49 protein-coding genes (2 of these 49 only partly in view) are annotated in these 56,871 nt (G+C 68.5%); 24 read left to right on the top strand and 25 right to left on the bottom strand.

The window, feature by feature from the left end; translation table 11 throughout:
* The 6 genes from ACN0TP_RS07990 to ACN0TP_RS07965 form a co-directional block, all read right to left on the bottom strand.
* A protein-coding gene (locus ACN0TP_RS07990) for a DUF1731 domain-containing protein (RefSeq protein ID WP_417218322.1) crosses the window boundary here: on the bottom strand, nt 1-758 show its 5' portion. 646 nt of this gene lie to the left of the window's left edge; 758 of the gene's 1,404 nt are visible here — the first part of the coding sequence; it begins with the start codon at nt 756-758; its stop codon lies off the left edge, out of view.
* Between the two features lie 208 nt (nt 759-966).
* A complete protein-coding gene (locus tag ACN0TP_RS07985) occupies nt 967-2,166 on the bottom strand; it encodes an IS110 family transposase (RefSeq protein ID WP_417218321.1) in 1,200 nt (399 codons plus the stop codon).
* 312 nt (nt 2,167-2,478) lie between these two features.
* Nucleotides 2,479-3,978 (bottom strand): S10 family peptidase, encoded by a 1,500-nt coding sequence (locus tag ACN0TP_RS07980; RefSeq protein WP_417218320.1) that lies wholly within the window; start codon nt 3,976-3,978, stop codon nt 2,479-2,481.
* Between the two features lie 22 nt (nt 3,979-4,000).
* On the bottom strand, nt 4,001-4,228 hold the full coding sequence (locus ACN0TP_RS07975) for a hypothetical protein (protein ID WP_417218319.1): 228 nt from the start codon (nt 4,226-4,228) through the stop codon (nt 4,001-4,003).
* A gap of 78 nt (nt 4,229-4,306) precedes the next feature.
* The gene (gene putP, locus ACN0TP_RS07970) at nt 4,307-5,827 is read right to left on the bottom strand and encodes a sodium/proline symporter PutP (protein ID WP_417218318.1); all 1,521 of its coding nucleotides are present in this window, start codon (nt 5,825-5,827) and stop codon (nt 4,307-4,309) included.
* A gap of 177 nt (nt 5,828-6,004) precedes the next feature.
* A complete protein-coding gene (locus ACN0TP_RS07965; RefSeq protein ID WP_417218317.1) occupies nt 6,005-6,922 on the bottom strand; it encodes a LysR family transcriptional regulator in 918 nt (305 codons plus the stop codon).
* 170 nt (nt 6,923-7,092) lie between these two features.
* On the opposite strand from ACN0TP_RS07965, the gene ACN0TP_RS07960 reads away from it, so the two are divergent.
* The 3 genes from ACN0TP_RS07960 to ACN0TP_RS07950 all read left to right on the top strand — a co-directional run bounded on the left by ACN0TP_RS07960 (nt 7,093) and on the right by ACN0TP_RS07950 (nt 13,239).
* Nucleotides 7,093-10,773: a proline dehydrogenase family protein gene (locus ACN0TP_RS07960; RefSeq protein ID WP_417218316.1), complete on the top strand. Its 3,681-nt coding sequence runs from the start codon at nt 7,093-7,095 to the stop codon at nt 10,771-10,773.
* A 430-nt stretch (nt 10,774-11,203) separates the two neighbouring features.
* Complete coding sequence (locus tag ACN0TP_RS07955; protein WP_417218556.1) at nt 11,204-12,463, top strand: IS30 family transposase; 1,260 nt, start codon at nt 11,204-11,206, stop codon at nt 12,461-12,463.
* A 167-nt stretch (nt 12,464-12,630) separates the two neighbouring features.
* The gene (locus ACN0TP_RS07950; protein WP_417218315.1) at nt 12,631-13,239 is read left to right on the top strand and encodes a flavin reductase family protein; all 609 of its coding nucleotides are present in this window, start codon (nt 12,631-12,633) and stop codon (nt 13,237-13,239) included.
* Nucleotides 13,240-13,317: 78 nt separating this feature from the next.
* Here the strand turns inward: ACN0TP_RS07950 and ACN0TP_RS07945 are convergent, their stop codons facing one another.
* From ACN0TP_RS07945 to ACN0TP_RS07925, 5 genes are read right to left on the bottom strand one after another with little or no spacing between them, the layout of a single operon-like run.
* Nucleotides 13,318-13,596: an HPr family phosphocarrier protein gene (locus ACN0TP_RS07945; RefSeq protein WP_417218314.1), complete on the bottom strand. Its 279-nt coding sequence runs from the start codon at nt 13,594-13,596 to the stop codon at nt 13,318-13,320.
* Between the two features lie 57 nt (nt 13,597-13,653).
* Nucleotides 13,654-15,342 (bottom strand): putative PEP-binding protein, encoded by a 1,689-nt coding sequence (locus ACN0TP_RS07940; RefSeq protein WP_417218313.1) that lies wholly within the window; start codon nt 15,340-15,342, stop codon nt 13,654-13,656.
* Nucleotides 15,339-17,345 carry a PTS fructose transporter subunit IIABC gene (locus tag ACN0TP_RS07935; protein ID WP_417218312.1) on the bottom strand — a complete coding sequence of 669 codons (2,007 nt, stop codon included), beginning with the start codon at nt 17,343-17,345 and terminating at the stop codon, nt 15,339-15,341. The genes ACN0TP_RS07940 and ACN0TP_RS07935 overlap by 4 nt, the downstream gene beginning before the upstream one ends.
* Before the next feature lie 2 nt (nt 17,346-17,347).
* Nucleotides 17,348-18,355: a 1-phosphofructokinase family hexose kinase gene (locus tag ACN0TP_RS07930; RefSeq protein ID WP_417218311.1), complete on the bottom strand. Its 1,008-nt coding sequence runs from the start codon at nt 18,353-18,355 to the stop codon at nt 17,348-17,350.
* Nucleotides 18,352-19,137: a DeoR/GlpR family DNA-binding transcription regulator gene (locus ACN0TP_RS07925; RefSeq protein WP_417218310.1), complete on the bottom strand. Its 786-nt coding sequence runs from the start codon at nt 19,135-19,137 to the stop codon at nt 18,352-18,354. The genes ACN0TP_RS07930 and ACN0TP_RS07925 overlap by 4 nt, the downstream gene beginning before the upstream one ends.
* Nucleotides 19,138-19,334: 197 nt before the next feature.
* On the opposite strand from ACN0TP_RS07925, the gene ACN0TP_RS07920 reads away from it, so the two are divergent.
* Nucleotides 19,335-21,254 carry a glycoside hydrolase family 15 protein gene (locus tag ACN0TP_RS07920; RefSeq protein WP_417218309.1) on the top strand — a complete coding sequence of 640 codons (1,920 nt, stop codon included), beginning with the start codon at nt 19,335-19,337 and terminating at the stop codon, nt 21,252-21,254.
* A 32-nt stretch (nt 21,255-21,286) separates the two neighbouring features.
* Here ACN0TP_RS07920 and ACN0TP_RS07915 read toward each other — a convergent pair whose 3' ends face one another.
* On the bottom strand, nt 21,287-22,567 hold the full coding sequence (locus ACN0TP_RS07915; protein ID WP_417218308.1) for an MFS transporter: 1,281 nt from the start codon (nt 22,565-22,567) through the stop codon (nt 21,287-21,289).
* A 142-nt stretch (nt 22,568-22,709) separates the two neighbouring features.
* On the opposite strand from ACN0TP_RS07915, the gene ACN0TP_RS07910 reads away from it, so the two are divergent.
* Nucleotides 22,710-23,273: an acyl-CoA thioesterase gene (locus tag ACN0TP_RS07910; protein ID WP_417218307.1), complete on the top strand. Its 564-nt coding sequence runs from the start codon at nt 22,710-22,712 to the stop codon at nt 23,271-23,273.
* A 28-nt stretch (nt 23,274-23,301) separates the two neighbouring features.
* Here ACN0TP_RS07910 and ACN0TP_RS07905 read toward each other — a convergent pair whose 3' ends face one another.
* Nucleotides 23,302-24,042, bottom strand: coding sequence for a FadR/GntR family transcriptional regulator (locus ACN0TP_RS07905; protein ID WP_417218306.1), 741 nt, complete (start codon nt 24,040-24,042; stop codon nt 23,302-23,304).
* A 167-nt stretch (nt 24,043-24,209) separates the two neighbouring features.
* Here ACN0TP_RS07905 and ACN0TP_RS07900 point away from each other — a divergent pair, with 167 nt between their 5' ends.
* The 7 genes from ACN0TP_RS07900 to ACN0TP_RS07870 all read left to right on the top strand — a co-directional run bounded on the left by ACN0TP_RS07900 (nt 24,210) and on the right by ACN0TP_RS07870 (nt 32,338).
* Nucleotides 24,210-25,823, top strand: a complete 1,614-nt coding sequence (locus tag ACN0TP_RS07900) for an ABC transporter substrate-binding protein (protein WP_417218305.1) — start codon at nt 24,210-24,212, stop codon at nt 25,821-25,823.
* Between the two features lie 102 nt (nt 25,824-25,925).
* Nucleotides 25,926-26,882: an ABC transporter permease gene (locus ACN0TP_RS07895; RefSeq protein ID WP_417218304.1), complete on the top strand. Its 957-nt coding sequence runs from the start codon at nt 25,926-25,928 to the stop codon at nt 26,880-26,882.
* Between the two features lie 3 nt (nt 26,883-26,885).
* Entirely contained in the window at nt 26,886-29,006 is a 2,121-nt protein-coding gene (locus ACN0TP_RS07890; protein ID WP_417218303.1) for a dipeptide/oligopeptide/nickel ABC transporter permease/ATP-binding protein, read from the top strand.
* Nucleotides 29,003-29,824 (top strand): ABC transporter ATP-binding protein, encoded by an 822-nt coding sequence (locus ACN0TP_RS07885; RefSeq protein WP_417218302.1) that lies wholly within the window; start codon nt 29,003-29,005, stop codon nt 29,822-29,824. The genes ACN0TP_RS07890 and ACN0TP_RS07885 overlap by 4 nt, the downstream gene beginning before the upstream one ends.
* Nucleotides 29,825-29,889: 65 nt before the next feature.
* The gene (locus ACN0TP_RS07880) at nt 29,890-30,831 is read left to right on the top strand and encodes a dihydrodipicolinate synthase family protein (RefSeq protein ID WP_417218301.1); all 942 of its coding nucleotides are present in this window, start codon (nt 29,890-29,892) and stop codon (nt 30,829-30,831) included.
* Between the two features lie 17 nt (nt 30,832-30,848).
* The gene (locus ACN0TP_RS07875) at nt 30,849-31,553 is read left to right on the top strand and encodes an N-acetylmannosamine-6-phosphate 2-epimerase (RefSeq protein WP_417218300.1); all 705 of its coding nucleotides are present in this window, start codon (nt 30,849-30,851) and stop codon (nt 31,551-31,553) included.
* Nucleotides 31,554-31,558: 5 nt separating this feature from the next.
* On the top strand, nt 31,559-32,338 hold the full coding sequence (locus ACN0TP_RS07870; protein ID WP_417218555.1) for a glucosamine-6-phosphate deaminase: 780 nt from the start codon (nt 31,559-31,561) through the stop codon (nt 32,336-32,338).
* Nucleotides 32,339-32,447: 109 nt separating this feature from the next.
* On the opposite strand, the gene ACN0TP_RS07865 is transcribed toward ACN0TP_RS07870, so the two are convergent.
* The gene (locus ACN0TP_RS07865) at nt 32,448-34,400 is read right to left on the bottom strand and encodes a hypothetical protein (RefSeq protein WP_417218299.1); all 1,953 of its coding nucleotides are present in this window, start codon (nt 34,398-34,400) and stop codon (nt 32,448-32,450) included.
* Between the two features lie 310 nt (nt 34,401-34,710).
* Between ACN0TP_RS07865 and ACN0TP_RS07860 the strand changes: the two genes are divergently transcribed.
* Entirely contained in the window at nt 34,711-37,089 is a 2,379-nt protein-coding gene (locus ACN0TP_RS07860) for an ATP-binding cassette domain-containing protein (protein WP_417218298.1), read from the top strand.
* Here ACN0TP_RS07860 and ACN0TP_RS07855 read toward each other — a convergent pair.
* Nucleotides 37,086-37,499 carry a hypothetical protein gene (locus ACN0TP_RS07855; RefSeq protein WP_417218297.1) on the bottom strand — a complete coding sequence of 138 codons (414 nt, stop codon included), beginning with the start codon at nt 37,497-37,499 and terminating at the stop codon, nt 37,086-37,088. The two genes, ACN0TP_RS07860 and ACN0TP_RS07855, sit on opposite strands and share 4 nt — an antisense overlap.
* 29 nt (nt 37,500-37,528) lie before the next feature.
* Nucleotides 37,529-38,200, bottom strand: coding sequence for a hypothetical protein (locus ACN0TP_RS07850; RefSeq protein ID WP_417218296.1), 672 nt, complete (start codon nt 38,198-38,200; stop codon nt 37,529-37,531).
* 67 nt (nt 38,201-38,267) lie between these two features.
* Between ACN0TP_RS07850 and ACN0TP_RS07845 the strand changes: the two genes are divergently transcribed.
* Nucleotides 38,268-40,076 carry an FMN-binding glutamate synthase family protein gene (locus tag ACN0TP_RS07845; protein WP_417218295.1) on the top strand — a complete coding sequence of 603 codons (1,809 nt, stop codon included), beginning with the start codon at nt 38,268-38,270 and terminating at the stop codon, nt 40,074-40,076.
* A 38-nt stretch (nt 40,077-40,114) separates the two neighbouring features.
* Nucleotides 40,115-40,732 (top strand): GyrI-like domain-containing protein, encoded by a 618-nt coding sequence (locus ACN0TP_RS07840; protein WP_417218294.1) that lies wholly within the window; start codon nt 40,115-40,117, stop codon nt 40,730-40,732.
* Nucleotides 40,733-40,747: 15 nt separating this feature from the next.
* Here ACN0TP_RS07840 and pcaC read toward each other — a convergent pair whose 3' ends face one another.
* The 7 genes from pcaC to ACN0TP_RS07805 form a co-directional block, all read right to left on the bottom strand.
* Nucleotides 40,748-41,140: a 4-carboxymuconolactone decarboxylase gene (gene pcaC, locus ACN0TP_RS07835; protein ID WP_417218293.1), complete on the bottom strand. Its 393-nt coding sequence runs from the start codon at nt 41,138-41,140 to the stop codon at nt 40,748-40,750.
* Nucleotides 41,133-41,966 carry an alpha/beta fold hydrolase gene (locus tag ACN0TP_RS07830; RefSeq protein WP_417218292.1) on the bottom strand — a complete coding sequence of 278 codons (834 nt, stop codon included), beginning with the start codon at nt 41,964-41,966 and terminating at the stop codon, nt 41,133-41,135. The genes pcaC and ACN0TP_RS07830 overlap by 8 nt, the downstream gene beginning before the upstream one ends.
* A gap of 58 nt (nt 41,967-42,024) precedes the next feature.
* On the bottom strand, nt 42,025-43,422 hold the full coding sequence (locus ACN0TP_RS07825) for a lyase family protein (protein ID WP_417218291.1): 1,398 nt from the start codon (nt 43,420-43,422) through the stop codon (nt 42,025-42,027).
* A gap of 26 nt (nt 43,423-43,448) precedes the next feature.
* The gene (gene pcaG, locus ACN0TP_RS07820; protein ID WP_417218290.1) at nt 43,449-44,024 is read right to left on the bottom strand and encodes a protocatechuate 3,4-dioxygenase subunit alpha; all 576 of its coding nucleotides are present in this window, start codon (nt 44,022-44,024) and stop codon (nt 43,449-43,451) included.
* Entirely contained in the window at nt 44,025-44,858 is an 834-nt protein-coding gene (gene pcaH / locus ACN0TP_RS07815) for a protocatechuate 3,4-dioxygenase subunit beta (protein ID WP_417218289.1), read from the bottom strand.
* 61 nt (nt 44,859-44,919) lie between these two features.
* Nucleotides 44,920-46,119 (bottom strand): 4-hydroxybenzoate 3-monooxygenase, encoded by a 1,200-nt coding sequence (locus tag ACN0TP_RS07810; protein WP_417218288.1) that lies wholly within the window; start codon nt 46,117-46,119, stop codon nt 44,920-44,922.
* A 138-nt stretch (nt 46,120-46,257) separates the two neighbouring features.
* Nucleotides 46,258-46,728 carry a MarR family winged helix-turn-helix transcriptional regulator gene (locus ACN0TP_RS07805; protein ID WP_417218287.1) on the bottom strand — a complete coding sequence of 157 codons (471 nt, stop codon included), beginning with the start codon at nt 46,726-46,728 and terminating at the stop codon, nt 46,258-46,260.
* 141 nt (nt 46,729-46,869) lie between these two features.
* Here ACN0TP_RS07805 and ACN0TP_RS07800 point away from each other — a divergent pair, with 141 nt between their 5' ends.
* From ACN0TP_RS07800 to ACN0TP_RS07760, 9 genes are all read left to right on the top strand, one after another.
* A complete protein-coding gene (locus ACN0TP_RS07800) occupies nt 46,870-47,799 on the top strand; it encodes an SDR family NAD(P)-dependent oxidoreductase (RefSeq protein ID WP_417218286.1) in 930 nt (309 codons plus the stop codon).
* A gap of 6 nt (nt 47,800-47,805) precedes the next feature.
* Nucleotides 47,806-48,696 (top strand): amidohydrolase family protein, encoded by an 891-nt coding sequence (locus tag ACN0TP_RS07795; protein ID WP_417218285.1) that lies wholly within the window; start codon nt 47,806-47,808, stop codon nt 48,694-48,696.
* Nucleotides 48,693-49,889 (top strand): acyl-CoA dehydrogenase family protein, encoded by a 1,197-nt coding sequence (locus ACN0TP_RS07790; RefSeq protein ID WP_417218284.1) that lies wholly within the window; start codon nt 48,693-48,695, stop codon nt 49,887-49,889. The genes ACN0TP_RS07795 and ACN0TP_RS07790 overlap by 4 nt, the downstream gene beginning before the upstream one ends.
* Before the next feature lie 63 nt (nt 49,890-49,952).
* Nucleotides 49,953-50,408, top strand: coding sequence for a MaoC family dehydratase (locus ACN0TP_RS07785; RefSeq protein WP_417218283.1), 456 nt, complete (start codon nt 49,953-49,955; stop codon nt 50,406-50,408).
* A 121-nt stretch (nt 50,409-50,529) separates the two neighbouring features.
* Complete coding sequence (gene menE, locus ACN0TP_RS07780; RefSeq protein WP_417218282.1) at nt 50,530-52,089, top strand: o-succinylbenzoate--CoA ligase; 1,560 nt, start codon at nt 50,530-50,532, stop codon at nt 52,087-52,089.
* 52 nt (nt 52,090-52,141) lie between these two features.
* Nucleotides 52,142-53,116, top strand: coding sequence for an ABC transporter substrate-binding protein (locus ACN0TP_RS07775; RefSeq protein WP_417218281.1), 975 nt, complete (start codon nt 52,142-52,144; stop codon nt 53,114-53,116).
* Nucleotides 53,113-53,949 (top strand): ABC transporter permease, encoded by an 837-nt coding sequence (locus tag ACN0TP_RS07770; RefSeq protein ID WP_417218280.1) that lies wholly within the window; start codon nt 53,113-53,115, stop codon nt 53,947-53,949. Before ACN0TP_RS07775 ends, ACN0TP_RS07770 begins: the two co-directional genes overlap by 4 nt.
* Nucleotides 53,946-54,719, top strand: coding sequence for an ABC transporter permease (locus tag ACN0TP_RS07765; RefSeq protein WP_417218279.1), 774 nt, complete (start codon nt 53,946-53,948; stop codon nt 54,717-54,719). The genes ACN0TP_RS07770 and ACN0TP_RS07765 overlap by 4 nt, the downstream gene beginning before the upstream one ends.
* Nucleotides 54,709-55,608, top strand: a complete 900-nt coding sequence (locus tag ACN0TP_RS07760) for an ABC transporter ATP-binding protein (RefSeq protein ID WP_417218278.1) — start codon at nt 54,709-54,711, stop codon at nt 55,606-55,608. Before ACN0TP_RS07765 ends, ACN0TP_RS07760 begins: the two co-directional genes overlap by 11 nt.
* A gap of 4 nt (nt 55,609-55,612) precedes the next feature.
* Here ACN0TP_RS07760 and ACN0TP_RS07755 read toward each other — a convergent pair whose 3' ends face one another.
* Nucleotides 55,613-56,356, bottom strand: a complete 744-nt coding sequence (locus ACN0TP_RS07755) for an IclR family transcriptional regulator (RefSeq protein ID WP_417218277.1) — start codon at nt 56,354-56,356, stop codon at nt 55,613-55,615.
* 2 nt (nt 56,357-56,358) lie between these two features.
* A protein-coding gene (locus ACN0TP_RS07750; protein WP_417218276.1) for an enoyl-CoA hydratase/isomerase family protein crosses the window boundary here: on the bottom strand, nt 56,359-56,871 show its end. It continues 588 nt past the right edge of the window; 513 of the gene's 1,101 nt are visible here — the last part of the coding sequence; the start codon falls outside the window, past its right edge; it ends in the stop codon at nt 56,359-56,361.

The following is a 56,871-nucleotide window of genomic DNA, read 5'->3' as shown; positions in this document are numbered from 1 at the left end:
GCCTGGACGAGCGTGCGCGTGGCATCGACCCGCGAATCGCGGAGTTCGGCGATCGCCTCGGCCGAGGGGCGGACATCGACCAGGCGGCCCGCCAGGTTGACCAGCGAGACCTCCCCCTCCCCGGCGGCCAGTTCGGCGGCCCAGGCGCCCTGGCTGCGGCCGTCCCACCGGACCTGCCGGAACGGGGCATCGGGCCGCGGGGTGCGGGTCAGGATCACGGGATCCAGGCCGCGGCAGAACAGGTCCGCGGCCAGCCGGGTGCCCAGGAAGCCGTTGCCTCCGGCGATCACCACGCGCCGTGCCCGGTCGGTCGCCCCGCCGGCCAGCCGGTACAACCGCGCACAATTCTCCGCAAAGTGGGCAGCCAGCGGCTTGGCAGCGGTTTCGGTGAAGACGGCGGCGCCGTAGCCCGCGATGGCGACCCGCTGGGTCAGCAGGGTGCCCAGATCATGGTCGGCGACCTCCCACTGGACGAGCAGCCCGCCGCCGGGCTGCGGCTGGCGCCAGGCGAAGGTCCGGCCGGCCTCATGCCGGGTGACCACCGCGTCCGGGGCGGTGCGCGAGTGGATGGCGCCCAGCAGCGGCGGATTCGGGGTGAAGGCGAGCCGGGTGCCCGGGACCGGGGCGCCGTCGTGCGCGGGGACCAGTGAGCGCACCGCCCGGTTCCATTCCGGCAGCCGGGCCGGGTCCGAGACGACGCGCCAGACCTCCTGGGGCGGCAGTGCGAGGACATGGTGCTGTGTGCGGTTCCAGGCCATGGTTTCAGCTTAGCCGCGAACCTTCGGCCGGGGTGCTGTCGGTGCCGTGGAGGCGGAAGAGGCGGCCATTCCCGGGGGGTGCCCCTATCTGCTTCGTCAAGGGGCCGGACCGTGAATCCTGAATATTCGTCGCGAGATTTTCGGGCATGGCGATGCGGGCCCAGCGGATGGGACGGATGCTCCGGCGCGAGACGATGTCGGGCGGGATTCAGGCTGCCAGGGCCATGGGTTCCTGGTAGATGGTCCCGTCGCGGAGCATGGCGAACAGGACATTGCAGCGTCGCCTGGCCAACGCGATGACGGCTTGGTTGTGTTTCTTTCCCTCGGCGCGCTTGCGGTCGTAGTACGTCCTCGATCTCGGGTCGTGCAGCGAGGCGAACGCGGAGAGGAACAACGCCCGTTTGAGGACCTTGTTGCCCTTGCGGGAGGGATGGTCCCCGCGGATCGAGGTACCCGAGCGCCACGTGACCGGCGCCAGTCCCGCATAGGAGGCGAGGTGCCCGGCGGTCTGGAAGTCCTTGCCGATGACCTCGGTGAGGATCCGGGCCTCGGTCCTGACGCCGACCGCCGGCAGGGACGTCAGGAGGATGTGAAGAGGGTGGGCCTCCACGAGCAGCTCGACCTGGGACAGGACCTCGATGCGGGCGGCGCGGGTCTGGGCCAGGGACCGGGCCAGCTGCGGCAGCACGATGCCGGCGGCATTGGTGCCCGAGACCACCACGCTTTGTTCGTCCAGGGCGGTGAACACGTCGACGGCCCAGCGTTTCCCGGCGCGAGGGGCGTGCTTGCGCAGCAGGGCCTCCACCCGTGCTTTCCCGGCGCGGCGTAGGGCTGCCGGGGTCGGGTATTTCGCCAGCAGCTCGGGCATCGCCTGGTGGTCCAGGTGCTCGCCGATCACCCGTTCCAGGGCGGGGTGGATCTGGGTGAGCAGCCCACGGATCCGGTTGCTGGTGGCGGTCGCCTGCTTGGCCAGGTCGTCATCGAATCCGCAGAGCATCGCCAGCTCCGCGACGTGCTCGTCGGCAACGACGATCGAGCGCAGCGTATGGGGCATGGTGCGTGCTGCTTCGGCGATGATGTAGGCGTCGCGGGCATCGGTCTTCGCTTCCCCGGGGTGCAGGTCCGCGATGCGGCGCATCGCCAGTCCGGGCAGGTAGCCGACCATGATCCCGGCGGCTTGGGCCACCGCGACGGGCAGGGCGCCGATGGTCGCGGGCTGGTCCACGACCAGCAGCAGGCGCCCGTGGCGGGCCAGCTTGGTGATGATGGCCTTGAGCTTGGCCTCGTCCTGGGGCAGGGGCTTGTCCAGGATCTTCTTGCCGGCGCGGTCCAGAGCGACGGCGTGGTGGTTGGTTTTGCCGACATCGATGCCGATGAAAACATCGACGGTTTCGTGTTCGGGGATCATCGTCTTGCCTTTCGGAAACATCGGGACAGCCAGCGGATGTGACGCGCTGGCTTGTCCTGCGGCTCCAAGGCTCGGCATCCACGTTATGGCCGATATTGGTGGTTCAACCCCGCCTGTATCCGGCCCCTATTAGCGATTTCCCTGGTGCCTATCGAACCCCGGTGACAACACCCCCCGGATCATTGAAGACTGGGGGCAGGAATCAATGCCGGGGCCGACAGGCCAGCAACCCCAATGCTTGCTCAACTAGGGGCTGGGAAAGAGATAACGGGATGGCCGCCTCGTCGGGCCAGCTGCCGCGTGCCGGAATCGCTAGTCGGCGTCCTGGGGCCCGGAGGCCACGAACGCCGCCAACGCCGCGGACTGGGCCAGCCGGCACGCCTCGTTCAGGTACATCATGTGGCCGGCTGCATGGTAGTGGTGCGAAAACCGCGAGCGGGCCTGCTCGGAGAGCCGCAGGTGTGCCCAGGTGTATTCGGTCGCCGCGAACGGGGTGGCGCCGTCGTAATAGCCGTAGTCCACATGGACCCGCAAGTCCGGCAGGTCCACCAGCAGCCGCTCCAGATCGCCGGAGACGTCGACCGGTGCACCCTCGAAGGTGCGGTAGCTCCAGGGCTGGACCCGTCCGGTGAGCACCTCGTAGGGCAGGTCGGACTCGTAGCCGAGCTCGACGCGGACATAGTGGTTGACGGCTGCGGCGTAGGGCCCGGTGATCGCCCGCATGCTCGGGTCCTCCCAGGTGTGTGATGCGTGGAGCCTGGGTGGCTGCGCGGTGAACCGCCCGTCGATCCGGCCCACCAGCAGGCCCTGGTCCCGCAGGAGCTCGGTGGCGAATTCCATGTAGTCCCACCGCAGGTTGGTGCGCCGGATGAAGGCCTCGGACAGGGTGGTCAACTCGGCGAGGTGGCGCACGACGGCGTCGTGCTTGCGTTTGGTGAGCCGGTGGCCCAGGTGCAGGGCCAGGACATAGTCGCCGGAGGCGTAGTCCTGCGCGTCGCGGAGGACCTCTGCCAGGGGGCGGTTTCCGTGCCGTCCATGGTGGTGGGCGATGGCGGCATAGGTGGGCAGGTGCAGCGCATAGGGGGTGTCGTTGCCCGGCTGGAAGTCCAGCGTGGAGAGGTTCAGCACGGTGCTGACCAGCCCCAGCCCGTTGACGGCCAGGCCGTGAGCGTCATACAGCCGCCGGGCGACGGCGACGGCGCGCAGGGTCCCGTAGCTTTCGCCGACCAGGTATTTCGGGGACAGCCAGCGCCCGTTGCGGCTGGTCCAGAGGCGGATGACCTCGGCCACCAGGTCGCGGTCCTCGATGAACGCATGGAACTCGTCGGTCTTGCCGCCGTCGACCACCCGCGAATAGCCGGTGTCGACGGGGTCGATCACCACCAGGTCGGCGTGTTCGATGATGGATTCGGGGTTGTCCACCAGCGCATAGGGCGGCGGCGTCATGGCCCCGACATCGCCGGAGTCCACCCGGCGTGGTCCCAGCAGGCCCAGATGCAGCCACAGGCTGGCCGACCCGGGGCCGCCGTTGAAGGCGAACACGACGGGCCGGGGGGTGGGCGGTTCGGTCCGGGGGCCGTCGGCCGTATAGGCGACCACAAAGATCTCCGCCTTGGGCCGGTGCCCGTCGCTGGTCCCGTCCGAGGACTCCTCCCGGCGCAGGACCATCCGGCCGGTGGTGGTGGTGTAGGCCAGCCCCGAGGGGGCCCGGTGGTGCCGGGTGACGAAGTCGTCCGCCACTCCGGCGGGACCCGCGGGGGACGCGCCGGCGCCGGTCGGTTCGTTATCCGTCGCGGACGTCTGCTCAGCCATGCGCTCGAGCGTACACCGGCGTTCAGGCCACCTGCTGAAAACCCGTGGAGATCCTGACGACGTCCAGCAACCCGGCGTGGAGCATCAGCCGGCTTCCCGTGGCGTCGTCGCGCACCCACACCACACCTGCCGAGGGTGCGGTGGCCTCGATGCGCCCGCGGCAGTGCAGGTGCCCGTCGCGGCGGGCCTCGATGAGGTCGCAGGGTTCCAGCAGGGCGAGGTCGGCGACGGGGGAGAGGGGGATGTCCATGGGGTGCTCCTGGGGATGCGTGCCGGATATGACACCCCCACTCTCCACCGGCCGTGTTTCGGCCCGGTTTCCCCGCCGTTAGCTGCGCGTTGCCGCTTCCGGGGTCCCGGAGACCTGCGCCTCCATGGCCGAGAACTCTTCCTCGATGACCTCATTGCGCCGGTGCGTCATCCTCGAGACGATGACGGCGACGATGATGTTCAGGGCGAAGGCGGGCACGATCTCGTAGAGGAAGTCGTGCAGCGCCGGGATCTTGCCCCAGATGAAGACCGTTGCGGCGCCGACGACCATGCCGCTCAGGGCGCCGACGGAGGTCAGCTTGCGCCAGTACAGGCTCAGGATGACCAGCGGCCCGAACGCTGCGCCGAAACCGGCCCAGGCGAAGGAAACCAGCTGCAGGACGCTGGCGTTGCGGTCCAGGGCGATGAGGAAGGCGATGACGGCGATGACCAGCACCCCCGAGCGGCCCAGCATGACCTGCTTCTTCGCCGTCGATTCCCTCCCCACGATGTTGTAGAGGTCCTCCACCAGGGCGGAGGAGGAGACGATGAGCTGCGAGGAGATGGTGGACATGACCGCCGCCAGCACCGCTGCCAGCACCAGGCCGGCAATGAAGGGGTGGAAGAAGATCTGGCTCAGCAGCAGGAAGACCGTTTCCGGGTCGGTGATCTCCTTGGCGGGGTCACCGGCGAAGTAGGCGATGCCAACCAGGGCGGTGGCAATGGCACCGAGCGCTGAGATGGCCATCCAGCTGATGCCGATGCGGCGGCCGGCCTTGGCGTCGGCGGGGGTGCGCAGTGCCATGAAGCGCACGATGATGTGCGGCTGGCCGAAGTAGCCCAGGCCCCACGCGGCAGCGGAGACGATGCCGAGGATCCAGAGTCCCGTCGGATCGACGCCCAGGCCGTCGAAGAGGTTCAGGGCCCCCGGCTTGGCGGCCCGGATGCCGTCCACGGTGGCGCCAATGCCGCCGGTGGCGATGACGCCGACGATCGGAACGGCGATGAGGGCCGCGAACATCAGGAGCCCCTGGGCCACATCGGTCAGGGTGGCGCCCAGGAAGCCCCCGAACAGCGTGTAGGCCAGGGTGATGACGGCGACCGTGACCATCCCCACGAGGTAGGGCCAGCCGAAGGAGCTCTCGAAGAACTTGCCCGCAGCCACCATGCCGGAGGAGACGTAGAAGGTGAAGAACACCAGGATGATCAGCGAGGCGGCGATGCGCAGGACATGCGAGCTGTCCTTGAGGCGCTTCTCGAAGAAGCTCGGGATGGTGATCGCGTTTTGCGACACCTCCGTGTAGGAACGCAGCCGCGGGGCGACGAACTTCCAGTTCAGCCATGCACCGATGGTCAGCCCGATGGCGATCCAGGCCTCGACCAGACCGGAGACGTAGATGGCGCCGGGCAGGCCCAGCAGCAGCCAGCCGGACATGTCGGAGGCCCCGGCCGAGAGCGCCGCGACGCCGGGCTTCAGCCCGCGGCCGGCGAGCATGTAGTCGTCGAGGTCCTTGGTTTGGCGGAAGGCAAAGTAGCCGATGCCGAGCATTGCGGCGAGATAGACGACGATGGCCGCAAGCTGGAATGCTTGTTCAGACATGGTGTTCCTCAATTGTCCGGTGGGTGGGATGTCCGCCGGGGGGTGGCCCCGGTAGGGTCCGTCCGGCGATCTGTCAACGAAAACCGGGCGATGCGGGTGAGTGGTCTTCCGAGTATGGCACTCCGCAACGTCCCCATGTGAGGACGATCACGCCGCCGTGATGCTTTCGTGATGTGGCTAGTGGTATCCGGGTGACAAGATTTCCACTTCTCGCCCCAGCGCCCGGCGGACGGCCTCGATGCCCGGGTGCCGTGCGCTGGAGTGCCGCATGGACGTGAAGATCGAGCGTTGCGGCCGGCCGGGCAGGTCGGCGAGCCGGACGGTGGGCTCGCGGTGCGCCCAGACCAGGTCCGGCAGCAGGGCGACCGCGTTGCCTGATTCCACCAGGCCGATGTGGGCCTGGAGGTCGGCTGTCTCGTACCGGACGTCGGGCTCGAAGCCGGCCAGCCGACAGGCCTGCTCCGCCCAATGCCGGGAGGCGGCGCCGTGGGGTTCCATCACCCAGGGCAGGGCCGCGGCCTCGCGCAATGTGGAAACCCTGTCGAATTCGGGAGGCGCGTCGTGGGCGGGCAGCGCGAGTCGGATGTCGTCGTGGGTGAGGATCTCGCGGTCCAGCTCGGCGTAGTGCGGGGCCGCATGTTCCGGGTACTGCTCGGCCACGACCAGGTCGAAATCACGCGCCCAGGTCTCGTGCAGCGCCGTCTCGGGTTCATGCTGGACGACCTCGACCCGCAGGTGCGGGTGTTCCGTGCGCAGGGCCCGCAACGTGCGCGGCAGCAGGGCCAGTGCCGCAGTCTGGAAGGTGGCCAGCCGGACGGTGCCGGAGACCAGCGGCAGGGTGCTGGCCAGTGCCGCCTCGGCCCGTTCCAGCGATTCCAGCAGCTCGGTGGTGTGCGCGACGAGGACCTGCGCCTGGGGCGTGAGCGCCAGGCGGCGGCCGCTGCGCCGCAGCAGGACGACACCCGTCTCCTTCTCCAGCAGGGCCAGCTGTTGCGAGACCGCCGAGGGGCTGTAGTTCAGGGCGGCGGCGACCCCGGCGACCGTGCCGCGGATGCTCATTTCGCGCAGCAGCCGCAACCGCCTGACCTCGAGCATCGGCGTTCCCCTTCCCCACTCCACGAACCATCACTTTTACTTCACGCCATTCTTCACTAATCGTTGCTTTTACTTAATACATGACGGTTGGATACTGAATTTGTGGGGGTCTGCCCCACGCCGTGCAGGCCGGTCCGTGCCGGTCGTTTTCTGCTAGGAGCACCACCGAAGTGACCACCGCTTCCCCGTCCGCCGCCCCGGACAGCCTCGCTTCCCCGAAAGATCTCGCCGACGACGCCGTGGCGCTCGTCCGACGCTGGCTGGTCGAGGGGGCCAAGCAACCCGTCGACGCCTCGGCCCAGCAGCTGGCCGGGGTCCTGAAGGATCCCCAGGGACTGGATTTCACCGTCGGTTTCGTCGACGGCGTCATCCGCCCCGAGGACCTGAATGTGGCCGCCCGCAACCTGCGGTCCCTGGCCCCGAAGGTCCCCGGCTTCCTGCCCTGGTACATGCGCTCCGCCGTCGCACTCGGAGGGGCCATGGCCCCCGTGCTTCCCGGAGTGGTCATCCCCATTGCCCGGCGCGTGCTGCGGGAGATGGTCGGCCACCTGATCGTCGACGCCACCGACGCCAAGCTGGGCCCGGCCATCGCGAAGATCAAGCGCGACGACGTCCGGTTGAACATCAACCTGCTCGGCGAGGCCATCCTGGGTGAAAAGGAGGCGGACCGCCGCCTGCAGGGCACGGCCCGGCTGCTGCGCCGCCCGGACGTCGACTACGTCTCCATCAAGGTCTCCTCGACCGTCGCCCCGCACAACCACTGGGACTTCGAGAAGGCGGTGGGCCACATTGTCGAGAAGCTGGCGCCGCTCTACCGCATCGCCCGCGACGCCTCCCCGCGCAAGTTCATCAACCTGGACATGGAGGAGTACAAGGACCTCGACCTGACCATGGCCGTGTTCAAGCGGCTGCTCGCGGCACCCGAATTCCACGACGTCGAGGCCGGGATCGTGCTGCAGGCCTACCTGCCCGACGCGCTGTCGGCGATGATCTCGCTGCAGGAATTCGCCGCCGACCGCGTCGCCGCCGGCGGCGCCCCGGTCAAGGTCCGCCTGGTCAAGGGCGCGAACCTGCCGATGGAGATCATGGAGGCCGACATCCACGGCTGGCCCGCAGCGACCTGGCACTCCAAGCAGGCCACCGACACCTCCTACAAGTCGGTCCTGGACTACGCGTTGCGCCCCGAACACACAGCCAACGTCCACCTGGGCGTTGCCGGGCACAACCTCTTCGACATCGCCCTGGCCCACCTGCTGGCCCAGGCCCGCGGGGTCACCTCCGGGCTGGACTTCGAGATGCTGCTGGGCATGGCCACCGGCCAGGCGGCAGCGGTCAAGGCCGACGTCGGCTCCCTGCTGCTCTACACCCCGGTGGTGCACCCCGGGGAGTTCGACGTCGCGATCGCCTACCTGATCCGCCGGCTCGAGGAGGGGGCCAGCCAGGAGAACTTCATGTCGGCCGTCTTTGAACTCGACGGCAACGAGGCGTTGTTCGAGCGCGAAAAGCAGCGCTTCCTCGCCTCCCTCGAGGACCTCGGCGACACCGTCCCGGCGCCCAACCGCACCCAGGACCGCCGGGAGTACGACGCCGGAGCTGCCGCCACCGAGGTCGCGGAGCTCGCCTCCGGGACCCGCGGGTTCGCCAACACCCCGGACACCGACCCCGACCTGCCCGGCAACCGGGAGTGGGGCTCGGCGATCCTGGCCCGCGTCCCCGACAGCACGCTGGGGCTGGACACCATCGCCGCCCACACCCTGGGCACCACCGACCAGGTCGACGCCGTGGTGGAGTCCACCCGGGCCGCCGCCGAAGCCTGGGGGAAGATGACCGGCGCCGAGCGCGCTGCGGTGCTCCACCACGCCGGGGAACGCCTCGCCGCGCACCGCGCCGAATTGCTGGAGGTCATGGCCGCCGAATGCGGCAAGACCCTGGACCAGGGCGACCCCGAGGTCTCCGAGGCCATCGACTTCGCCCACTTCTACGCCGAATCGGCCCGCGCGCTCGACGACGTCGACGGGGCCGAGTACGTGCCCTCCCGGCTGACAGTGGTCACCCCGCCGTGGAACTTCCCGGTCGCCATCCCCGCCGGGTCCACCCTGTCGGCACTGGCCGCGGGATCCGGCGTCGTCATCAAACCCGCCAAGCAGGCGGCCCGCTCCGGTGCCGTGATGGTCCAGGCCATCTGGGAGGCGCTCGACGCCGCGGGCATCGGCCGCGAACTGCTCTCCTACGTGCAGCTCTCCGAACGCGAGCTGGGGACCCGGTTGGTATCGCACCCCAGCGTGGACCGGCTGATCCTCACCGGCGGATACGAGACGGCCGAACTGTTCCGTTCCTTCCGCCAGGACCTGCCGCTGCTGGCCGAGACGTCGGGCAAGAACGCGATCATCGTGACCCCGTCCGCCGACCTGGACCTGGCAGCCCGCGACGTCGCCGCCTCCGCGTTCGGGCACGCCGGGCAGAAGTGCTCCGCCGCCTCGCTGGTGGTGCTGGTCGGATCCGTCGCCACCTCGCGCCGGTTCCACAGCCAGCTCGTCGACGCCGTCCGGTCCCTGAAGGTCGGCTACCCGGTGGACCCGGCAACCCAGATGGGCCCGGTCATCGAACCGGCGCAGGGCAAGCTGCTGCGCGGATTGACCACCCTGGGCGACGGTGAGCAGTGGGTGCTGCAGCCCCGCCAACTCGACGACTCCGGCCAGCTGTGGAGCCCCGGCGTGCGCTCCGGGGTCAAGCGCGGCTCCGAATACCACCTGACCGAGTACTTCGGGCCGATCCTGGGCGTCATGACCGCCGAGACGCTCGAGGAGGCCGTCGGCATCGTCAACGACATCGACTACGGGTTGACCTCCGGGCTGCACTCGCTGGACCCCGCGGAACTCGGCTACTGGCTGGACAACGTCCAGGCCGGCAACCTCTACATCAACCGTGGAATCACCGGGGCCATCGTGCGCCGTCAGCCCTTCGGCGGATGGAAGAAGTCCGCCGTCGGCGCCGGCACCAAGGCCGGCGGGCCGAACTACCTTCTCGGCATGGGGTCCTGGATCGACGCACCCGTCAGCGCCGAGGCCATGGCAGCCGCCGACGCACACGCAGCCGTCTCCCACGCCACCGTGCGGACGGCGACGGGCATGGACACCTCCGCGACCTCCAACGCAGGAGTCGCCGGGGGCAGCGACATCCTCGGCGTGGTCGCCGCCGAGGCCGGAACCGCAGCGGGCAATGCCATCGACCCCGCCGACTTCGCCTGGCTGCAGGGTGCCCGCGCCACGGATGCCGCCCAGCTGGCCCAGGAGTTCGGGGTCGCGAAGGATGTGTCCGGGCTGCAGTCCGAACGCAACGTCTTCCGCTACCGCCCGGTCCCGGTGACCATCAGGTTCCAGGAGCCAACCTCCGGCCACGGCCTCGCCGAATTGCTGCGCGTGGTCTCCGCGGGGATCGGCGCGCATGTCGCCACGCGAACCGAGGGCATCAGCGGCCGGGTCGGAACCGGGTCCCGCCACGGATCCGGCATCACCGTCAGCCTCAAGGCAGAGCTTCCGGCCCGCGTCCTGGCCGCCCTGCAGGCCGAAGGCGTCGGCGTGGCCGTGGAGGACGATGCCGCGTGGGCTGCCCGGGTGGGCCGGCTTGCCGCGCAGACGGGACCCGACTCCGGGGCGCGCATCCGCTACATCGGAGACTCATCGGCGGCGACCTACGCCGCTGCCGGCGGCAAGCCGGACGTCGCCGTCTACGACCACCCGGTGGTGGCCGCCGGCCGGGTCGAACTGCTGCCGTTCGTGCGGGAACAGGCCATCTCGATCACCGCGCACCGGTTCGGCACCCCGAACCACCTCAGCGACGGGATCATCTAGCTCCAGACGCAGACGTCGGCGGCCCGGGCAGAAGTGCGGCGCGTTCTAGCGGTCGTTGCAACACCCTGATTCGCAGGGAGTTGCGACGACCGTGTCTGTTTTTGTCAAGGCAAAGCGTGCGCCAAGGAAATACACGTCTGAAGAACAGGAGGCGTTCTTCAGGGAACTGGATCGGCTCGGAAGCGTCGCTGCAGCGGCCAGAGTCCTCGGGTTGAATCGCCATACATGCCATGCCTGGGTTCGTAAGACGGGCGCAGTTTCCGCGCGCTCCCAGACTCACCGGAAGCACAGCACTGACCAGAAGGATGAGTTCTTCCGGGAGCTGGCAAGGCTCAACAGCGTGACCGGGGCCGCGAAGTTGTTGGGATTGAACCGCAACACCTGTTTTGGTTGGACGAAAAGGGCCGGAATCGCCAGGAAGCGCGCTGAAATGCCGCAACGTGAGGACTTCCTGCGCCTGCGCCAACGTGGTCTCACCCGGCGGGAAGCGGCCCGGGACTTGGGAATACACCAAAATACCGCCGCCGAATGGGATCTCGGGATCCGCAAGACGGGCAATGGGCGCATCTACGTCGACGGCAGGGTGGTCGACTATAAACGGGGAGTGACCACCTTTGAAACCCCTGCGGGGATTGCCCCTCCTGGGCCGGGCAAGCCGTTCGCCTCCCATCCCGGCCTTCCCGCCTTGGAACAGGTGCTCGATGGGCGGTTCCTGGCCATTGGGGACCGGGAGACCCTCTCGGAGATGCGCGCCGGCGGCGCCTCGATTCGGAAGATCGCCACCGCATTGGGGCGATCTCCTTCGACCATTAGCCGGGAAATCGCCCGTAACAGCGGGCCGGACGGTACCTACCGTCCGTACTCAGCGCACCGGGCAGCTGCCGTCCGTCGGCCCCGGCCCAAAGCCAGCAAGTTGTCCGCCGGGGGCAAACTGCGCGACTATGTGAAAGACAAGCTACGAGTCCGCTGGTCACCGGAACAGATCAGGAACAGCTTGGTCAAGGAATTCCCGGACGACACCGAGATGCGCGTGAGCCACGAAACGATCTATCAAGCCCTCTACGTCCAGGCCCGAGGCGGTCTCAAACGCGAGGTCGCCGCGGCCCTGCGCACGGGTCGGACCCGCCGCAAACCCCGGCGCGATCCCGAGCAGCGCACGCACCGGTTCCGCGACCCCATGGTCAACATCTCCGAAAGACCTGCTGAAGTCGAGGACCGCGCCGTTCCCGGGCACTGGGAAGGGGACCTGATTACAGGGAAGCTGAACCAGTCGGCGATAGCGACCCTGGTGGAGCGCACGACCCGCTACGTCATGCTGGTCCACCTCGATGGCAACCACACCGCCGACCGGGTTCGTGACGGACTTATCGAGGCCATGTCCACCCTGCCCGCGCACCTGCGTGGATCCCTGACCTGGGACCAAGGCGCGGAAATGGCCACTCACAAGGCGTTCTCCATGGCAACGGACATGGACGTCTACTTCTGCGACCCCGCCAGCCCTTGGCGACGCGGTAGCAATGAGAACACCAACGGCCTGTTGCGGCAATACTTCCCGAAGGGCACGGACCTCTCGGTCTATGGTCCTGAAGACCTCGAACAAGTAGCGCAGGAGCTCAATGGCAGGCCCCGCAAGACACACAACTGGGATACCCCAGCCGATCGCCTGCAGGGCCTACTATTGGCTACCTAACCAACCCGGTGTTGCAACGACTCCCTGAATTCGCCTGCCCGGGCCGCCGTCGTGGCATGCAGCGAACCACAGCACCCGGTGCGACGCCCATCTCCGTTCGGGCCGAAACGATTTCCCGGAGGGAACGAAAACTGGTTCGTGCTGGCGATGGATGGTTCACTGAACGGGTGACAGCGCATTTCTACCGCCCAGCAGAGGGCCACCGGCTTCCGCACGATCCATTCAATGCCATTGTCGGACCACGTCCAATCGGTTGGATCGGAACGCTCTCCCCCGAAGGGGTCCGCAACCTCGCGCCATACAGCTTCTTCAATGCGTTCTCCTACACGCCGCCGCTCATTGGATTCTCGAGTACCACCCGCAAGCACACCGCGCGCAATGCCGAACTGAGCGGTGAATTCACGTGGAACCTCGTCACCCGCCCCCTGGCAGAGCAGATGAACGCAACATCGACGACGTCGGACGTCGATGAATTCACCGCGTCCGGCCTGGAAGCCGCGGACTCCGTCGACATCAGTGCGCCGCGCGTTGCCGCCTCGCCCGTGAGTTTCGAGTGCCGGGTCAGCGACGTCTTTCCCTTGCGCGGTGTCGACGGCCACGCGTCCGCCAGCGTGCTCACGATCGGGGAAGTCATCGCGGTGCACATCGATGAATCCATGATTCCCGACGGCATCTACCAGACGGCCCGTGCGCAGCCGGTCCTGCGTGCCGGCGGCCCGAGCGCCTACTTCGAGGTCCTGGCCGAGGGCCTCTTCGACCTGGTGCGGCCCCGCTAGAAATCCGGCAACAGCTGGCAGCACGGACCGCTTCGGCATCGCGGTGCACGCAGACCACGATGCCGACGGAAGCGGGGACTACTCGGCGTCGTGGTCGGTTTCGAGGATGCCCACGAGTTGCTCGAGTGCGGCGTCGGCCCCTTCGCCCTCGGCGCGCAGGACGACCGTGGTGCCGTGCTCGGCACCCAGGCCCATCAGTGACAGGATGCTGGAGGCGTCCAGTGCCTCGTCGGCGGGCTCGCCTTCACGGGCGATGGTGACCTCGAGGTCCAGTTCCCCTGCTGCCTCGGCGAAGATGGCTGCCGGTCGGGCGTGCAGGCCGACGCGGCTGGCGATGACTGCTGTACGTTCTGCCATGGTGTTCTCCTGGGTGTTGGTGTTGCGATCTGGTGGTGGGGTATGGGGGTGGACGGCTCAGAGTCCGAAGACGTCCAGCTCGGGAAGTTCGTGGCGGACCAGGGACCGGGCCTCGGCGGCGGAACCCGCCCCGAGGGCCAGTTCGGCGATCCGCCGGGCTGCTGCGAGGTCGACGGTCTTCAGGATGGCTGCGACGGCGGGCAGGGCGCGGCGGTTCATGGAGAGCGTTGCCACCCCGAGACCGACGAGGACGACGGCCAGCGCGGGGTCGGCTGCGGCTTCGCCGCAGACGCCCACGGGCTTCGGGCCTCCCACGGAGGCCGCTCCACCGTCGCAGGTGGTATGGATGAGGTGGAGCACTGCGGGCTGCCAGGGGTCGTTGAATTCGGCGAGCGGGCCCAGCTGGCGGTCCGCGGCCATCGTGTACTGGGTCAGGTCATTGGTGCCAATGGATGCGAAGGCCACCTCCGAGGTGACCTGCCGTGCCATGACGGCTGCCGAGGGGACCTCCACCATGACCCCGGGGGTCTTCAACCCGGCGTGGGCACACAGTGCGGCGAAGGCGGCGGCCTCGGACGGGGTGGAGATCATCGGAGCCATAGTCCAGACCTCGGCTCCGGAGGCGGCTTCGGCCTCGGCGATGGCCGCCAATTGGCGATCCAGGACCCCGGGGACCGCGGCGTCGGTCCGGTAACCGCGAACGCCCAGGGCGGGGTTCGGCTCGGAGTCGTCGGTCAGGAACGGCAGCGGCTTGTCCGCCCCGGCGTCGAGGGTCCTCACGACCACCTTGGAGCCGGCAAAGGCGTCGAAGACCGCGCGGTAGGCCCGGACCTGTTCCCCGTGGGTGGGCTCGGTGTCCCGGCCCAGGAAGCAGAACTCGGTGCGCAGCAGGCCCACGCCCTCGGCCCCGGCGGCCGCTGCGTCCACCGCGTCGGCGCCACTGCCCACGTTGGCCAGCAACGGAACGCGATGGCCGTCAGCCAGGGCACCGGAACCATCGAAGTCGGGCAGGGAAACACGGGAGGCGTAGGCCTCGGCAAGTGCCGCCTCGGCGGCTCCCGGTTCGCGGACCACCGTGCCGTCGATCCCGTCGACGAAGACGACGTCGCCGTCGGCCAACACCGTGGTGTCCGCGGCAGCGACGATGGCCGGCAGTCCCAGCGAGCGGGCGACGATCGCTGTGTGCGACTGCGGTCCACCGCCACTGGTGACCAACGCCAGGACCCGGGTGGGGTCCAGGGTTGCGGTGTCGGCCGGGGCCAGATCGGTGGCGCAGAGCACGAAGGGCACGTCGGCATCGGGGATGCCCGGGGCGGGGACGCCACGCAGCTCGGCGACGATCCGGGCGCGCACGTCCAGGACGTCGGTGGCGCGTTCTGCCATGTAGCCACCGAGAGCCGACAGCTGGGTCGCGACGGCATCCGCGGCCTCCCAGATGGCCGATTCGGCGCACGTTCCGGAAGCCACGAGCCGCGTCGCCGACTTCAAGAGTGACTTGTCCGAGGCCATCAGGGCCGTCGCCTTCAGGACGGCAGCTGCATCGCCGGTGGCCGTGGCCGCCCGTTCCTTCAACCCGGCGGCGACGGTGCGTGTGGCCTCGGCCAACCGCGCGGATTCCTGCTCGGCCGTGACGCCCTCGGGCAGCGGCGCGCCGTCGGCGGGCGCCGGGATCGCCTCGGGCATCCGGCGGACCGGGCCGATGATGCGGCCGGCGCTGACGCCGACGCCTGCAAACCTTTGGCTCATGCCGCCACCTTCTCGGTCTCGGACGAAGCCACGGCGGTGGGCGCCTTGCGGGCATAGCGCTTCAGGGCAATGACCGCGAGGGCCGAGATGACCATGCCCACCACGATGGAGATGAGGAACATGGCCAGGTTGCCGATGGCGAAGGCGACGAACAGGCCGCCGTGCGGTGCCTGGCTGGTGACGTGGAAGCCCATCACCAGGGCGCCGGTGACGCCGGCTCCGAGCATGCTGGCGGGGATGACGCGCAGCGGGTCGGCGGCGGCGAACGGGATGGCGCCCTCGGAGATGAAGGCGGCGCCGAGCAGCCAGGCGGCCTTGCCGTTCTCGTGCTCGGCGGTGGTGAAGCGCTTCTTGTCCAGGGCGGTGGCCAACGCCATGGCCAGCGGGGGCACCATGCCGGCTGCCATGACCGCCGCCATGATCTCCCACGGTGCCTGGTTGGCGATCGATCCGGTGCCCAGGCCGGCGACGGCGAAGGCGTAGGCGACCTTGTTCACTGGTCCGCCGAGGTCGACGGCCATCATCAGACCCAGGATCAGCCCCACGAGGGCTGCAGCGGTCCCGGACATGCCGGAGAGCCAGTTGCTCAGCGCGGTGCTCAGTGCGGCGATCGGGCCGCCCAGGAAGAGGAACATGGCGCCGGAGGCCAGGATGGAGCCGATCAGCGGGATGATCACCACGGGCATCAGCCCGCGCAGCAGCTTCGGCACCCGCCAGCTGCCGATCCAGCGGGCGATGACGCCGGCGAGCAGGCCGCCGACGATGCCGCCCAGGAAGCCGGCACCCATGAAGCCCGCCACGGCTCCTGCGGTGAAGCCCGGCGCCAGGCCGGGGCGGTCCGCCAGCGCGTAGGCGATGTAGCCGGCGAGGACCGGAACCAGGAAGCCCATCGACAGGCTGCCGATCTTGAACGCCACGGCACCGAGGTAGATGTGCAGGCCGCCATCGGGCAGGTTGAACAGGTTGTTCTGGACACTGACCTTGTCGGCGACCTCGGTGATGTCGTATCCGCCAATGAGGAAGCCCAGGGCGATGAGCAGGCCACCGCCGGCGACGAAGGGGATCATGTAGCTCACGCCGGTCAGCAGCGAACGCTTCAGCGCAGCGCCGAGGCCCTCGCGCCCCTCGCCGGAACGGCCGTCGGCCTCGGAGCCGCCACTGCCGGCCGGGACGCGGCGGGAGCCCGGGGTATCGGCGGCGGCCAGGGCGTCGGCAACGAGCTTGGCCGGTTCGTCCACGCCGCGCTTGACCGGCACTTGGATGACGGGCAGCCCCGCGAAGCGTTCCTTGTTGCGCACGTCGACGTCCACGGCGAAGATCACCGCGTCGGCCGCGGCGATCACCGCCGGGTCCAGCGGGGTCGAGCCGGCCGATCCCTGGGTTTCGACCTGCAGGTCGACCCCTGCCTCGGCGGCCGCGGCGACCAGGGAATCGGCGGCCATGTAGGTGTGGGCGATGCCGGTGGGGCAGGCGGTCACGGCAACCAGGGTACGACGGCGCTTCGCCGGCTCCGAGGCGGGCGCAGGCTGGGCGGGCGCAGGCTGGACCGGTGCCGGGGAGATGGCACCCTGGACCAGCTCCACGATCTCGGCGGGGCTTGCCGCCGAGCGGAGGGCAGCCGTGAAGTCCTTCTTGACGAGGGATCGGGCCAGCTTGGAGAGCAGCTTGAGGTGCTCCTGGTCGGCTCCCTCGGGGGCGGCGATGAAGAAGACCAGGTCGGCCGGGCCGTCCTTGGCACCGAAATCGACGGGTGGGGCCAGCCGGGCCATCACCAGGGTGGCCTCGGTGACCGCCGCCGAACGGCAGTGGGGGATGCCGATGCCGCCGGGGACACCCGTGGCGGTCTTCGCTTCACGGGCGATCCCGTCAGCGGCCAGGTCGTCGGCGTTGGTGGCGCGTCCTGCAGCCGCGACGGACGCGGCGAGGGCGCGGACGACGTCGGCGCTGGTTCCGCCGAGGTCACGGTCCAAGAGGACGAGGTCTTCGGTGATGAGCTCGGACATGCTTACTCCTTGGGAGTCTGGGTCGAGGGGGCCAGCAGGCGGCCGGTGGGTGCCGGGGCCAGGGGCGTGACGGTGACGGATTCCGGCGAGGTCTGTTCGGGGGTGGGGATCAGCGAACCGGGGAGGGAGGCCGCTGCCGCACCGTAGGCGACGGCGGATCGGAGGCATTCGGGCGGTGTGGCGCCGCGGTCATGGGCGATGAGGTATCCGGCCAGCGAGGAGTCGCCGGCCCCCACGGTGCTGCGCGCCTGGATGGGGGAGTGCGTGGCCAGCCAGGCGCCCTCCGCCGTGACGAGGAGGGCTCCGCGGGCACCAAGCGTGGCCAGGACCGCTGTGGTTCCGCGGTCCACCAGTTGCCGGGCGGCGGCCGCCGCCAACTCGGGGGAGGCCTCCAGCTCGGCTTCGGAGTGGGTGCCCGCCAGGCCCGCCAGTTCCTCGGCGTTGGGCTTGATCAGGTCGGGGAGGCCGGCCGGTGCGTCGTAGAGGCAGGCCAGCGGTGCATCGGAGGTGTCGACGGCGATGAGGGGGCAACGGCCGCCCAGGCCAAGATGCAGCCGGGCGATCGTCTCGGCGTAGAAGTAGGCGGGGACGCCGGGGGGCAAGGAGCCGGCCAGGACGATCCAGGACGACTCCGTTGCGGCGTGCAGCAGCGCGGCGGAGATCTGCTCCTGGTGGGCGGCGTCGAGGGACGGGCCGGGTTCGTTGACCTTGGTGGTGGTCCCGTCCGGTTCGGTGATGGTGACGTTGCTGCGCAAGGGCTGGCCGATGGGCAGCGCACGGTGCGGTAATCCATCGACGGCCAGGCCGAGGACGACCGGGTCCGTGTCATCCCCGGGCAGCAGGGCCAGGGTCGCGACGCCGGCCGCGACGAGCGCGCGGGTGACGTTGACGCCCTTGCCGGCCGCCTGGGCTCCGGCAGTCCGCGCGCGTTGGACGCCGCCGCGGACCAACGCGGAGCCGAGCTCGATGGTCCGGTCGAGGCTGGGGTTGGCGGTGAAGGTGGTGATCATGCGATCACGACCTCGACGTCGGCGTCCTCCAGGGCGGCGGCCAGGCCGGGCTCGGGGGCGGAGTCGGTGACGAGGGTGTCGATCTGGTCCAGGTCGGCGAAGCGGATCAACGTCTCCTGGCCGAGCTTGCTGGAATCGGCGAGCAGGACCACGCGGCGGGCGCAGGCGACGATCGCCGACTTCACCGCCGCCTCCAGCGGGTCGGGGGTGCTCAGGCCGAACCCCGCGTGGATGCCGTTGGCGCCGATGAAGGCGATGTCCGGGCGCAGCGCCCGGAACTGGTCGATCGTTGAATTGCCGATGGCGGCACTGGTCAGGGCGCGGACGCGGCCGCCGATGACCTCGAGTTGGAAGGTGCCGGTGGTGGAGATCCGGTAGGCGACGGGAACGGAGTGCGTGAGCACCAGCAGCTCGGCGCTCCGCGGGGCCGGCACCTGGGAAGCCATCGCCTGGGCGAGGAGTTCCGTCGTCGTGCCCGCATCCAGAACCACCGAGGTGGCCCCGGAGGGCAGCAGGTCCACCGCGCGTTCGGCGATCCGGGACTTCTGTGCGTGGTTCAGTGCGGTGCGGACGCTCAGGCTTTCCTCGGCGGTGCTGGTGGTTCCGTTGGCCACTGCCCCGCCGTGGACGCGGCGGAGCAAGCCGTCCTGTTCGAGCTGGGCCAGGTCGCGGCGCACGGTTTCCCGGGTGATCTCCAGCTGCCGGGCCAGATCGGCCACTGAAACCCGTCCGGCGCTGGTGACCAGGTCGCCAATCAGACGATGTCGCTCTTCGGCGAACATGGTGGGTTCCCTTCGGTGGTCCGCATCACAGTCGATCTGTGTTTCGTTGACTTTAGATCCACCGGGGAAACAAAGTCAACAGAAAAGCAGAAAAACAAATTGAAACGGACTTCAAGGGTGGAGGGGCAGCCCGGAACGGCGGAGGTCCGGAGGCTTTGCGACTTGCCCCGCGGGGCCGGCTGCGGTTGGGTGGGTGAATGGCCTCTTTGATCGAAGACTATGCATTGCTGTCCGATCTGCGTACTGGTGCCCTGGTGTCGGAATCGGGAAGCGTCGACTGGCTCTGCTTCCCGCGCTTCGACTCGGACGCCGCCTTCACGGCGTTGCTGGGGGATTCCGAGCATGGGCGGTGGCTGCTGGCGCCCGAGGGTGCGGTGGATGACTGCGAGCCCCAGCATCCGGCCCGACGCTCCGAGCGCCGCCGGGCCGCCCGCGCCGCCGGCGAGGAGGACCCGCTGCAGGGGGAGGCGGAGCCGGATCCCGCAGCCGAAGGCCGCCCCGTCGTCGTCCAGCGGACCTACGTGGATTCGACGTTCGTGCTGCGGACGCTGTGGAAGACCCCCGACGGGCAGGCGCTGGTCACCGACTTCATGCCCGTGGGTGACCGGCGTGCATCGATCGTCCGGCGGGTCGAGGGGCTGGCCGGCAGCGTGCGGATGCACCAGGAGATCAGCTTCCGCTTCGGTGACGGGGCGGTGGTCCCCTGGGTGCGACGCCACGAGGACCAGAAGAGCGGCGACACCTCCATTGTTGCCGTGGCCGGTCCCGATGCGGTGGTCCTGCATGGGGACCGCCTGCCCCAGGGCCACGACCACCGGCACATCGGGGACTTCATCGTCTCCGCGGGTGAGGCGGTGGACTTCGAACTGTGCTGGTTCCCCTCGCATCGACACGTTCCGGCACGCATCGACGCCGGGGCCAGCCTGCAGGAGACCGTCTCGTACTGGAAGAACTGGTCCAAGGACATCCCCCAGCAGGAGTCCTACCACGCCGTCGTCAAGCGGTCGCTGCTCGTCCTGCGTGCACTGACGCATGAGGCCACCGGCGGGATCGTCGCGGCACCCACCACGTCGCTTCCCGAGGACTTCTGCGGCGAGCGGAATTGGGACTACCGCTTCTGCTGGCTGCGTGATGCCGCGCTGACGCTCGAGGCCATGATGACCCACGGGTATGAGAAGGAAGCGCTGAATTGGCGCGATTGGCTCCTGCGCGCCGTCGCCGGGGACCCGGATGACCTGCAGATCATGTACGGCGTGGGCGGGGAACGGCGCCTGCCCGAACGCAACCTCGACCACCTGCCCGGATACGAGGGTTCGCTGCCGGTCCGCGCCGGCAACGGAGCCGTCGACCAATACCAGGGGGACGTCGTCGGGGAGGTGCTCGTTGCGCTGGAGAAGCTGCGCAACATGGGCGGCGTCGAGGACCACTTCTCCTGGCCGCTGCAGAAGAAGCTGCTGGGCTACGTCGAGGAGCACATCGACGACAAGGACCACGGCATCTGGGAAATGCGCGGGGACCAGAAGCACTTCACCCATTCGCGCGTGATGATGTGGGCCGCCTTCGACCGGGGCGTCCGTGCGGTGCGCGAACACCAGCTCGACGGCGACGCTGCCCGATGGGAGGAGCTGCGCGACCGCCTGCGCGAGGAGATCATGGAGCACGGCTACAGCGAAAAGGAAGGGACCTTCACCCAGACGTACGACGACGCCGAGGTCGACGCCTCGCTGCTGGTCATCGCCCAGGTGGGCTTCATCGAATACGACGACCCGAAGATGCTGGGCACCGTCGCCCGCCTCGAACGCGATCTGATGGACGACGCCGGCCTGCTGCTGCGGTATCGGACCTCATCGGGCAAGGACGGGCTGAGCGGTGCAGAACACCCGTTCCTGGCCTGCTCGTTCTGGCTGGTGGAGCAGTATGCCCGTTCGGGCCGCATCGATGATGCCAGGAAACTGATGGACCAGCTGGTCGGCTACTCCAACGGGCTGGGACTGCTCGCCGAGGAATACGACACCGTCGACGGGCGCATGGCCGGGAACTTCCCCCAGGCCTTCTCCCACCTGACCCTGATCCGTGCGGCAGATGCGATCAACGGACACGGCCAGCGCGCCATCTGAGGTGGGCCCGGCTGGTTCCGGCCGGGTCGGCGTCAGGACGTCGACCCCAGGGGTGCCGCGCTCTTCGCATCCAGGGGGTGCGCTATCTCATCCTGGGCCATGCGCCCCGCCACCCAGACGATGACGCCGATGACCGGGGACGCCACCCCCGCGACCACGAAGACCAGCCAGAGGGGGACCACTTCGCCGATCGGGCCGGCCAGGGCCATGGACACCGGCATGAGGGCCAATGAAACGAAGAAGTCCAGGCTCGAGATCCGACCCAGCATCCGGCGCGGGACGCGCCGCTGCAACAGCGTTCCCCAGATGACCTGGCCCATCCCACCGGTGGCACCCACGACGAACAAGGCCAACGCCAGCTGCCACAGACCGGTCACGATGCCCACGGCCGCGAGGGGGAGGGTCCCCAGCGCCCACACCGCCACCATCCAGGTGAGGTACCTGCGGGGCAGGGGGCGCGAGGCGGTGAACAAGGAGCCTGCGGCGGAGCCGATGCCGAAGGCTGCCAGCATGAAACCGAACGCCTGCGCGTCGCCACCGAGCTGGCCGCCGACGACGAAGGGCAACAGGACCTCGATCGGCCCGATGAAGCTCAGCACCGAGAGCACGGCAAAGAGCAGGGTCCAGAGCAGCCAGGGGGTCCGCAGCGTGTAGGAGATCCCCTCGCGGAGATCGGCCAGCGCGCTGGGGCGGACCTCGCCCGGTTCCAGGTGGACGTCGTACGCGGTCGAGTGGCTGATGGTGCGCAGGACGGAGAGTGCCACCAGGTGGCAGAGGGCCATCCCCGCGATCGCGTACGCGGGGGTGAGTGCCGCGACGATCATGCCCGCTGCAGCCGGCCCGGCGGCCTGCTGCAGGACGGAACGTAGCGTGCCCTCCATCCCGTTGGCGGCCAGCAGGTCCCCGGGCGGCAGGATCCGGGGCAGCAAGGCCGAATAGGCGGGGAAGAAGAAGGCGGCGCCGGCGCCGACCAGGAATCCTGCCACCACGAGGTGCCATAGTTCGATCACCCCGGTCAGCGCGAGGGTGGCCACTGCCGCCATGACCGCGAGGCTGGTTGCCTCCACGGTGATGATGATGCGCCGGCAGGAGATGCGGTCCGCGGCGATGCCGCCGACCAGCACAAACCCCAGCAGGCCGATGCTGGTGGCCGTCGCCACGAAGGAGAGCTGCACCGGGCCGCCACCCAGGCGCTTGACCTGGTACACCATGGCCACCGCCCACATCCCGTGCGAGAAGACGCTGACGACCAGGGCGGCGATCAGGATGCGGTAATCGCGATGGGCGAAAGGCCGGAGGGCGCGCGGGGCCATGGTGCGTTCCTTCGGACGGGACGGGACGTGATGGGTTGGGGGATGGCGCCGGTGGCCACCACAGACCATTTTGCCGCTACTGGTTGGCAGGTGTCAATCAGTAATGCACCAAGACGTTGTTACTGTCGGGTAGCATGCGGATATGCACATGATCTTCCGCCTCTGGCTCATGCTCCTCAAGGCCCGCCGTCGTTCCCGGTTGGACCTGTTCGGCGTCAGCTCGCTGCCGATGCGCGCCCTGTTGACGGATATCGACATCGCCGGGCACATCAACAACGGCATGTACTTCTCGATCTTCGACCTCGGACGGTTCGACCTCATGGTCCGGGCGGGCGCCTGGGACGCGATGAGGCGCGAACGCTGGACTCCGGTGGTCCAGGCGGAGACGATCACGTTCCGCAAATCGGTGGTCTTCAACCAGCGCTTCAGCGTGGAAACCCGCATCGCCGGCATGGACGAGCGCAGCATCTACTTTGAGCAGCGCATCGTCGCCGACGGGGAGATCTACGTCAGCGCCCTGATCTGCACCCGGCTGCTGGGGCGCCAGGGGCCGGTCTCCAACGAGGAAATCCTGAAGACGATCGACGTCGAGGTGCCCGCGGACCTGGAGCTGCCCGACTGGGCGACCCGGTGGCGTGAATCGACGGCCTTGCCCGGCTCGCGCAAACCGGCCCCTCACTCCTGGGCACCGGGCCTGCGGCGGTAACCCCCGCGGCGCTGCCGGCCGGCACCCCTCAGGGCTCGAGTGCGAAGGCCGTGAGCTGGTCGCGGATCCCGTCGAAATGGCGGTGCATCAGCGTGGAGGCGAGGGGCTTGTCCTTGCTGCGGACGGCATCGAGGATGTCCCGATGGATCTTCGCGGTTTCGGCCAAACCCACCGGGTTGCTGTCGTCGCCTGCGGTTTCGATGGCGTCGTGGATGCTGCGGTAGACCTGCCAGAAGACACCGAGCAGGTTGCTCAGCAGCTCGTTCTCCAGGCAGGAGAACAACAGCCGGTGGAATTCCTGGTCGATCTCCACGAACCCCAGGCCGCGGGCCGCACGGTCTTCCATGGCGGTGGCGATGGCGTCCAGCTCCTGGAGCTGTTCCTCGTTGAGGGCATCGATGGCGGATCCGATCAACCCGGATTCCAGGGCCTGGCGGACCTCCACGAGTTCGTGCGCCTCGTGACCCTTGTGCCGCAATGACATCCGTCCCCGGAACGTGAGGCTGTCGGCCAGTGCCACCAAGTTGTTGGAGGCGACGAACATGCCGAAACCGTGCCTGATCTCCACGACCCCCAGGGCCTGGAGGACCTTGATGGCCTCGCGCAGGGTGTTTCGCCCGACCCCGAGTTCCTCCGTCAGGACGTTTTCGGTGGGGAGTGCGTCACCGGCACGCAAACCGCGTTCGATGATCAGGTCCATGATGTCGGATGTCAGCGCGCGCAGGCGCTCGTGCGCCCCGAGCCGGACGTGACGCGTCGGAGCGGTCATGGCCTTTTCCTTTCATCGGCGCCGGATCGGTGGAGCCGGCGGGGCTCCGTAGAAGCCTTGTCAAAAACCTGGGCGGGGCACTTGACCCTGCTCTGTGATTCGGCTTACAGTCTACATCATTACATCGGACATCCTACGTCCGACTTCATCGTACAGAAGAGGTCATCATGTCCCTCAGCGACTTGGCAGCCAAAGAAGGCAGCCGACGCAATTTCCTCAAGGTCTCCGGCCTGATGGGTGCCGCTGCCGCGTTCTCCGCGAGCATCGCCGCCTGCAGCGGCCCCAGTTCTTCCGGGGCCGGCGCCGCCTCCGGTGGGGCCGGCGCTGACACGCTCGAAGCCGGGATCTCCTATGCACTCTCCACCGGGTTCGACCCCATGACATCTTCGGGCGCGACCCCGTACGCGGCGAACATGCACATCTTCGAGGGCCTCGTGGACCTGCACCCGGCCACCCGCGAACCGTACCTGGCCCTGGCGGCCGAGGAACCGAAGCAGGTCGACGACACCACCTGGGAGATCAAGCTCCGCTCGGGCGCGAAGTTTCACAACGGCGACGACGTCACCGTCAAGGACGTTGTCTACTCCTTCGAGCGCGTGCTCGACACCAAGAACGCGTCGCTGTTCGCCCAGTTCGTGCCGTTCATCAAGTCCGTGAAGGCCAAAGGCAAGGACACCGTCGTCTTCACCCTCAAGTACGCCTTCCCGCTGTTCCCCACCCGGATCTCAGTGGTCAAGGTCGTCCCGGAAAAGGTCGCGAAGGCCGACCAGGCCGGCTTCGATGCCAAGCCCATCGGCTCGGGCCCCTACCAGCTGGTCTCGGCGACCAAGGACGACAAGATCGTCTTCAAGAAGTTCGACGACTACAACGGCAAGTACCCGGCCGGCGCGAAGAACATGACCTGGTACCTCCTCTCCGACGCAGCGGCCCGCGTGACCGCCGCCGAGTCGGGCCGGGTCGCGGCGATCGAGGACGTCCCCTACCTGGACGTCGACCGGCTCAAGGCCAAGATCAAGGTCGAATCGGTCCAGTCGTTCGGCCTGCTGTTCCTGATGTTCAACTGCACCCAGGCGCCCTTCGACAAGAAGGAGGTCCGCCAGGCCCTGCACTACGGCGTGGATACGGACACAATCATCAAGACGGCGCTGCTGGGCAACGCCAAGGCGGCCACGTCCTATGTCCAGGAGACCCACCCGCAGTACATCAAGGCCTCCACCGTCTACACCTACGACCAGGCCAAGGCCGAGTCGCTGCTCAAGGAGGCCGGGGTGACGTCGCTGAAGTTCGAGCTGCTCACCACCGACACCTCCTGGGTCAAGGACGTCGCCCCGCTGATCCTCGAGTCGTGGAACAAGATCCCGGGCGTGCAGGTCACCATGCGCAACCTGCAGTCGGGTGCCCTGTACGGGGAAAACGTCGACACCGGGAAGTACTCCGTGGTGGTCGCGCCCGGTGATCCCTCGGTGTTCGGCAACGACATGGACCTGCTGTTGAGCTGGTTCTACCGTGGCGACGTCTGGCCCAAGAACCGCTTCCACTGGGACAAGACGGCCGCCAACAAGAAGGTCCAGGCCAAGCTCGACGAAGCAGCCAAGACCGACGACGAGGCCAAGGCCAAGGCGGCCTGGGGCGAGATCATCAACACCGTGGCCGAGGAGGCCCCGCTGTACCCGATCTTCCACCGCCAGCTGCCCACCGCCTGGGACGAGAACAAGCTGGACGGGTTCCAGCCGTTGCCGACCACGGGTGTCTCCTTCGTCGGCGTCAAGCCCAAGGCCTAGCCACCCCCGCAGCGGCCGCACCGCCGTCGTCCCCCGATGGCGGCGGTGCGGCCCCGCTGACCTTTTCGAGTACATCCTTCCCCGACACATGGGAGTCCGACCGTGGGAACACTCCTGCGACTGCTGATGCGCCGCCTGGCTGCATTGCCGCTGATGATCCTGGGCGTCACGTTCCTGGTCTTCGTGATCCTCAAGCTCGCCCCCGGCGACGAGGCCACGATGGCCCTGGGCGAGGGCGCGAGCCTCGACGCCAAGGAGGCCTACCGCGAGGAACGCGGGCTGAACCTGCCGCTGCCGGTCCAGTACGTGGCCTTCCTGGGCCGCCTGCTGACCCTGGACTTCGGGGTGACCACCCCTCCGTCGCGCCCAGTGGCCGGCATGATCGCCCAGGCGTTCCCGCTCACGCTGCAGCTGACGGCGTTTGGCGTGGTCATCGCCGTCGTGATCTCCCTGGCGTTCGGCGTGCTCGGCGCCCTCTACCGTGACAAGCTGCCGGACCAGCTGATCCGCGTTTTCTCCATCGCCGCCGTGGCGACGCCGTCGTTCTGGTTGGGCATCCTGCTCATCCAATGGCTGGCCCTGGGCACCAACCCCGTCTTCCCCTCCGGAGGCATGCCCGGCCCGGGGGAGGGCTTCGGCGCCTGGCTGGCACATATGACGCTGCCCGCCCTCGCGCTGGCCATCCCCGTCTCCGCGTCGCTGATCCGCGTGGTGCGCACCTCCATGGTCGAGGAGCTGGACAAGGACTACGTCCGCACCGCGATCGGCAACGGCGTGCCCCGCAACGAGGTCATCTCCCGCAACGTGCTGCGCAACGCCCTGGTCACCCCGGTGACGGTGCTGGGCCTGCGCATCGGCTACCTGCTCGGCGGTGCGGTGGTCATCGAGATGATCTTCTCCCTGCCCGGCATGGGCCAGCTGATCCTCAACGGCATCACCGCCCATGACACCAACCTGGTCCAGGGCGTGGTCCTGGCGATCGCCGTGACCTTCGTGCTGGTGAACATCGCAGTGGACCTGGTGTACCTGCTCATCAACCCCCGCATTAGGACGGTGTAGCCGATGGCTCCCCTGGCACCCCGCAACGCACTGGTGGCACGCCTGAGTTCCGGCGCGACCCGCCTGACCTCGCTGACCCTTGGCTCGAAGATCGCCCTGGTCTTCCTGGTGGTCATCGCCCTGGCCGCCATCTTCGCCCCGGTCCTGGCCCCGCACAGCCCGCTGGCCTCCGGCATCCCCGCCCAGCGGCCGAGCGCCGAGAACCTCTTCGGCACCGACCGGCTGGGGCGCGACATCTTCTCCCGCCTGCTCTTCGGCGCCCGGACCTCGCTGGTCATCGGCCTGGGATCCGTGGCGCTGGCCCTGGTGCTCGGCGGGCTGCTCGGCTCGCTCGCGGCCACCAGCAGCAAATGGGCCAACGAGGTCATCATGCGCATCATGGACATGCTCATGGCCTTCCCGGGCATCGCCCTGGCCGCGGCACTGCTGGCGTCGCTGGGCAACTCCATCCCGGTCATCATCCTGGCGATCGCCATCATCTACACCCCGCAGATCGCCCGGGTGGTCCGCGCCAATGTGCTCGCCCAGTGGGACGAGGACTATTCGCGGGCCGAACGCGTCATCGGCGCCGGGCGGTTCTACATCCTCATCAAGCACATCATGCGCAACTGCGCGGCCCCCGTTCTGGTGTTCGCCACCGTCATGGTCGCGGACGCGATCATCCTGGAGGCGTCGCTGTCCTTCCTGGGTGCCGGCGTCCAGGACCCGGCACCCTCCTGGGGCAACGTCATCTCCTACGGGCGCACCCTGGTCCTGAACAACGCCTGGTGGGCCACCACCTTCGCCGGCCTGGTCATCCTGCTGACCGTCCTGGCGCTGAACATCCTCGCCGAGGGCATGACCGACGCCCTGGTCAACCCGAAGCTGCGCGGCGCCACCCCGGCCGCCGATACCGCGACCCTCGGAGTCGCCGCCGCAGGCGATGCCACCGTGCAGCACCACGGCACGGCACCCACCCCGGGCGCCACGGTCGCCGAGGACGACGACCGGGCGCTGGCCCCCGGCACTGATTCCCTGGCCACCGACCAGGGGGAAGCCGAACGACGGCGGCTGGCCACCGAACTCGACCGCCTAGCAGTGGTCGAGTCCACGCGGACCGACCGGCTCCAGCTGGCCAACGGGGGAGCGGACGCCGCACCCGTGCTGGAAGTCAGCGACCTCTCCATCCGGTTCCCTGACCGCTACGGCCAGACCCGCATCGTCGACCACGTCTCCTTCACCGTCCGCGAGGGCGAGACCATGGGGCTGGTCGGCGAATCGGGGTGTGGCAAGTCGATCACGTCGCTGGCCATCATGGGCCTGCTCCCGGCCAGTGCCCGCATCACCGGTTCCATCCGCTTCGCCGGCCGCGAGCTGCTGCCCTCCGACGGCCGCGGCGGAACCCGCGCCGGGGACCCCGGGGTCTACAAGGGGCTGCGCGGTGAACAGATCGCCATGGTCTACCAGGATGCCCTGTCCTCGCTGAACCCCTCGATGCTCATCAAGGACCAGCTGGCACAGCTGACCCGTCGTGGTGGCCGCAAGAGCCCCGCCGAGCTGCTGGAACTGGTGAAACTGGATCCGGCCCGCACGCTGAAGTCCTACCCGCACGAGCTCTCCGGCGGCCAGCGCCAACGCGTGCTCATCGCCATGGCCCTGTCCCGCAAACCCAAGCTGGTGGTCTGCGATGAACCGACCACGGCACTGGATGTCACCGTGCAGAAGCAGGTGGTCGACCTGCTCAACGAACTGCGCGAGCAGCTGGGCTTCGCCATGGTGTTCGTCAGCCACGATCTGGCCCTCGTCGCCTCGCTGGCCCACAAGGTCACCGTCATGTATGCAGGACAGGTCGTCGAATCCGGGCCGGTGCACTCGATCCTGTCGCGGCCGACCCACGAATACACCCGCGGACTGCTCGGTTCGGTCCTGTCCATCGAATCCGGTGCCGAACGCCTGCACCAGATCCCCGGAACCGTGCCCAGTCCCGGCGACTTCGCCGACGGGGACCGGTTCGCGGACCGCTCGACCCAACCGGATGCGGATCCCACCCGCAGCCTGGTCCTCACCTCAGTGGAAGGCAACGCCGACCACCTGTGGGCGATGCCAGAACCGGCAGCAAGCACCTCGAAGGGAGGCCAGGCATGAGCCAGCCAGCAACGACCGGCCACCCGGAACCGGTCATCGAACTGAAGAACCTGCACGTCCACCACCGCGCCCGCTCCGGCAAGGCCTTCAAGCCACTGGTCATCAAGGCGGTCAACGGCGTTGACTTCAGCGTTGGCCGCGGCGAAACAGTGGGCATCGTCGGTGAATCCGGCTGCGGAAAGTCCACGCTCGCCTCCGTGCTGGTCGGGCTGCAGACGCCGACCTCCGGTGAGGTGCTCTTCCGCGGGAAACCCGCGGTGAAGCGCAACGCCGCCCTCCGCAAGGATTTCGGGCGCAGCGTCTCCGTCGTCTTCCAGGACCCCGCGACGGCGTTGAACGCGCGCCTGCAGGTCCGCGACATCCTGATGGACCCGCTCGTCGTCCACGGAATCGGCACGCAGGCCAGCCGCAGCAAACGCGCTGCCGACCTGTTGGGATTGGTCGGCCTGCCGGCTTCCGCCGGTGCGGCATTCCCGAACCAGATCTCCGGCGGCCAACGCCAACGCGTCGCGATCGCCCGGGCGCTGGCCCTGGAACCGGACATCATCGTGGCCGACGAGCCGACATCCGCCTTGGACGTCTCGGTGAGGGCCCAGGTCCTGAACCTGCTCTCGGACCTGAAAAACGAATTGAACCTCGGCATGGTGTTCATCTCGCATGACATCCAGACGGTCCGCTACGTCTCCGACAGGATCTGCGTGATGAACTCCGGGGAGATCGTCGAACAGGGCCCTGCGGCCCAGGTCTTCGACACCCCGTCCAACGACTACACCCGCAAGCTGCTCGGCGCGGCGCCCTCCCTGCTCCACGCGGGGTAGCGCGCACCGAAGCGCCACCAGACACAGCCACGCCCCACCACCCAGCAGAACAGGAACCACATCCCGTGACCGCAGCAACGACCCCTGCCACCCGCACCTACTCCGGTGTCATCCCGCCGGTCGTCACCCCCCGTTCCGCAGACGGCGCCATCGACACCGCCTCCCTGGAACGCGTCGTGGACCACCTCATCGACGGCGGCGTTTCCGGGCTGTTCGTGCTCGGTTCCTCCGGAGAGGTCCCGTACCTGACCAATGTCGAGCGCGAGCTCGTCATGAAGACCATCGCCGCCCGCAACAATGGGCGCGTCCCATTGCTGGCCGGCGCCAGCGAGCAGACCACCGCACGCGTCATCGACGAAGGACGTCGCATGGTCGAGCTCGGCGCAGACGCCCTGGTGGTGACCACCCCGTTCTACGCGCTGTCCAACGCCGCGGAAATCGAGGACCACTTCCGGGCCGTCAAGTCGGCGGTCGACGTCGATCTCTTCGCCTACGACGTCCCGATCCGCACCAACGCCAAGCTGCCCCTGGACGTGGCCATCCGCCTGGCCGAGGACGGTGTCATTGCCGGTGTCAAGGACTCCTCGGGCGACGACGTCACCTTCCGGCGCCTGCTGCTGGCAACCGCCCACCTCGAGGGCTTCTCCGTCTTCACCGGGCACGAGGTCGTCGTCGACGGCGCCCTGCTCGGCGGCGCCCACGGCGTGGTGCCGGGCCTGGGCAACGTCGATCCCGCCGGCTACCGGCGCATGGTCGACGCCGAGGCCGCCGGGGACTGGGCAGCGGTGCGCCGGGAACAAGACCGCCTGGCGCAGCTGTTCACCATCGTCTTCACCCCCGACGCCAGCCGGGTCTCCGGCGGTGCCGCAGGACTGGGCGCCTTCAAGACCGCATTGGTCCTGCTCGGTATCATCGAGAACAATGCCATGAGCACGCCCATGGCCAGCCTGAACGAGTCGGAGACTGCTGCCATCGCGGACATCCTGCGTTCCGCCGGGCTGCTCTAGAGCCGAAGGAACACCGCATGACACCCCCACCGGAACTGCTCGCCTCGCTGCGCGGGCGGCTCATCGTCTCGGCCCAGGCCTATCCGGGGGAGCCGATGCGCCACCCCCAGACCATGGCGCAGGTGGCCGCCTCGGCGGTCATCGGAGGAGCGGCTGCCGTCCGCGTCCAGGGGATCGCCGACATCCAGTTCACCCGTTCCGCCGTCGAGGTCCCCGTGATCGGGCTCTGGAAGGACGGGCACGACGGGGTCTTCATCACCCCGACCGCGCACCATGCCGTCGCCGTCGCCCAGGCCGGGGCCCACATCGTCGCCCTCGACGGTACCCGGCGCCCGCGACCCGACGGGTTGACGCTGGGCCAGACCATCGCCCGGGTCAGGGACCAGTCCAACGCCTTGGTCATGGCCGACTGCGGTTCCCTCGACGATGCCCTGGCCGCTGTGGAGGCGGGAGCCGACGCCGTTGGGACCACGCTGGCCGGCTACACCGGAGAGCGGCCGAAGACCGAAGGGCCCGACCTGGAGCTGATCGCGGCGATTTCGGCCGCTGGCCCTGGGGTGCCGTTGATTGCCGAGGGCCGGATCCATACCCCAGCCCAAGCCCGGGCAGCGATCGACGCCGGCGCGTTCGCCGTCGTCGTGGGCACCGCGATCACCCACCCGAGCAGCATCACCGGCTGGTTCGATGCCGCCCTGCGCGACTCCGGTGGACAGCTGCCGTGAGCGCCGTGACGCGCGGGGTTCCTGAAGCGGGTGCCGCCGGAGCGGGCAGGTCGCCGCGCATCCTCGTGGGCGCGGACGCGCAGCACGCTGGTCGGTTGGCCGCCGGCGTCGTCCTGTCGACGGTGCGCGCCAACCCGGCGGCAGTGCTCGGGCTCGCGACCGGCTCCTCTCCGCTGCCGTTGTATGCGGCGCTGGCCGACGCGGCCGTGGATTTTTCCAGGGTGTCCGGATTCGCGCTGGATGAATACCTGGGACTGCCCGACGGGCATCCCCAGTCCTACGCCGAGGTCATCCGCACCGCTGTGACCGAACCACTGGGCCTGGATCCCCGCCGGGTCCATGTCCCGGATCCCCACGGTACAGACCACGCGGGGCACGCCGCCGAGTACGACGCGGCGATTGACGCTGCGGGTGGGGTGGACGTGCAGATCCTCGGCGTGGGATCCAACGGCCACATAGGTTTCAACGAACCCGGATCCGCATTCGACTCCCGGACCCGGGTGGTGGCGTTGGCCGAGCGGACCCGACAGGACAACGCCAGGTTCTTCGATACCCCCGATCAGGTTCCCCGGGAATGCCTCACCCAGGGGATCGCCACCATCTTCGGCGCCCGGCACCTGTTGCTCATCGCCCACGGCGCGCAGAAGGCCGAACCGGTCCGTCGGGCGCTGCACGGTCCGGTCACCGAGGACTTTCCCGCATCGATCATCCAGCGCCATCCGCGGGTGACCGTGGTCCTGGACGAAGCTGCCGCCACACTGCTCGGGCGTACATCCGCGGAGTGACAGCACCGGAGTTGTCCTTCTCATAAGGCTGTGGCCGGGATTCCCTGGGGAACCCCGGCCACAGCCTTGCCGTGCACTGCCGACGGATCGCCGGCCTGCGGCGTCCGCGCTAGCGACGCAGGTGCCGACGGGCCCTGACGAGCAGGACGGCCGGGATCGCGAGGATCAGGAGCGGCAACAGGAGCAACAGGCCCTTGGGGGAGCTGAGCATGGAGTCGGCCGTGACCGCGGCGGTGGAGCCACGCAGCTTTTCCGTTCCGCCGGCCAGTTCCATGGATCCCGAGGACAGCTTGGCCGTACCGTCGGCCAGCTTGCCGTTGCCGTCGGCGAGTTCGCCGGCTCCGTCGTTGACCTTGCCCGTACCGGCCTGCAGTGACTTCGAACCGGTATCGAGCTTGCCCAAACCGGTGTCGAGCTGGTGCGTGCCGGCGGCCAGGCGCGCTGCGCCATCATCGAGCTTCGTCGCACCCGCAGCGAGCTTGCCATTGCCGTCGGCCAGCTTGCCGGCACCGTCGCGGACCTTGACGGAGCCAGCGGCGGCCTCGTCGGCACCGGCAACCAGCTGGGGGGTCTTCCGGGCCAATTCGCCGGTGCCCTTCTGCAGCTTCACCGAACCGGCGGCGATGGCGTGGTTGCCATCGGCCAGAGCCGAGGCTCCCTTGGCGACCTTCACAGATCCAGCGCTGAGCTTGTCGGCCCCGGCACTCAACTTACCTGAACCGTTTGCCAGCGCCTTATTGCCGGTAGCGAGCTCCTTGGCGCCGGCTGAGAGCGCTTTGGTTCCGACCAACAGGCCCGGATTCTTCTTGCTTTCGCTCTGGAAACCGGTATTGATCTTGGACAGGCCAGCGTCCAGCTCCTGGGAGCCGCCATAGGCCTTCTTGCCGCCTGCATCGAGCTGGGTCAACCCAGTCGAAAGCTTCCCGGATCCGGCGTTCAGTTCACCAGCTCCGGCGTCCAGTTGCACCATTCCGGCGTAGAGCTGGGCGGTTCCCGCTTTGAGCCGGTCGGTACCGTCTGCCAACTGGGAATTACCAGCCGAAAGCTTCTGGGCTCCGGCATAGATCTGATCCAGCGCATCCATTCGCTGCGCGTACGGGACCAGATGGAGTTTCTCGAGCGCGCGCAGCTTTTTGACGCCTGCCTCGAGTTCTGCCGCGCCATCCGCCAGTTGGTGTGCACCCGGGGCTGCTTCGGCGGTCCCTTCCTTGAGCTGGTAGCTGCCGGCCAGCGCGTCGCCGGTTCCGTCCTTGAGTTTTTTGGTCCCGGCGTGGAGCTCTTGGGCTCCGGCCGAGGCGTCGGTAATACCCTCGGACAGCGTGCCAAGGCCGGTCGTCAACTTACCCGAGCCGTCCTTGGCCGCGGCTACACCGGCACCCAGCTTCTGGGCTCCGTCGTTGACCTGGCCCGCGCCAGCTGCCAATCGATCGGCGCCGTCGGATGCCTTTTCCGCGCCTGCCTGAAGCGCATCGGCTCCGTCACCCAAGGCTTGTCCTCCGGTCCCGAGTTGTCCGGCACCCGCACTGAGCTTGTCGGCACCCTCGGCGGCCTGGCCCGCTCCGTCGACGAGCTTCACGGCGCCGGCGTCGAGCTTTTTGGCTGCGCGGTCTGCGCGGCCCGCCCCTGCAGCCACCTTCTGGGATCCAACGGCCAGGCGGCCGCTTCCATCGGCAAGTGTGGTTGCGCCCTTGGCGGCGGCTCCGGCACCGGTGGACAGCTCGCCGGTGCCCGCGTGGAGCTTCTTGGCTCCGTCGTCCAGGTCCCCGGCACCGTTGTTCGCCGTGGTGATGCCGGCCGACAACTTGCCGGCGCCCTCGTCGAGTTCGCCGGTCCCCTCATGGAGCTTGGTCGCGCCGGCGGCGGCCCGGGTGGCACCTTCGTTCAATTGGGTGATTCCGGACCGGGCCTGTCCCATGCCGTTGTCCAATTTGGAGGCACCGTTGGCCACCTGGCCGGAATAGATGACGTAGAAGGCCAGCAGGGCCACCAGGAACAGGGCCAGCAGGGCGGTGATGATGGCGTGCATCAGCGAGTGCCGCTTCGCCGCGCGATGTGCATTCATGCGTCTCCTCGGAGAGGTCGTGTCGGGCCGGACGGCGCGACGCTGCCCCTTGGAGTGCGGCAGCGCACGAGCCGGCCCCCCAGCCCGGGATGTTCACCGCTGCGCCAGCCGATCCGGAAGGCGCCCGCGGAAGCCCGGACCATGGGGTCCGGGCGAAGTCAACGGTTGTGACCTGCCTTACATTGAACATACTGTTCGGTAACATTTCAAGAGGAGTCGAGAAAAAACTTACTGATGAGTAGTAATTCGAATTCCGGTCGACATATCGGGAAGGCCCCCCCAACCGGCGGCTCCACCTACACTGGATCCCATGCCCGAAACCTCCACACCAGAAGCCGTCGCCACCGCCGATAGCCACGAGCTCATCCGGGTGCGTGGCGCCCGGGAAAACAACTTGCAAGACGTCTCGGTCGACGTCCCCAAACGCAGGATCACCGTGTTCACCGGGGTCTCCGGATCGGGGAAGAGTTCGCTGGTATTCGGCACCATCGCGGCGGAATCGCAGCGGATGATCAACGAGACCTACAGTGCCTTCGTACAGGGCTTCATGCCCACCCTGGCCCGCCCCGAGGTCGACTACCTGGAGGGGTTGACCCCGGCGATCATCGTCGACCAGGAGCGCATGGGATCCAATCCCCGCTCCACCGTCGGCACCGCCACCGACGCCAACGCCATGCTGCGCATCCTCTTCAGCCGGCTGGGGGACCCCTATGTCGGTCCGCCGACGGCCTTTTCCTTCAACGTCCCCACACGCCGGGCCGGTGGGGTGATGAGCACCGAGAAGGGCGGGCGCGTCGAGAAGAAAGTCGTCAAGGATGCCGTCTACCTCGGCGGCATGTGCCCGAAGTGCGAGGGCATGGGCCAGGTCTCGGACTTCGACATGACGGCCCTGTACGACGAATCGAAGTCGTTGGCCGACGGCGCGCTGACCGTCCCCGGATATTCGATGGACGGCTGGTACGGGCGCCTGTTCTCCGGCATGGGCCTGCCGATGGACACCCCCATCGCGAAGTTCACCAAGAAGCAGCTGGACACGATGCTGTACGCCGAACCGACCAAGATCAAGGTCGATGGCGTGAACCTCACGTTTGAGGGGGTGATCCCGAAGATCCAGAAGTCGATGCTCTCCAAGGATGTCGAGGCCATGCAGCCCCACGTGCGCCGCTTCGTCGAACGCGCCATCACCTTCGGCACCTGCCCCGCCTGCGAGGGCACGCGCCTGACCCCCGAGGCCCGCTCCGCCCAGGTCAACGGCCGGGGCATCGCCGAGCTGTGTTCGATGCAGATCAGCGACCTGGCCGCCTGGGTGCGCGACCTCGACGAACCCTCCGTGGCACCCTTGCTGAAGGGCCTGCGGCACCTGCTGGACTCCTTCGTGGAGATCGGCCTGGGCTACCTGTCACTGGATCGGCCGGCCGGCACGCTCAGCGGCGGCGAGGCCCAGCGCACCAAGATGATCCGCCACCTTGGATCCTCGCTGACCGATGTCACGTACGTCTTCGACGAGCCCACCATCGGCCTGCACCCGCACGACATCGCCCGGATGAACGAACTGCTGGTGCAGCTGCGCGACAAGGGCAACACGGTCCTCGTCGTCGAACACAAGCCCGAGACCATCGCCATCGCCGACCACGTCGTGGACCTGGGGCCCGGAGCCGGAACCGCAGGTGGCACCGTCTGCTTCGAGGGCACCGTCGAGGGCCTGCGCGCCAGCGACACGGTCACCGGCCGCCACCTCGATGACCGGGCCCAGGTCAAGGACGCCGTGCGCCCCGCAACCGGTGCCCTGGAGGTCCGCGGGGCATCGAGCCACAACCTGAAGAACGTCGACGTCGACGTTCCGCTCGGCGTGCTCTGCGTCGTCACCGGTGTCGCGGGATCCGGCAAGAGTTCGCTCATCCATGGTTCGCTCGCCCAACGCGAGGGCGTCGTCGTCGTGGACCAGGGGGCCATCAAGGGATCGCGGCGCAGCAACCCCGCCACCTACACCGGGGTGCTCGAACCGCTGCGCAAGGCCTTCGCGAAGGCCAACGGCGTCAAGCCGGCGCTGTTCAGCTCCAACTCCGAAGGGGCCTGCCCCACCTGCAAGGGAGCCGGGGTGATCTTCACCGACCTGGGCATCATGGACACCGTCGAGACCCCCTGCGAGGAGTGCGAGGGCAGGCGGTTCCAGGCGGCGGTGCTCGACTACACGCTCGGGGGACGCAACATCGTCGAGGTCCTGGACATGTCGGTGGACGAGGCGCTGGACTACGTCTCCGCCGGGGAGGCCAAGACGCCGGCAGCCCACAAGATGCTCGCCCGGCTCTCCGACGTGGGCCTGGGCTACATCAAGCTCGGCCAGGCGCTGAACACCCTCTCAGGTGGCGAACGCCAGCGCCTGAAGCTCGCCAACCAGATGGCGGAGAAGGGCGACGTCTACATCCTGGACGAACCGACCACCGGCCTGCACCTGGCCGATGTGGAGAACCTGCTGGGGCTGCTGGACCGGCTGGTCGAATCCGGTAAATCGGTCATCGTGATCGAACACCACCAGGCCGTCATGGCCCACGCCGACTGGATCATCGACCTGGGCCCCGGGGCGGGGCACGACGGCGGCTCGGTGGTCTTCGAGGGCACGCCGGCAGAGCTGGTGGCAGCGAAGTCGACGACGACCGGTGAACACCTGGCCCGCTACGTGGGGGACTAGGACCAGATGATCCGGTAGCCCTCGTCGCGCACCTTCAGGACATCCAGCCCGATCTTCCGGTCGTCCCGGCCGTTGGAGATCTCGATGGGAATCAAGCTGCCACCCTGTTCGAGTTCCCGGATGTGCACGGTGCCAGGATCAATGCCCATCGATTCCGCCTGGCGGTTCAATTTCGCCAGGGCCACAGCCATGTCCTGTTTCGACTGGCGGATCGTGACCACGGCGCAAGCGGCATCAAAGTCGCCCGATTCCGCAGCCGAGAGCAGGCCCGTGACTGCCTGCTCGATGCTCGGCACCGGCCGGTGTCCGTCGCAGGACTCCGCACTGGGCCTTGAGCAGGAGGACAGCAGGCTACAGGCCAAGAGGACAACGATCCCGGCTGCAACAAACCGCTGGGGGCTGATGCGCATCCAGATCGACCTCCCTGGGGGATGTGGGACTAAGGCAGCGGCCACTCGGCGATGTCGGTGTCGACGTCCGCGAGCGTGAGCGAGCCGGTGCGCTCCGGGATGTCGAGGACCAGCGTACCGTGCACGCTGGGTCCCGGCTTCAATTCGTCGGGGAGTGCATTGCCTGCCTGCTGGCAGGAGGCCGCCGGGGTGGTGCCCAGGTCGCCGTCGAACCCTGGGCCATCGACGGGGTGGTAGGACCAGGCCTGCGGGGAGAGTGCGAGCGGGCGCTGGTGGGCATCCGGATCGTCCGCCTTCTCGAAGGTGGCTTCCACTTCCAGCAGGGCGAAGGCCCCGTGTTCCGGTTGCCCGCCATCGACCGGGCAGGTGTCCTCGACACTGATGGAGGTGACGGTCAGGCTGATGAGCGGGTTCCCCGCGGTGCCTTCCAGCTCCACCGCCTCGCCCGGCGTGTAGAGCGGAAGCCCGCGATCGCTGGTCGCCCGTCGGGGCGTTTCATGTGCCGGAATGCCAGCCTCGGGAGTCGTGGCCGACGACGTCGGGGCCTGGGCCGCGGGGGTCCGCGGGGTGGCAGGAGCGCCGTCGGTGGAGCCGCCCGGGGAAGCGGCGCCGGGGGCGCAGGAAGACAGGAGCGCGGCCGCGGCGGCGAGCGTTGCCAGCTGGGCCACGCGCGGGGCGGCTCGTCCTCGGCGGTCAAACATGCACCCATTGTCGCCCACCGGCTCCGATGGTGTCGAAAGGACGCCCCACGGGGGTAGTCTCGGCCACATGGTGCGTTTCTTCCTGCTGACATTGTTCATCGTCCTGGCGGCAGCGGCGGTGGTCGCCGCATCGTTCGGGACCATCGGCTGGATTGTCTTCGGCGTGGTGGTGCTGCTGGTGGCCGCACTGGGCGTGCACGACCTGCTGCAAACCAAGCATGCGATCCTGCGCAACTTCCCGGTGCTGGGGCGGATGCGGTACCTGCTGGAGTCGGTCCGGCCGGAAATCCAGCAGTATTTCGTGGAGCGCAATACCGACGGCCGCCCCTTCGACCGGGACACCCGCTCGCTGATCTATGCGCGGTCCAAGGGAGCCGACAGCCACAAGGCCTTCGGCACCGAACGCGATGTGAACTCCCAGGGCTACGAATTCCTCCTGCACTCCAGCGCACCGTTGGCTCCACCCGAGGAACACCACCGGGTGCGCATCGGCGGCCCGGATTGCCGCCAGCCCTACGACATCGCCCTGATGAACGTGTCCTCGATGAGTTTCGGGTCGTTGTCCAAGAATGCCGTGCTGGCCATGAACAAGGGCGCCGCGTTGGGTGGGTTCGTCCACGCAACCGGCGAGGGCGGGCTGACCCCATATCACCTCGAATACGGGGCCGACCTGTTTTGGGAAATCGGTTCCGGCTACTTCGGCTGCCGCGACGAGCACGGCAGGTTCGCGCCGGAGACCTTCCGGGAGAAGGCGGCCACCGAACAGGTCAAGGGCATCACCATCAAGCTGAGCCAGGGGGCCAAGCCGGGGCTCGGCGGTGTCCTGCCGGCCTCGAAGATCACCCAGGAAATCTCCGAGGCCCGCGGGGTGCCGATGGGGAAGGACTGCATCTCCCCGGCGTCGCATTCGGCGTTCCACACCCCGCGCGAGCTGATGGAGTTCGTCGGTCGGCTCCGTGAACTCGCCGAGGGCAAGCCGATTGGCTACAAGTTCTGCGTCGGATCCCGCACCGACGTGCTGGCCATGTGCAAGGCCATGCTGGAAACCGGGATCACCCCGGACTACATCATCATCGACGGTTCCGAGGGCGGCACCGGTGCGGCCCCGCTGGAGTACGAGGACCATGTGGGCACCCCGCTGACCGAGGGGTTGATGCTGGTGCACAACGCGCTGGTCGGGACGGGCCTGCGCGACAAGATCCGCCTCGGGGCGGCCGGCAAGGTTGCCAGCGGCAGCGACATCGTCAAGCGGCTCATCCAGGGTGCCGACTTCACCATGAGCGCGCGGTCCATGATGATGGCCACCGGCTGCATCCAGGCCCAGAAGTGCCATACGAACGAGTGCCCCGTGGGCGTGGCCACCCAGAACCCCCGCCTCATGCGCGCCCTGAACGTGGAGGACAAGGGAAACCGTGTCCACAACTACCAGAAGCTCACGGTCGCCGAGGCCGAACAGATCATGGCCTCCATGGGTGTCTCCAACCCGGCGAACCTGAACCAGCGGATGCTGCGCCGCCGCGTGGACCACCTGACCACCAGCAGCTACGCCGCGCTCTACAACTGGATGCGTCCCGGTGAACTCCTGGAGGATCCGCCGCGCGGCTGGCGCCTGGACTGGGACGAGGCAGACACCGAGCATTTCGGCGAGCACGCCCCGATTCCGTGGTTGGAGCCGACCGGGGGACAAGGGGCCGGGGAGGCCACCCGTGCCGGAGACCCCCGCCGCGACCGCCCCGACATGGCCCGTTGGGACGAGACCAGCTCCCTGTCCCAGGTCCCGGGTCCCAGCCGGGATGAGGTCGACGACACCGACACGGGCAACACCCCGCGGGTGGAGTCCTCCGGTGTCCGCCCCGAAGGGCGCCCGGGCGGATAGGCAGGACGGGCCGGCCACCGGAGGGCGGAGGCAGCACCATGAAGATCGACCTGAAGAAGGACCGCAGGGACCTCTACCTGCCGGGATCGAAGGACTTCGTGGAGGTCCTCGTCCCGCCGATCACCTACTTGGCGGTCGACGGCCACGGGGACCCGAACACCTCGGCCGCCTACCCGCTGGCGGTCCAGGCCCTCTATGCGAGCGCCTATGCGGTCAAGTTCGCCCTCCGGGCGCGCACGGGCGAGGACTTCGTCGTCGGGCCGCTCGAGGGGTTGTGGTCCAGCCCCGACCCCACGGCCTTCACCGCCGGCCGCAAGCAGGAATGGGACTGGACGATGTTGAGCCCGCTCCCCGGCGTCGTCGGGGACCGCGATGTCGAGGCGGGCCGCGAGGCGGCGGCCCGGAAGAAGCCAGGGCTGGACCTCTCCGGGGTGCGGGTCCTGGACTACGACGAGGGCCGTTCGCTGCAGATCCTGCACATCGGCCCCTATGACACCGAAGCCCCCACCCTGGCCCGGCTGCACCACGAGGTCATGCCCGCCGCCGGGCTGGCCTTCAATGGCAGGCACCACGAGATCTACCTCGGCGACCCGCGCCGGGCGTCCCCCGCGACCTTGCGGACCGTGCTCCGCCAGCCGGTCACGCCGATCGGGTGATTGCCGCGGCCCGGCCTATTCGTATTCGGCCAGGACCTTCTGCCCGATCTTGAACGCCACGTTGGCCGCCGGCACCGAACAGTAGATGGCGCACTGCAGGAAGACCTCCTTGATCTCCTCCGCTGTCATCCCGTTGCGCAGGGCGGCGTGCACGTGCATTTCCAGCTCTTCCCAGTAGCCGCCGGCGATCATGGCGGTCAGCGTGATGGCCGAGCGGGTGGTGCGGGGCAGTCCCTCGCGGGTCCAGATCGTCCCCCACGCGTAGCGGGTGATCATCTCCTGGAATTCCTCGGTGAACTCCGTGGCGTTGGCCGTGGAACGGTCCACGTGGTCGGCACCGAGCACTTCGCGGCGGACCACCATGCCGTCGTCGTACCGGTCCCCGGGCAGGCGGTTGGATTCAGCCACGGGGCGCGCCCTGGGTGGTGAAGAAGTCGATGAGCAGCGCAGCGGTCGCCTCGGGATCCTCGGCCGGGGCCAGATGGGCCGCCGGCTCCACGACGGCGGAGCGCCCGTTGGCGACGTGGGCCGCCAGGAACTCCGCGTCGGACGGCGGGCAGACCACGTCGTGGGCACCGGCGATGGCCAGCAGGGGATCGGTGATCGAACCGAGCCCGGAGGTCAGGTCGAACCCGGCCAGGGCGGCGCAGGCATGGGCGTAGGAGAAGCGGTCAGCATCCTGCAGGGTGTGCAGCAGGTCGGCGGAGACCACCGGGTGGGATTCGATGAAGCCGGGGCCGAACCAGCGCTCCGCGGAACCGGCCACCATGGTGGGGGTGCCCGCCTTCGCGACGAGTTCGGCACGGTCGGTCCAGCCCTGGGGGGTGCCGATCCTGGCCGCCGAGCAGATGATCGCCAGCCCGGAGAACAGCCCGGGGTGGTCGTGGCCAAGCTGGATGCCGGTGGCTCCGCCAATGGAGACCCCGGCGTAGTAGACCGGCGTTTCGGCGGCGATGGTGCCGTCGGCGCGCAGGCGCTCCAGCAGGGCGACGACGGCGGAGGCGAGCTCTGCCATGCTGAAGTCACCGGTGGAGGCGGGGGCGCCGCCGTGGCCCGGCAGATCCCAGGCGAAGAGGTCGAAGTGCCCGGCCAGCAGGGGGGCGATGGGGCCCCACAGGGCCTTGGCGCCGGTGCCCAGGGAGGGGCCCAGCAGCAGTGCGGGTTTGGCGGTGGAGCCGGTGGGTGCACCGGCGATCTGGTTCAGCGCGAGTCCGCGCAACATCGGTTCGGTCATGGGTCCTTCTGCCTGGTTTCTCGGTGGTGCTCGATGGTGGTCTGGTGGGGCCGTTTGATCAGCCGGCGGTAGCCGACCAGGCTGCATGGTCGGCCAGGATCCGCTCGATGAACGTCCCGGTTTGGCCGAGGTAGCCGGCCGGGTCGAAGAGGGACTCGAAGTCGGCGTCGGGCAGTGCGCTGGCGGGGACCGCTGCGCGCAGCAGGGGCCGCAACGCCAGGCCCTCGGTGAGCGAGCGGGTGACCAGCTCCTGCACGGTGGCCTTCCCGCCGTCGACCAGCGGTGCCAGCCGCGAGGTGATCCGTTCGCTGAGCAGCAGGTCACCGGTCAGGGCGGCGTTGGCGGCCAAGGCCCCGGGGTGGACCTGCAGGCCGGTGGCCAGTTCCGCGAGTTTGGCGCAGGCGCCGCCGGTCAGGCGGAGCAGGGATCGCAGGGCGGCCCATTCGCTGTGCCAGGAACCGTCGGGGCGCTCGTCGACGGCCAGGGAGGCGGCCAGGAACAGCTGCGCCACCTGGTGCGGGGCAGTCAGTGCCGCCTGGTGGATGAGCACGGAGAGCACGGGGTTCTGCTTTTGCGGCATGGCGGAGGAGCCGCCGCGGCCGGGGGCCCGGGGTTCGGAGACCTCGGCGATCTCCGGCCGGGAGGCGGTGAGCACGTCGGCGGCCAGGGTTCCTGCGGCGGCTGTGGTGTCCGCCAGGGCGGCACCGAGCCCGGTGACTGGCATCCTGTTGGTGTGCCAGGGGGTGCCGGGATCCACCAGCCCCAGCCGCTGCGCCAGCGCGGTGACCAGTTCGGGGACCGGGGCACCGCCGTCGTGTTCTGCCTGCAGCGAGTCGGTGAGCGAGGCGAGCGTACCGACGGCGCCGCCCCATTGCACGGGCAGCGCGGCCAGGGCGGCGTCGAGGCGCCGGCCGGCTGCGGTGAGGCCCGCGAGCCAGTTGGCGGCGCGCAGCCCGAACGTGGTGGGCAGTGCATGCTGGGTCAGCGACCTCGCGACGCAGATCGTGTCGCGGTGGGCTTCGGCCAGCCGGGCCACGCCGGCGGCTGCGGTGGCCAGGTCGGCGCGGATCGTGGCGCCGGCCCGGGAGGCCACGAGCATCAGCGCCGTGTCGACGATGTCCTGGCTGGTGGCCCCGCGGTGCACCACGGCCGCGGCCTCGGCGGAGCCCGCGGCCTTCAGTTCGGCGCGCAGGTCGGCCAGCAGCGGGATCAGCGGGTTGCCGCCGCCGGCCGAACGGCGGGCCACGTCCGCCAGGTCATACAGGGAGGCATCCGCCGCGGCATCGACGGCGTCGGCTGCCTCCGGCGGGCAGTGGCCCGCATCGGCGAGCACTCCCACCCAGGCGGCCTCGACGTCGAGCAGTGCCTGCGCGACCGCCGTGTCCGAGGTCGCGGCGGCCACGGGGGTGCCGGCCCACGCGGGGTCCAGCAGGCCGAAATCGGCGTCGGTCATCATGGCCTTCAAACTAGCAGGTCACCCGTTCAGGACCGCGGGTAGGACAGGAACGCCGTCTCGTGCCCACCCTGCAGGTGGACGTCGAAGCGCAGCGACCCGTCGGCCTCGCGGGTGGCGATCAGCGTCTGCCGGTCGGCGGCATCCAGCGAGGCCAGCAGCGGGTCGGCGGCCAACGCCGCGGTGTCCTCCGGCAGGTAGATGCGGGTGAACAGCCGGTTGAGCAGGCCACGGGCGAACACCGTGAGCATGATGAACGGTGCCTTGCCCTCCCCGGTGGCCCCGGGGTTCAGCGTGGTGAAGGTGTAGTTGCCCTCGTTGTCCACCGCGGTGCGGCCGAAGCCGGTGAACGTGTACCCGTCGCGCAGCAGCGAGCCGGCCTGCTGGACGACCTGGCCCTGCTCGTCGGCCTGCCAGATCTCCAACAGGGCATCCGGGATCACGGCCCCCTCGCCGTCGTACACCGTGCCATGCAGGCGCACGGCCCCGGCGCGGGAGGGGTTCACCAGTTCGTTGTCGCGTTCGTAGGGCAGGGCGTAGCCGTAGAACGGGCCGATCGTCTGGCCCGGGGTGGCGGTGAGCTTGACCTCTGGTGCCGGTGCCATCTAGTGGTCCCCTTCTTCGTTTTCCATCCAGGTGCGGTTGCTGCCGGTCAGCACGATGTCCCAGCGGTAGCCGGTGGCCCATTCGTGGCTGGTGACCGAGTGGTCGTAGGTGGCCACGAGCGCGTCGCGGGCCTTCGCGTCGGTGATCGACTGGTAGATCGGGTCCAGCCCGAACAGCGGATCGCCCGGGAAGTACATCTGGGTGATCATCCGCTGGGTGAAGTCGGTGCCGAAGAGCGAGAAGTGGATGTGGGCCGGGCGCCAGGCGTTGTGGTGGTTCTTCCACGGGTAGGGGGCCGGCTTGATGGTGGTGAACGTGTATTCGCCGTCGTCCCCGGTCAGCGCCCGGCCGACCCCGGTGAAGTTCGGGTCGATCGGGGCCGGGTGCTGGTCCCGCTTGTGGATGTAGCGCCCGGCGGCGTTGGCCTGCCAGATCTCCACCAGCTGGTTGCGCACCGGGTGCCCGTCGCCGTCGAGCACGCGGCCGGTGACGACGATGCGCTCGCCGACCGGTTCGCCGTTGTGCTGGATGGTCAGATCCGACTCCAGGGCGTGCACATCGCGCTGGCCGAACGCCGGGCTGTACAGCTCGATGGTCTCCGGGTCGGCGTGGTGCAGCGACTTGGTGGGGTGGCGCAGCAGCGAGCTGCGGTATGGGGCGAAGTCGGTGCGCGGCTGGGTCTCCGGCGCGCCGCCGGCCCGCAGCGAGGCGGCGTAGGCGTCGTGCTCGGCGGCGATCTCGGCGCTGATCGCCTCCTGGGTGGCCGTGCTGGCCGCCGGATCCAGGACATGGCTGTCGTTGAACGATTCGGAGCCGGTGGTGGTGCTGGTCATCGAATCTGCTCCTTACTTCAGGTGGTGGGTGATGGGGGAAGAGGACGACGGCGGCGCGATGCTAGGCATGCGGCCACCCGGTGTAGGACTCGGCGAGGTACTGCTGGCCGAACCGCGAGGACGTGACGGTCTCCAGTTCGCCCAGGGCCCGGCGGAGCAGGAACGGGTTGGCATCCGGTGGGGTGTGCAGCATGGAGGTCATCCAGTAGGAGAAGTTCTGGGCCTTCCACACGCGTTTGAGCGCCAGGTCCGAATAGCCCTCCAGCAGGGTGTCCGATCCCGTGGAGTAGAACGAATCGATCGCCTCGAACAGGACCTTCACGTCGGCCAACGCCAGGTTCAGGCCCTTGGCGCCCGTGGGAGGGACGGTGTGCCCGGCGTCCCCGGCCAGGAAGAGCCGGCCGTGGCTGAGCGGTTCGCGGACGAAGGAGCGGAACCCCAGCACCGTCTTGTCGAAGATGGGGCCGGTCTTCAGCTCGAAGCCGTCGGGCCCGTCGACGCGGCGCTGGAGCTCGGACCAGATCCTGTCATCGCTCCAGGCTGAGACGTCCTCGGCCGGATCGCACTGGAAGTACATGCGCTGGACGGTGTCGCTGCGCTGGCTGATCAGTGCGAAGCCGTGCGGGGAGTTGGCGTAGACCAGCTCGGGGGAGCTCTTGGGGGCCTCGGTGAGGATGCCGAACCAGGCGAAGGGGTATTCGACCTTGAAATCCTGGTGGCCGGGGACCTCGACGTTGCGGCGGCTGAAGCTGCGTGAACCGTCGGCCCCGACCACGATGTCGCAGCGGACCTCGGTGGTGGCGCCCTCGGCGTCGGTGAAGGTGAAGGAGGGGTGCTCCGTCTCGACGTCGGAGATGGAGGTGACCTCGCAGGAGAACCGCACGTCACCGCCGTCGCGCTGGCGTGCCGCCGCCAGGTCGACGAAGACCTCGTTCTGGGCGTAGAGGGTGACGGTGGCGTCGACGAGGTCGCGGAAATCCAGGGGGTGGGATTCGCCGTTGAACCGCAGGTCGATGCCGGCATGTTCGTCGCCGTCGACCAGGACCCGGCCGTCGACACCGGAACCGGTGAGCAGGTCGACGGATCCCGCCTCGAGGATGCCGGCCCGGTGGGTGTTGCGGATGGTCTCATGGTCACGGGACTCGACGACGATGTTCTCGATGCCGGCCTTCGCCAGGAGGTGGGAGAGCAGCAGGCCGGCGGGGCCGCCGCCGATGATGCCCACGCGGGTCCGCACCACGGTGGGGGATGCCGATGGCATGCGCGCTCCTTTGCGGTCAGGGGTCGGGCTGCGGTGCGACGACTGGTGTCGGCACCCGGTGCCCGTTGGATTGGGTCCAGTGTGCGCTGTCGCGTGGCTCACACGCCAAGGTGATCCCGTTCAATGGGAATCATCAGGTCAACGGACGGGGAAGGCCGCCTTGTTGAGCAGGCGGAGGAATTCCGCCTTTTCGCCGGCGTCCAGACCGGCCAGTGAAATGTCCTCCGATTCGCCGGTCAGGGCGCGGGCCCGCGCATACAGGGCGGTGCCGGCTGCGCTCGACTCGATGAGCTTGGAGCGCCGGTCGGTGGGGTCGGGGATCCGCTGGACGAGACCCTCCTTCTCCAGGGAGTCCACGAGCGCGACGATCTGGCTGGGATCGAGCGAGAGGAATTCGGCCAGCTCGCGTTGGGTCGGGCGCAGGCCGCTGCACGCCAGGGAGAGCACGGAGTAGGAGCGCACCCGCAATCCGAGCGGGGCCAACCGCTCGTTCGCGATGGACGAACCGCGCGACCGGGCGCGGGCGATCAGGAAGCTGGCCTCGCCGGCCAGCTCCGAGGCCAGGAAGCGATCGGTGCCGCTCGTTGCAGGTGCCGTGGGGGTCGTCATGGGAGCTCCGAAACATTCGATGAGTTAATTAATGGTTGACTTAATCAAGAATATCAGTTGTCATCTAACCAACACCAGAATCCCACGTGGCCGTCGGCCCGGCAACGTCGCCGGCGGGCATCGACCCGAAGGAGAGCCCCCATGTCCCTCACTGGAAAAGTAGCCATCGTCACCGGCAGCGGCCGCGGACTCGGACTGGCCTATGCCCGTGAACTCGCCCGCCAGGGGGCTGCCGTCGTCGTCAATGACGTCGACGCCGAGGTGGCCGCCGAGGCCGTTGCGGCGATCAAGGCCGACGGGGGCCGTGCCACCGCCGTGGTCGCCCCGGTCGGGAGCTCGGAAGCCGCGGCACAGCTGGTCGCCGGCGCACTGGAGGCCTTCGGCCGGCTCGACATCCTGGTCACCAACGCCGGGATCCTGCGGGACAAGTCGTTGCTGAAGATGACCGACGAGGACTTCGATGCCGTCATCAACGTCCACCTGCGCGGGACGTTCACCTGCGTCCGCGAGGCCTTCGGGTATTTCAAGGACAACGGCATCGCCGGACGCATCATCACCATCGGCTCCCCCACGGGCCAGCGCGGAAACTTCGGCCAGACCAACTATGCGGCCGCCAAGGCGGGCATCGTGGGCATGGTGCGCACCTGGGCGCTGGAGATGAAGCGCGCCGGAGTCACCGCCAACGCGGTGATCCCCGTCGCCGCCACGGCCATGACCAAGACGGTCCCGTACTTCGCCAAGGCCGTCGAGGCCGACGAACGCGGGGAGGCCATGCCCGGCTTCTTCCGCCAGGAGCTGGGCTTCGGAACCGCCGACGACGTCGCCGGCCTCGTGGCCTACCTCGCCTCGGACGATGCTGCAGGAATCAACGGCCAGGTGATCGGCGTCGGCGGTGACCGGTTGCAGCTCTGGAGCCACCCCGAGGCCATCGCCACCGAATACCACGACGGCGGCTGGGACTACGAGACACTGCGTTCGGGCTACCCCTTCGCCGGGCAGGCGCAGGGTGTCGGGGAGAAGTTCCCCGAGCTGCCCGAGGACCTGCAGCCGACGCCGGCAGCGGCGAAGTAGGCAGGCATGCCCGTCTACGAACCGGCCATCGACCTCGCGGGCATCTCCGCCATCGACATGCACGTGCACCTCGAGGAGGACTCGCACGGGCACCGCGCGATGCCCGAAGACCTCTTCGAGGCCTCCGCCGCGTACTTCAAATCGGAGGAACGCACCCCCTCCATCGACCGCATCGCCGAGATCTACCGGGCCGCGGGCATGGCAGCAGTGGTGTTCACCGTGGACGCACGCACCGCCTTGGGACATCTGCCCAACTCGATCGACGACCTCGTCGCCGGCTGCGCACGGCACCACGACGTCCTCATTCCCTTCGGAACCGTCGACCCGCGCACCGGCGGTGACGCCCTGGTGGAGGCCCGGCGCCAGGCCGGTGAACTGGGGGTCAGGGGCTTCAAGTTCCACCCCTCACTGCAGGGATTCGACCCCAGCGACCCGGAATTCCGCCCCCTCTGGAACGAGCTGGAGCAGCTGGGGCTTCCCTGCATCTTCCACACCGGCCAAAACGGGATGGGAGCCGGCCTGCCGGGCGGACGGGGCATCAAGCTGCGCTACTCCAACCCCCTGCTGCTCGACGACGTCGCTGCCGAGTTCCCGGGGCTGGTCATCATCATGGCCCACCCCTCGGTGCCGTGGCAGGACGAGGCCAATTCCATCGCCACCCACAAGGCGAACGTCTACATCGACCTCTCCGGCTGGAGCCCCAGGTACTTCCCGGAGTCGCTGGTGGCGCGGGGGAACAACATCCTGGCGGGCAAACTCCTCTTCGGCACCGACTTCCCCCTGATCACGCCGGAGAAATGGCTGGCCGCCTTCGCCGACCTGCCCCTGAAGGACGCCGTACGCCCGGGCATCCTGAAGGACAACGCGGTGCGCGTCCTCGGGTTGGGCACGCCATGACCGCCCAGTTGCCGACCCCCTTCCACCCGGCGGACGCCTACGGTTATGCCGAGCTGCTCACCGACGCCGAGCGTGCCACCCTGCTGCGGCTGCGCGGACTCCTCGATGAGCATGTGCGCCCCGTGCTGGCGGAAAGCTGGGACCGCGGGGAATTCCCCACCGGCATCGAGGCACCCTTGATTGACGCGCAGTTGATGGATCCGGCCGAGGTCGCCGCGGCCGGAGAACAACCAAGCGCCCTGTACTCGGGGTTCCGCACCTTCGAACTCGCCCGCGCCGACGCGTCGGTGCTGACCTGGTACAACGCGCAGGCCGGCCTGTTCCGCACCACCGTCGCCTATGGTGCGTCGGCGGAGCAGGCAGCGGAACTGGACGCGCGCATCCGCGACTTCTCCTGGAAGGGCGTCTTCGCGCTCACCGAACCCGAGCATGGGTCCGACATCGCCGGCGGCCTGGCGACCAGCGCGCGACGCGATCCCGCCACCGGGCACTGGAGGATCGACGGCGCGAAACGCTGGATCGGCGGAGCCGGACAGGCCGATGTCATGGCAGTCTTCGCCCGCGACGTCGAGGACTCCCAGGTCAAGTGCTTCATCGTGCCGGTCGATGCCGACGGCGTGGAACTGGAGGTCATCCGCGGCAAGGCCAGCCTGCGCATCATGCAGAACTTCGACATCCGCCTCACCGGCGTCGTCGTCGAGGACGCCGCCCGGTTGCCGAACATCAACTCCTGGAGCGACGTCGCCGCCTGCCTGCGCCGCATGCGCGCGGACGTGGCCTGGAGCGCGGCCGGTGCCGCCGCAGGGGCCTACGAGGCCGCGGTCCGCTACGTCGGCGCACGGGAACAATTCGGGCAGCCCTTGGCCCGGTTCGCGCTCATCCAGGAAAAGCTGGCCCACATGCTCGGCAACGTCACGGCGAGCCTGGGCATGGTCGTGCGGCTGAGCCAACGGCAGGCCGAGGGGATCTACCGGGACGAGGACTCGTCGCTGGCCAAGATGCACACCGCGCGCACGCTGCGCGAAACCACGGCCCTGGCCCGCGAGGTCGTCGGCGGCAACGGCATCCTGGTGGCCCACGACGTCGCCCGGTTCCACGCTGACGCCGAGGCGATCTATTCCTACGAGGGGACCCACGAGGTCAACGCGCTGGTCGTCGGCCGCTCCATCACCGGCCTGGCCGCATTCCGCTGATCCCGCCCCGCACACCCACACACACCCGGCGCACGCGCGCCACCCCCACCACAGGAGAACGAGATGCCCCAGAAAGTCATCAGCTACCAGGACCTTGCCACCGCCGCCGGAACGGACCTCGGCTACAGCGAATACCGCACCGTCACCCAGGAACAGGTGGACACCTTCGCCGACGCCGCCGACGACCACCAGTGGATCCACACCGACCCCGAGCGCGCCAAGGACGGGCCCTTCGGGGGGCCCATCGCCCATGGCTACCTGACGTTGAGCCTGCAGATCCCCTTCTGGGCCGAGCTCTTCGAGGTCGACGGGGTCTCGACGAAGGTGAACTACGGGCTCGAAAAGGTCAGGTTCCCCTCGCCGGTCCACGTTGGATCCCGGATCCGCATGAAGGCCACCATTGCCTCCGTCGACGAGGTGCCGGGTGGCTACCAGATCGCCGTCGACCAGGTCATCGAGGTCGACGGGGGAACCAAGCCTGCGGTGGTCTCCCGGGGTCTCTACCGTTTCTACGCCTGACCACCAAAGAATTATTGATTTTTTCAATAGTTGAACATAACCTGATTTGAGTGTGGCGTGCATCACGCACGTTGCATGGGCCGGGCCGCACAGGCCCGCCGGACACCGAAGGAGTAAGGACATGCGCAATGCCGGGCTGGGTCCGTGGATCCGCAAGCGCAGGGTGAAGTCGGGAAACAAGCCCGCAGTCATCCACGCGGGGCGGGAACTGGGCTATGCGGACATGGCAGACCGGGTGGATCGGCTCGCCGGAGCATTGCAGGCCCGGGGGATCGCCTCCGGCGACCGGATCGCGTACCTCGGGAACAACCACCCGGCCTATCTTGAAACCCTGTTCGCGGCAGGACTGATCGGAGCCGTGTTCGTCCCCCTGAACACCCGCCTGGCCGCGGGGGAGCTGGCCTACCAGCTCACCGACTCGGGAAGCCGGCTGCTCATCCATGCCTCCGAGCTCGCGGAGCTCGCGCAACGGGCCGTCGAGGGGACCGCCGTCCAGGACCGCTGGTCCGTGGGGGCGACCGCCGCCGGCGCCGCATCCTACGAGGAGGCCATCTCCGGTGCCGAGCCGACGGCCACCGATGTGCCGGTCTCCCTGGACGATCCGGCCATCATCCTCTACACCTCCGGCACCACGGGCCGCCCCAAGGGTGCGGTGCTCAGCCACGGGAACATGACCTGGAACAGTTTCAACGTCATCGTCGACTATGACGTCCCGGCCTCCGAGGTCGCCTTGATGATCGCACCGATGTTCCACGTCGCATCACTGGGCATGGGTGCCTTGCCCACCCTGCTCAAGGGCGGAACCCTGGTCCTCCAGGACCGGTTCGATCCCGGCGAGGTGCTGGCGGCCATCGAACGCCACCGGATCACCAGCCTGTCCGGGGTGCCCACGACCTACCAGTTGCTGGCCGAGCATCCCACGTTTGCGACCACTGACATCTCCTCGCTGGTCAAGCTCACCTGCGGCGGGTCGGCCGTTCCGGCCCGGGTGTCCGAGGCCTACGAGGCCCGGGGCCTGTCCTTCTCCAACGGATACGGCATGACGGAGACCGCACCGGGCGCCACCGCATTGCTGGCCGAGCACTCACACGAGAAGGCCGGTTCCTCCGGGCTTCCCCACTTCTTCACCGACATCCGCATCGTGGAGCCGGGCGGCGGCATCGCCCCGCCGGGGGGCGACGGGGAAATACAGATCAGCGGACCCAACGTCATCTCCAGGTACTGGCAATTGCCCCAAGCCAGCGAGCAGGCCATCGTCGACGGCGGATGGCTGCGCTCCGGGGACATCGGACACGTCGATGAGGACGGGTTCCTCTACGTCTCCGACCGGCTCAAGGACATGATCATCTCGGGCGGGGAGAACATCTACCCGGCGGAGGTGGAAACGGTGATCATGGAACTGCCACAAGTGGCCTCCGTTGCCGTGATCGGCGTCCCGGACGAGAAGTGGGGGGAGGTGCCGCGGGCCGTCGTCGAGCTCTTCGACCATGCCGAACTGGACGCAGCCGGCCTGCAAGCGCATCTCGATGGCCGGCTGGCCCGGTACAAGATCCCGCGCACCGTCGAAATCGTGGGGGAACTACCCCGGACCGCGAGCGGAAAGATCCGCAAGGCGGCACTGCGGACCCGCATCACCGCACCCGCTGCCCCCGAGGGGGGACAGGATCCCAGCCGCACCTGAGCACCCGGTGGCGTGCCGGCACAGCAAGCACCTTTGAGGGAAGGAACGGAAAATGAAGAAACCCATGAGGGCCGCTTTGGCGGCCGGAGCGATCCTGGCCTTGGCTGCGTGTGGATCGGGCTCGCCGAGCGGGGACTCCGGCGGCGCCGATGGCTCCGCCGACGGTTCACTGACCAAGGTCACGGTGGGGGTCATCCCCATCGTCGACACCGCCCCGATCTGGCTCGGCGACCAGGAGGGGTTCTTCGCCGATGAGGGGCTCGACCTGGACATCCAGACGGCCAGCGGCGGGGCGGCCATCATTCCCGGAGTCCAATCGGGCAGCTACGACTTCGCCTTCTCCAACCTCGTCTCGCTCATGGTGGCGAACGACAAGGGATTGGACATGAAGGTCGTGGCCAACGGCAACAGCACCACCGGCACCGACCACGACTTCAGCGCCGTCGTCGTCTCCAAGGACTCAAAGATCAAATCACCCAAGGACCTGGCCGGCCAGAAGGTCTCCGTGAACAACCTCTCCAACATCGGCGACACCACCATCAAATCCGTCGTAGAGAAGGACGGAGGGGACCCGGATTCCATCAATTTCGTCGAAGTCGGCTTCCCCGATGCCCCGGCAGCCCTGGACAACGGAGTGGTTGATGCCGCCTGGATCCTGGATCCGTTCCTGACCCAGGCGGTGGACGACGGGGCGCGGGTGATCAGCAACAACTTCACCGATTTCGATCCCCAGCTCGACATCTCCGCCTACTTCACCTCCCAGTCGGCGATCGACAAGAACCCGGAGCTGGCAGCGAAATTCCAGCGGGCCATGGACAAGTCCCTGGAGTTCTCCGAGCAGAACCCCGACAAGGTCCGGGACATCGTGGGGACCTATACCAAAATCGACGCCGAGACGCGCAAGGAGCTGATCCTGCCGAAATTCCGGGTGGAGATGAACCGCGACGCCGCGCAGAAGCTCGGTGACTCCGCAGTGAAGTACGGCACGCTGTCCAAGGCCCCGAATCTCGATGAGCTGCTGCCATGAGCGTGGTGATTGATCCGACGACTGCGCCCGGGCCTCCCCGGCCGGCGAGGCCGCGCCGCAAAGGGGCGCCGGGCTGGGTGCTGGGCCTGGTGGGGGTCCTGGTCTTCCTGGGAGCCTGGGAGCTGATGCCGATCCTGGGAATCGTGCAGGGGAAGTACCTGCCGCCGGCTTCCGAAGTCATCGTGGCGCTGGTTCGGGACTTCGGCCTGGCGGCCTTCTGGGCCTCCGTGGGGGACACGTTGTTGGCCTGGGCCGTCGGGCTGGCGATGGCGACCATCCTGGCGTTGGTGCTGGGCATGGTGATCGGCAGCTCGCGGTTCCTGCGTCGTTTCACGAACTCGACCATCGAGTTCCTGCGCCCGATCCCCTCGGTCGCGTTGATCCCGTTGGCCGTGCTGTTGTACGGGGTGAAGCTGGAATCCTCACTGCTGCTCATCATCTACGCCTGCTTCTGGCAAGTCCTCATCCAGGTCCTCTACGGGGTGGCCGATGTGGACAACGTGGCCATGCAGACAGCGCGCTCCTACAGCTTCTCCACGTGGCAGCGGATCAAGGACGTGGTCTTCCCGACGGTGCTTCCCTATCTGATGACCGGCATCCGGCTGGGTGCCGCCGTCGCGTTGATCCTGGCCATCACCGCCGAGCTGATCATCGGCTCGCCCGGTTTGGGCCGGGAGATCGGGCTGGCCCAATCCGGTGGCGCCGTCTCGGGGATGTACGCGCTGATCCTGGCGACCGGGTTGCTGGGCATGGTGATCAACGTGTTCATGCGCTCCATTGAGCGCCGGGTGCTGGGATGGCACCCCTCGGTCCGCGGGGAGGTCATCGCATGAAAACACTGAAATCCGTTGGATACCTGCTAGCGCTGCCGGTCCTGCTGGTCGCCCTGTGGTGGGTGGGCACGTCCGGGGAGCCGAACTTCTTCGTGCCGACCCCGGTGCAACTGGTGGACACCTTCGGGCCCACCTGGTTCGAGGGCCGTATTTCCACCGATGTGATCCCCAGCGTGGGCCGGCTGGTCGTCGGCGTGCTGCTGGCGATCGTGTTGGGCGTGGTGCTGGGCCTGCTGGTGGGTTTGAACCGGACCCTGCGGGCGCTGACCGAACCGGTCTTCGAGTTCTTCAGGGCCCTGCCGCCGCCGGTACTGATCCCGGTGCTGATGCTGCTGATCGGCGTGAACGACTCGATGAAGGTCGCCGTGATCGTTTCGGGCGCCATCTGGCCGGTGTTGCTGAACACGATCGAGGGGGTCCGCTCGATCGACCCGGTGCAGAACGAGACGTCCCGTTCCTACGGGATCTCCGGTTTTGCCCGCATCAGGTACCAGGTGGTTCCCTCGGCCATGCCCACGGTGATGGCCGGGATCCGCCAGTGCCTGTCGATCGGGTTGATCCTGATGGTGATCTCGGAGATGTTCGCCTCCTCCTCGGGGCTGGGATTCACCATCGTGCAGTTCCAACGTTCCTTTGCCATTCCCGAAATGTGGTCGGGCATCATCGTGCTCGGGCTCATCGGGGTGGTCATGTCGTTCATCTTCCAATGGGCCGAGCGGCGCGTCCTGCGCTGGTACAACGGCTTGAAAGAGGTAGAAAATGCAGTCTGACGCCAGTACCCCCGAAACCCTTCCCGACCACCTGGCCCAACCCGCCGGCCCGGGCACCGCGCCGTCGCCGGCCGGCCGGACCCTCGCGGAGGGGCAGGCCCTGCTCTCGGTGCGGGGGGTGAAGAAGGTCTACCACACCGATGGCGGGGACATCGAGGCAGTGCGGAACCTGACGTTCGACCTGGCCCGCGGCGAGCTGGCCTGCCTGGTGGGCCCCTCGGGGTCGGGCAAGACGACGCTGTTGAAGGTCATTGCCGGGCTGCTGGGGGCAACCGAGGGTGAGGTCGTCCTCGACGGGCAGAAGGTCACCGGCCCGCCGAAGAAGATGGCCGTGGTGTTCCAGGAATACGGGCGCTCGCTTTTTCCCTGGTTGCGGGTGGCGGAGAACGTGGAACTGCCGTTGAAGAACGCCGGGGTCCCGAAGGCCGAACGCAGGGTTCGTGTGGCCGAGGCCCTGGAAGCCGTGGGGCTTTCGGCGGTTCCGCGCTCCTACCCCTGGCAGCTCTCCGGTGGCATGCAGCAACGTGTGGCCATCGCCCGTGCCGTGGCGTACCAGCCCGAGGTGCTGCTCATGGATGAGCCGTTCGCCGCAGTGGATGCGCAGACCCGTGCTGATCTGGAGGACCTGGTGCGGCGGTTGTGGAAGGACCTGGGCATGACTGTCCTGTTCGTCACCCATGACATCGATGAGTCCATCTACCTCGGGGGCCGGGTGATCGTGCTCTCCTCCTCGCCCACAGTGGTCCAGGAGGACCTGGTCATCGACCTGCCCGATGAGCGCGACCAGCTCGAGACCCGGTCGTTGCCGCGGTTCACCGAATTGCGCCACCACGTCTACGAGCAGATCCAACTCGCCAAGCGCGGACACCGTCCCGATGGGGTCGCCTGAACGCTCAGGCAGCGCCCGCCAGGGAACGGGCGATCCCGCCTGCCGCCGTCCGCAGGGCCATGACGGCGGCGGGCAGCAGGTCCGAATCGGTGGGAACGACCACCGAGATCACCGCCACTGCGTGACGGTGCTCATCCAGGATGGGCACCGCGGCACCGGTCGTTTCGGGGTCGGTGAAGCCCGCCAGCGTGGCGTATCCGGTCAATCGGATATGGGCCAGGGTCCGGCGCAGGTCAGGATGTTGGGCCAGGGCCTCCTGCTGGTGGCGTTGGAGGAAACCCTCGCCGAGGTGGGACGGGGCAAAGGCCAGCAGTGCCATTCCCATCGAGGTGCGCAGCACCGGCATGCGGCCGGCGACGTGGGCCTGGTTGACGGCGGCGCCGGGGCGGGAGAGGCGCTCGACGATCAGCACCTCATCCTCGTGCAGGATGGACAACTGGGTGTTCTGCTGCAGGAGCTGGTTGATGTCCTCCATGTAGGGCAGGGCAAGCAGGCGGAGGTCCCGGGTGAGCGAGGCCCTGTTCGAGAGCTCCCATAGCCGCAGTCCCAACCTGATTTCCCCGTCGTCGTTCCTGGCCAGCAGGCCATGGGATACGAGTTCCTCGACCAATCGGTACGCGGTGGCGCGCGGGACGGCGGCGCGCCGGGCCAGGGCGGTCACGGTGAGCGTCGGCTGGTCGGCGTCGAAGGAGTCCAGGATCCTGACCAGCCGGTCGAGCATGGAATCGCCGGACGGTGAGTTGGCCATGGCTAGGCGGAGGCGATGGCCGCGGCGATCTGCTGTGGATCGACCTCTTGGTGATCCGACGGCGACCAGTGCGGGGTGCGGTCCTTGTCGATGATCTGCGCCCGGATGCCCTCGGGCAGATCCGGGTGCCGCATGAGGAAGTCCGCGACGCGCAGTTCGCGGGCCAGCGCCGAGGGCAGGTGGGCGTCCTCCCGGGCGGCGCGCACCGCTTGCAAGGCGGTCTGGGTGGCCAGCGGGGAATTGGCCCGGATGGCCGCAGCCGCCTGGGCGGCCGCGGGAAACGCGCTGGCATCGAGCCGTTGGAGGATCCCCGGCACGTCCTCGCCGGCGTAGGCCTCGTCGATCCAGGCAGCATCGGAGGCCAGTTGGCCGGCGGGAGCCCGGGTGCCGAGCAGGATCTCCAGGGCGACCGCGACGTCGGCGGGCGGCAGGCCCACCAGGTCGGGCAGGGCGGCGAGCACGTCGTCGACCCCGTCGTCGGCGATGAAGAAGTCGGCGAATCCGGCGTGGATGGC

It is taken from the genome of Arthrobacter sp. (genome assembly GCF_048266065.1).
GTDB lineage: Bacteria > Actinomycetota > Actinomycetes > Actinomycetales > Micrococcaceae > Arthrobacter_H.
Note: the sequence above shows the minus strand (reverse complement) of the source record. Positions and strands in the feature narration are given on the sequence as shown.

Coding starts and splice junctions, on each gene's coding strand:
- ACN0TP_RS07810 (WP_417218288.1), bottom strand. CDS start 46,119: ATGCCATCGGCATCCCCCACCGTGGTGCGGACCCGCGTGGGCATCATC.
- ACN0TP_RS07860 (WP_417218298.1), top strand. CDS start 34,711: ATGCCCGAAACCTCCACACCAGAAGCCGTCGCCACCGCCGATAGCCAC.
- pcaH (WP_417218289.1), bottom strand. CDS start 44,858: ATGACCAGCACCACCACCGGCTCCGAATCGTTCAACGACAGCCATGTC.
- ACN0TP_RS07900 (WP_417218305.1), top strand. CDS start 24,210: ATGTCCCTCAGCGACTTGGCAGCCAAAGAAGGCAGCCGACGCAATTTC.
- ACN0TP_RS07845 (WP_417218295.1), top strand. CDS start 38,268: ATGGTGCGTTTCTTCCTGCTGACATTGTTCATCGTCCTGGCGGCAGCG.
- ACN0TP_RS07765 (WP_417218279.1), top strand. CDS start 53,946: ATGAAAACACTGAAATCCGTTGGATACCTGCTAGCGCTGCCGGTCCTG.
- ACN0TP_RS07955 (WP_417218556.1), top strand. CDS start 11,204: ATGCCGCAACGTGAGGACTTCCTGCGCCTGCGCCAACGTGGTCTCACC.
- ACN0TP_RS07850 (WP_417218296.1), bottom strand. CDS start 38,200: ATGTTTGACCGCCGAGGACGAGCCGCCCCGCGCGTGGCCCAGCTGGCA.
- ACN0TP_RS07865 (WP_417218299.1), bottom strand. CDS start 34,400: ATGAATGCACATCGCGCGGCGAAGCGGCACTCGCTGATGCACGCCATC.
- menE (WP_417218282.1), top strand. CDS start 50,530: ATGCGCAATGCCGGGCTGGGTCCGTGGATCCGCAAGCGCAGGGTGAAG.
- ACN0TP_RS07925 (WP_417218310.1), bottom strand. CDS start 19,137: ATGTTCGCCGAAGAGCGACATCGTCTGATTGGCGACCTGGTCACCAGC.
- ACN0TP_RS07755 (WP_417218277.1), bottom strand. CDS start 56,356: ATGGCCAACTCACCGTCCGGCGATTCCATGCTCGACCGGCTGGTCAGG.
- ACN0TP_RS07795 (WP_417218285.1), top strand. CDS start 47,806: ATGCCCGTCTACGAACCGGCCATCGACCTCGCGGGCATCTCCGCCATC.
- ACN0TP_RS07800 (WP_417218286.1), top strand. CDS start 46,870: ATGTCCCTCACTGGAAAAGTAGCCATCGTCACCGGCAGCGGCCGCGGA.
- putP (WP_417218318.1), bottom strand. CDS start 5,827: ATGTCTGAACAAGCATTCCAGCTTGCGGCCATCGTCGTCTATCTCGCC.
- ACN0TP_RS07975 (WP_417218319.1), bottom strand. CDS start 4,228: ATGGACATCCCCCTCTCCCCCGTCGCCGACCTCGCCCTGCTGGAACCC.
- ACN0TP_RS07945 (WP_417218314.1), bottom strand. CDS start 13,596: ATGGCAGAACGTACAGCAGTCATCGCCAGCCGCGTCGGCCTGCACGCC.
- ACN0TP_RS07965 (WP_417218317.1), bottom strand. CDS start 6,922: ATGCTCGAGGTCAGGCGGTTGCGGCTGCTGCGCGAAATGAGCATCCGC.
- ACN0TP_RS07915 (WP_417218308.1), bottom strand. CDS start 22,567: ATGGCCCCGCGCGCCCTCCGGCCTTTCGCCCATCGCGATTACCGCATC.
- ACN0TP_RS07985 (WP_417218321.1), bottom strand. CDS start 2,166: ATGATCCCCGAACACGAAACCGTCGATGTTTTCATCGGCATCGATGTC.
- ACN0TP_RS07805 (WP_417218287.1), bottom strand. CDS start 46,728: ATGACGACCCCCACGGCACCTGCAACGAGCGGCACCGATCGCTTCCTG.
- ACN0TP_RS07855 (WP_417218297.1), bottom strand. CDS start 37,499: ATGCGCATCAGCCCCCAGCGGTTTGTTGCAGCCGGGATCGTTGTCCTC.
- pcaG (WP_417218290.1), bottom strand. CDS start 44,024: ATGGCACCGGCACCAGAGGTCAAGCTCACCGCCACCCCGGGCCAGACG.
- ACN0TP_RS07980 (WP_417218320.1), bottom strand. CDS start 3,978: ATGGCTGAGCAGACGTCCGCGACGGATAACGAACCGACCGGCGCCGGC.
- ACN0TP_RS07920 (WP_417218309.1), top strand. CDS start 19,335: ATGGCCTCTTTGATCGAAGACTATGCATTGCTGTCCGATCTGCGTACT.
- ACN0TP_RS07775 (WP_417218281.1), top strand. CDS start 52,142: ATGAAGAAACCCATGAGGGCCGCTTTGGCGGCCGGAGCGATCCTGGCC.
- ACN0TP_RS07785 (WP_417218283.1), top strand. CDS start 49,953: ATGCCCCAGAAAGTCATCAGCTACCAGGACCTTGCCACCGCCGCCGGA.
- ACN0TP_RS07760 (WP_417218278.1), top strand. CDS start 54,709: ATGCAGTCTGACGCCAGTACCCCCGAAACCCTTCCCGACCACCTGGCC.
- ACN0TP_RS07930 (WP_417218311.1), bottom strand. CDS start 18,355: ATGATCACCACCTTCACCGCCAACCCCAGCCTCGACCGGACCATCGAG.
- ACN0TP_RS07790 (WP_417218284.1), top strand. CDS start 48,693: ATGACCGCCCAGTTGCCGACCCCCTTCCACCCGGCGGACGCCTACGGT.
- ACN0TP_RS07770 (WP_417218280.1), top strand. CDS start 53,113: ATGAGCGTGGTGATTGATCCGACGACTGCGCCCGGGCCTCCCCGGCCG.
- ACN0TP_RS07830 (WP_417218292.1), bottom strand. CDS start 41,966: ATGACCGAACCGATGTTGCGCGGACTCGCGCTGAACCAGATCGCCGGT.
- ACN0TP_RS07875 (WP_417218300.1), top strand. CDS start 30,849: ATGACACCCCCACCGGAACTGCTCGCCTCGCTGCGCGGGCGGCTCATC.
- ACN0TP_RS07890 (WP_417218303.1), top strand. CDS start 26,886: ATGGCTCCCCTGGCACCCCGCAACGCACTGGTGGCACGCCTGAGTTCC.
- ACN0TP_RS07940 (WP_417218313.1), bottom strand. CDS start 15,342: ATGAGCCAAAGGTTTGCAGGCGTCGGCGTCAGCGCCGGCCGCATCATC.
- ACN0TP_RS07825 (WP_417218291.1), bottom strand. CDS start 43,422: ATGATGACCGACGCCGATTTCGGCCTGCTGGACCCCGCGTGGGCCGGC.
- ACN0TP_RS07910 (WP_417218307.1), top strand. CDS start 22,710: ATGCACATGATCTTCCGCCTCTGGCTCATGCTCCTCAAGGCCCGCCGT.
- ACN0TP_RS07885 (WP_417218302.1), top strand. CDS start 29,003: ATGAGCCAGCCAGCAACGACCGGCCACCCGGAACCGGTCATCGAACTG.
- ACN0TP_RS07905 (WP_417218306.1), bottom strand. CDS start 24,042: ATGACCGCTCCGACGCGTCACGTCCGGCTCGGGGCGCACGAGCGCCTG.
- ACN0TP_RS07935 (WP_417218312.1), bottom strand. CDS start 17,345: ATGTCCGAGCTCATCACCGAAGACCTCGTCCTCTTGGACCGTGACCTC.
- ACN0TP_RS07840 (WP_417218294.1), top strand. CDS start 40,115: ATGAAGATCGACCTGAAGAAGGACCGCAGGGACCTCTACCTGCCGGGA.